45 protein-coding genes (2 of these 45 running past the window's edge) are annotated in these 57,671 nt (G+C 45.6%); 14 read left to right on the forward strand and 31 right to left on the reverse strand.

Annotated features, from left to right (window positions below):
* A protein-coding gene (locus ST37_RS10665) for a TRAP transporter permease (RefSeq protein WP_084886085.1) crosses the window boundary here: on the reverse strand, window positions 1-1,573 show its 5' portion. It extends 542 nt beyond the left edge of the window; the window shows 1,573 of its 2,115 coding nt (coding positions 1-1,573); its start codon is at window positions 1,571-1,573; its stop codon lies beyond the left edge, outside the window.
* Window positions 1,574-1,697: 124 nt separating this feature from the next.
* Entirely contained in the window at window positions 1,698-2,702 is a 1,005-nt protein-coding gene (locus ST37_RS10670; RefSeq protein WP_084886086.1) for a TAXI family TRAP transporter solute-binding subunit, read from the reverse strand.
* A 162-nt stretch (window positions 2,703-2,864) separates the two neighbouring features.
* Between ST37_RS10670 and cobO the strand changes: the two genes are divergently transcribed.
* A complete protein-coding gene (gene cobO, locus ST37_RS10675; protein ID WP_084886088.1) occupies window positions 2,865-3,488 on the forward strand; it encodes a cob(I)yrinic acid a,c-diamide adenosyltransferase in 624 nt (207 codons plus the stop codon).
* 324 nt (window positions 3,489-3,812) lie between these two features.
* Here the strand turns inward: cobO and ST37_RS10680 are convergent, their stop codons facing one another.
* Both ST37_RS10680 and udk read right to left on the reverse strand, forming a co-directional pair.
* Complete coding sequence (locus ST37_RS10680; protein ID WP_084886090.1) at window positions 3,813-6,158, reverse strand: AsmA family protein; 2,346 nt, start codon at window positions 6,156-6,158, stop codon at window positions 3,813-3,815.
* Between the two features lie 262 nt (window positions 6,159-6,420).
* The gene (gene udk, locus ST37_RS10685; RefSeq protein WP_084886092.1) at window positions 6,421-7,062 is read right to left on the reverse strand and encodes a uridine kinase; all 642 of its coding nucleotides are present in this window, start codon (window positions 7,060-7,062) and stop codon (window positions 6,421-6,423) included.
* Window positions 7,063-7,345: 283 nt separating this feature from the next.
* Here udk and metG point away from each other — a divergent pair, with 283 nt between their 5' ends.
* Entirely contained in the window at window positions 7,346-9,397 is a 2,052-nt protein-coding gene (gene metG, locus ST37_RS10690; protein ID WP_084886094.1) for a methionine--tRNA ligase, read from the forward strand.
* An 82-nt stretch (window positions 9,398-9,479) separates the two neighbouring features.
* On the opposite strand, the gene ST37_RS10695 is transcribed toward metG, so the two are convergent.
* From ST37_RS10695 to ST37_RS10705, 3 genes are all read right to left on the reverse strand, one after another.
* Entirely contained in the window at window positions 9,480-10,424 is a 945-nt protein-coding gene (locus ST37_RS10695; protein ID WP_084886096.1) for a chemotaxis protein CheV, read from the reverse strand.
* Window positions 10,425-10,524: 100 nt separating this feature from the next.
* Window positions 10,525-11,739: an ROK family protein gene (locus ST37_RS10700; protein WP_084886097.1), complete on the reverse strand. Its 1,215-nt coding sequence runs from the start codon at window positions 11,737-11,739 to the stop codon at window positions 10,525-10,527.
* Between the two features lie 153 nt (window positions 11,740-11,892).
* Window positions 11,893-13,107 (reverse strand): patatin-like phospholipase family protein, encoded by a 1,215-nt coding sequence (locus ST37_RS10705; protein ID WP_084886099.1) that lies wholly within the window; start codon window positions 13,105-13,107, stop codon window positions 11,893-11,895.
* 309 nt (window positions 13,108-13,416) lie between these two features.
* Between ST37_RS10705 and ST37_RS10715 the strand changes: the two genes are divergently transcribed.
* A complete protein-coding gene (locus ST37_RS10715) occupies window positions 13,417-14,007 on the forward strand; it encodes an outer membrane beta-barrel protein (RefSeq protein ID WP_084886103.1) in 591 nt (196 codons plus the stop codon).
* Window positions 14,008-14,163: 156 nt separating this feature from the next.
* Here ST37_RS10715 and ST37_RS10720 read toward each other — a convergent pair whose 3' ends face one another.
* The 15 genes from ST37_RS10720 to yceD form a co-directional block, all read right to left on the reverse strand.
* A complete protein-coding gene (locus ST37_RS10720; RefSeq protein ID WP_084886105.1) occupies window positions 14,164-14,583 on the reverse strand; it encodes a hypothetical protein in 420 nt (139 codons plus the stop codon).
* 196 nt (window positions 14,584-14,779) lie between these two features.
* Complete coding sequence (ptsG, locus tag ST37_RS10725) at window positions 14,780-16,213, reverse strand: PTS glucose transporter subunit IIBC (protein WP_084886107.1); 1,434 nt, start codon at window positions 16,211-16,213, stop codon at window positions 14,780-14,782.
* Window positions 16,214-16,652: 439 nt separating this feature from the next.
* Window positions 16,653-17,423 (reverse strand): YchF/TatD family DNA exonuclease, encoded by a 771-nt coding sequence (locus ST37_RS10730; protein ID WP_084886109.1) that lies wholly within the window; start codon window positions 17,421-17,423, stop codon window positions 16,653-16,655.
* Between the two features lie 2 nt (window positions 17,424-17,425).
* Window positions 17,426-18,364 carry a DNA polymerase III subunit delta' gene (gene holB, locus ST37_RS10735; protein ID WP_084886111.1) on the reverse strand — a complete coding sequence of 313 codons (939 nt, stop codon included), beginning with the start codon at window positions 18,362-18,364 and terminating at the stop codon, window positions 17,426-17,428.
* Window positions 18,357-18,998, reverse strand: coding sequence for a dTMP kinase (gene tmk / locus ST37_RS10740; protein WP_084886113.1), 642 nt, complete (start codon window positions 18,996-18,998; stop codon window positions 18,357-18,359). The genes holB and tmk overlap by 8 nt, the downstream gene beginning before the upstream one ends.
* Complete coding sequence (mltG, locus tag ST37_RS10745) at window positions 18,995-20,011, reverse strand: endolytic transglycosylase MltG (RefSeq protein ID WP_084886115.1); 1,017 nt, start codon at window positions 20,009-20,011, stop codon at window positions 18,995-18,997. The genes tmk and mltG overlap by 4 nt, the downstream gene beginning before the upstream one ends.
* A 1-nt stretch (window position 20,012) precedes the next feature.
* A complete protein-coding gene (pabC, locus tag ST37_RS10750) occupies window positions 20,013-20,807 on the reverse strand; it encodes an aminodeoxychorismate lyase (RefSeq protein ID WP_084886117.1) in 795 nt (264 codons plus the stop codon).
* A 191-nt stretch (window positions 20,808-20,998) separates the two neighbouring features.
* A complete protein-coding gene (gene fabF / locus ST37_RS10755) occupies window positions 20,999-22,249 on the reverse strand; it encodes a beta-ketoacyl-ACP synthase II (RefSeq protein WP_084886119.1) in 1,251 nt (416 codons plus the stop codon).
* A gap of 97 nt (window positions 22,250-22,346) precedes the next feature.
* Entirely contained in the window at window positions 22,347-22,580 is a 234-nt protein-coding gene (gene acpP, locus ST37_RS10760; protein ID WP_084886122.1) for an acyl carrier protein, read from the reverse strand.
* Between the two features lie 224 nt (window positions 22,581-22,804).
* Entirely contained in the window at window positions 22,805-23,539 is a 735-nt protein-coding gene (gene fabG, locus ST37_RS10765) for a 3-oxoacyl-ACP reductase FabG (RefSeq protein WP_084886124.1), read from the reverse strand.
* 11 nt (window positions 23,540-23,550) lie between these two features.
* Window positions 23,551-24,474 (reverse strand): ACP S-malonyltransferase, encoded by a 924-nt coding sequence (gene fabD / locus ST37_RS10770; RefSeq protein ID WP_084886125.1) that lies wholly within the window; start codon window positions 24,472-24,474, stop codon window positions 23,551-23,553.
* A 31-nt stretch (window positions 24,475-24,505) separates the two neighbouring features.
* A complete protein-coding gene (locus tag ST37_RS10775) occupies window positions 24,506-25,456 on the reverse strand; it encodes a beta-ketoacyl-ACP synthase III (protein ID WP_084886126.1) in 951 nt (316 codons plus the stop codon).
* A 6-nt stretch (window positions 25,457-25,462) separates the two neighbouring features.
* Window positions 25,463-26,506: a phosphate acyltransferase PlsX gene (plsX, locus tag ST37_RS10780; RefSeq protein WP_277922143.1), complete on the reverse strand. Its 1,044-nt coding sequence runs from the start codon at window positions 26,504-26,506 to the stop codon at window positions 25,463-25,465.
* 14 nt (window positions 26,507-26,520) lie between these two features.
* Complete coding sequence (gene rpmF / locus ST37_RS10785; protein ID WP_017027730.1) at window positions 26,521-26,691, reverse strand: 50S ribosomal protein L32; 171 nt, start codon at window positions 26,689-26,691, stop codon at window positions 26,521-26,523.
* A 5-nt stretch (window positions 26,692-26,696) separates the two neighbouring features.
* Window positions 26,697-27,236, reverse strand: coding sequence for a 23S rRNA accumulation protein YceD (gene yceD / locus ST37_RS10790; protein WP_084886128.1), 540 nt, complete (start codon window positions 27,234-27,236; stop codon window positions 26,697-26,699).
* Between the two features lie 106 nt (window positions 27,237-27,342).
* Between yceD and ST37_RS10795 the strand changes: the two genes are divergently transcribed.
* On the forward strand, window positions 27,343-27,939 hold the full coding sequence (locus ST37_RS10795; RefSeq protein WP_084886129.1) for a nucleoside triphosphate pyrophosphatase: 597 nt from the start codon (window positions 27,343-27,345) through the stop codon (window positions 27,937-27,939).
* 81 nt (window positions 27,940-28,020) lie between these two features.
* On the opposite strand, the gene rluC is transcribed toward ST37_RS10795, so the two are convergent.
* Window positions 28,021-28,968, reverse strand: a complete 948-nt coding sequence (gene rluC, locus ST37_RS10800) for a 23S rRNA pseudouridine(955/2504/2580) synthase RluC (RefSeq protein ID WP_084886663.1) — start codon at window positions 28,966-28,968, stop codon at window positions 28,021-28,023.
* A gap of 620 nt (window positions 28,969-29,588) precedes the next feature.
* On the opposite strand from rluC, the gene rne reads away from it, so the two are divergent.
* The 3 genes from rne to ST37_RS10815 all read left to right on the forward strand — a co-directional run bounded on the left by rne (window position 29,589) and on the right by ST37_RS10815 (window position 34,741).
* On the forward strand, window positions 29,589-32,621 hold the full coding sequence (gene rne, locus ST37_RS10805; protein WP_084886131.1) for a ribonuclease E: 3,033 nt from the start codon (window positions 29,589-29,591) through the stop codon (window positions 32,619-32,621).
* Between the two features lie 159 nt (window positions 32,622-32,780).
* Complete coding sequence (locus tag ST37_RS10810; protein WP_084886133.1) at window positions 32,781-34,340, forward strand: SulP family inorganic anion transporter; 1,560 nt, start codon at window positions 32,781-32,783, stop codon at window positions 34,338-34,340.
* 212 nt (window positions 34,341-34,552) lie between these two features.
* Window positions 34,553-34,741, forward strand: coding sequence for a hypothetical protein (locus ST37_RS10815; RefSeq protein ID WP_084886135.1), 189 nt, complete (start codon window positions 34,553-34,555; stop codon window positions 34,739-34,741).
* Window positions 34,742-34,789: 48 nt separating this feature from the next.
* Here the strand turns inward: ST37_RS10815 and ST37_RS10820 are convergent, their stop codons facing one another.
* Window positions 34,790-35,236, reverse strand: a complete 447-nt coding sequence (locus ST37_RS10820) for an isoprenylcysteine carboxylmethyltransferase family protein (RefSeq protein WP_084886137.1) — start codon at window positions 35,234-35,236, stop codon at window positions 34,790-34,792.
* A 210-nt stretch (window positions 35,237-35,446) separates the two neighbouring features.
* Here ST37_RS10820 and ST37_RS10825 point away from each other — a divergent pair, with 210 nt between their 5' ends.
* The gene (locus ST37_RS10825) at window positions 35,447-36,499 is read left to right on the forward strand and encodes an ion channel (RefSeq protein WP_084886138.1); all 1,053 of its coding nucleotides are present in this window, start codon (window positions 35,447-35,449) and stop codon (window positions 36,497-36,499) included.
* 163 nt (window positions 36,500-36,662) lie between these two features.
* Here ST37_RS10825 and ST37_RS10830 read toward each other — a convergent pair whose 3' ends face one another.
* Together ST37_RS10830 and ST37_RS10835 are read right to left on the reverse strand one after the other, a co-directional pair.
* Complete coding sequence (locus ST37_RS10830; protein ID WP_242426279.1) at window positions 36,663-38,033, reverse strand: MATE family efflux transporter; 1,371 nt, start codon at window positions 38,031-38,033, stop codon at window positions 36,663-36,665.
* Window position 38,034: 1 nt separating this feature from the next.
* Window positions 38,035-39,120: a phosphotransferase gene (locus ST37_RS10835; protein WP_084886140.1), complete on the reverse strand. Its 1,086-nt coding sequence runs from the start codon at window positions 39,118-39,120 to the stop codon at window positions 38,035-38,037.
* A 279-nt stretch (window positions 39,121-39,399) separates the two neighbouring features.
* Between ST37_RS10835 and ST37_RS10840 the strand changes: the two genes are divergently transcribed.
* A complete protein-coding gene (locus ST37_RS10840) occupies window positions 39,400-40,440 on the forward strand; it encodes an OmpA family protein (RefSeq protein ID WP_172400985.1) in 1,041 nt (346 codons plus the stop codon).
* Window positions 40,441-40,473: 33 nt separating this feature from the next.
* On the opposite strand, the gene ST37_RS10845 is transcribed toward ST37_RS10840, so the two are convergent.
* On the reverse strand, window positions 40,474-40,725 hold the full coding sequence (locus ST37_RS10845) for a hypothetical protein (protein WP_084886144.1): 252 nt from the start codon (window positions 40,723-40,725) through the stop codon (window positions 40,474-40,476).
* A 216-nt stretch (window positions 40,726-40,941) separates the two neighbouring features.
* On the opposite strand from ST37_RS10845, the gene ST37_RS10850 reads away from it, so the two are divergent.
* Window positions 40,942-42,528 (forward strand): bifunctional diguanylate cyclase/phosphodiesterase, encoded by a 1,587-nt coding sequence (locus ST37_RS10850; RefSeq protein WP_084886146.1) that lies wholly within the window; start codon window positions 40,942-40,944, stop codon window positions 42,526-42,528.
* 119 nt (window positions 42,529-42,647) lie between these two features.
* Entirely contained in the window at window positions 42,648-43,988 is a 1,341-nt protein-coding gene (locus ST37_RS10855) for a pentapeptide repeat-containing protein (RefSeq protein WP_084886148.1), read from the forward strand.
* A gap of 116 nt (window positions 43,989-44,104) precedes the next feature.
* Here ST37_RS10855 and ST37_RS10860 read toward each other — a convergent pair whose 3' ends face one another.
* The gene (locus tag ST37_RS10860; RefSeq protein ID WP_084886150.1) at window positions 44,105-44,992 is read right to left on the reverse strand and encodes a LysR family transcriptional regulator; all 888 of its coding nucleotides are present in this window, start codon (window positions 44,990-44,992) and stop codon (window positions 44,105-44,107) included.
* A gap of 113 nt (window positions 44,993-45,105) precedes the next feature.
* Between ST37_RS10860 and ST37_RS10865 the strand changes: the two genes are divergently transcribed.
* From ST37_RS10865 to ST37_RS10875, 3 genes are all read left to right on the forward strand, one after another.
* Window positions 45,106-45,972, forward strand: coding sequence for an MBL fold metallo-hydrolase (locus ST37_RS10865; protein WP_084886152.1), 867 nt, complete (start codon window positions 45,106-45,108; stop codon window positions 45,970-45,972).
* Window positions 45,966-46,601 (forward strand): DsbA family protein, encoded by a 636-nt coding sequence (locus ST37_RS10870; protein ID WP_084886154.1) that lies wholly within the window; start codon window positions 45,966-45,968, stop codon window positions 46,599-46,601. The genes ST37_RS10865 and ST37_RS10870 overlap by 7 nt, the downstream gene beginning before the upstream one ends.
* A gap of 392 nt (window positions 46,602-46,993) precedes the next feature.
* Window positions 46,994-47,983: a calcium/sodium antiporter gene (locus ST37_RS10875; RefSeq protein WP_084886668.1), complete on the forward strand. Its 990-nt coding sequence runs from the start codon at window positions 46,994-46,996 to the stop codon at window positions 47,981-47,983.
* A gap of 1,050 nt (window positions 47,984-49,033) precedes the next feature.
* Here ST37_RS10875 and ST37_RS10880 read toward each other — a convergent pair.
* The 3 genes from ST37_RS10880 to ST37_RS10895 form a co-directional block, all read right to left on the reverse strand.
* Complete coding sequence (locus tag ST37_RS10880; RefSeq protein WP_172400987.1) at window positions 49,034-49,615, reverse strand: hypothetical protein; 582 nt, start codon at window positions 49,613-49,615, stop codon at window positions 49,034-49,036.
* Window positions 49,616-50,351: 736 nt separating this feature from the next.
* A complete protein-coding gene (locus ST37_RS10890; protein ID WP_143698187.1) occupies window positions 50,352-56,723 on the reverse strand; it encodes an RHS repeat-associated core domain-containing protein in 6,372 nt (2,123 codons plus the stop codon).
* 667 nt (window positions 56,724-57,390) lie between these two features.
* Window positions 57,391-57,671, reverse strand: the end of a protein-coding gene (locus tag ST37_RS10895; protein WP_172400988.1) for a tyrosine-type recombinase/integrase. The gene runs 1,024 nt beyond the window's last position; the window shows 281 of its 1,305 coding nt (coding positions 1,025-1,305); its start codon lies off the right edge, out of view — the gene reads right to left on this strand; it ends in the stop codon at window positions 57,391-57,393.

A 57,671-nucleotide genomic window follows, 5' to 3' on the forward strand; every position in this document is an offset into this window, starting at 1 on the left:
TCGGGCTTGCCAGTAACGCGAGTTTATCGGGTGCAACCAACATAAAAATGGCTTTTGCGTCTTCAGGTAACGTGCCACTGACCAGCAGCTCTATCAGTTGATGTTCTGCAATCAACTTGTACAGCGCAGGGGCCGACAGCGTGCCTAAGACAATGTAGGCAGCCGTAACCGGCAGCCCCATACCCAAAATGAGTGATGCAGCGGCAATTAAAAGCAGCATGAGTAGCAGCTCACCTTGCGCCCACCCTTCAATCATCAATGAAAAGGTATTGCCAATACCAGTGGTACTGATGACATTCACCACCAACCCAATTCCGACTAACAATATCGCCGTGGTGGCCATATTCTTAGAGCCTTGTGCCATTGCTTCGACCACTTCTTTGAGGCCCATTTTGTAATCTTTAGAAAACCATGAAGCGACCACGACCGATATGATGGACAAACCGGCGGCATAAGTTGGAGTAAAGCCTTGGATCAACAGTGTCACGAGCACTACCAGCGGAATTAGGTTATGCCACCCTGAAATCAACACCTTACTGAGAGACTGCTCCGATACATCAATTTTTTGTACGCCACTGCGCTTGGCCTCGATGCGCACAAAGAACGCAACCGACAAGAAGTAAATCAGCGCCGGCATAAACGACACCGCAATGATATCGACATACGGAATTTGCGTATAGGAGGCCATAATAAAGGCTCCTGCCCCCATCACGGGTGGCATTAACTGCCCACCGGTTGAAGCGGCAGCTTCCACGCCGGCTGCAAATCGCGAAGGAAATCCTGCTTTTTGCATTAACGGAATGCTAATAACCCCCGTGGAAACGGTATTTGCCACACTAGAACCTGACACTGACCCCATTAATCCTGAGCCGATCACCGCGATAAATCCGGGGCCACCGATGATCTTCCCAGCAGCGGCGCGCGACACTTTAATGATGTAGTCACCCACGCCCGATTTCACCAAAAATGCACCAAACAGTATGAACATGAATACAAAGCTCCAACTGATCCGCGCAATTGGGCCAAACATCCCTTCTGATGAATAAAAACTGCGGTAAAGTAAAGTTTCAAGACTCAAACCAGGGAAATGAAATATGCCTGTCGCCCATTTCCCCCAAAGCACCACATAGCTCAAACAGATAACGATCAGCACTGGAATAAACCAGCCCATTGTTCGACGAATTAATTCAATCACTATGGCAATGGCCAGTACTGCAAACACCCAATCGCTGGTAACAAAAGAAACGCCCCGCGCATACAAAGCGTCTTCCGCTAGGGGGACATAAATCATGCAGGCGATGGCTGCTAGGGCAATAGCACAATCCAGTATTAGCGCTTTTCGACTGTTTTTTAACGAAGGATGAGCGGGATACCAAAGCGCGCACATCACTGCAAAACCGGCAAAATGCACCACCGAAATGTACAGCTCATTAAGCGTCGAGAAAGTATTAAACCAAATATGGGTGACGGCTAAAAGCACACCAAGTAGAGCAATAGCACGGTTAATCCATGGAAAGTCGGTACGGGTTGGTAGCTCAAACTGCTGCAGTTTTTCATTAATGGATTCACTCATTCCTTTGCCTTGACGTTGGTTATTTTGGGATTGGGACTTTTTTCGTTGTTGGCGCTCTGTTTACGCTCTTAGCCCAAATGAAAAGGGTCTGCTATTCCTTGCAGACCCATTCTCCGGATTGGTATTACTTACCTTTTAGTTCAGTAGGAACCGAAATCCCCACTTCTTCGTAATAGCGCACAGCCCCAGGGTGCAGAGGCAATGGCAAACCTGCGATGGCTTTTTCTAGCGCCATAGCTTTGGTTGCTTTATGAATACCTTGTAAGAAAGCTAGGTTTTCATAAACCGCTTTGGTGAGCTGATAAACGTCTTCTTCGGTTACGTCGTGACGCACGGCAAGAAAGTTAGGCTGAGCAATAGTGGTGATTGGCTCAGACACGTTAGGATAGGTATTAGCCGGAATTTCGTATTTGGTCCATAGATTGTAGTTACCGTTAGCTTGTTTAATTTGCTCATCGGTAAACGACAGGATCGTAATCTCGTCGCCCATCGCAGCAAACGCTTGAGTCACCGCACCCACTGGCACACCCGCTGGTGTATTCATTCCGTCGATGGTGCCGTTTTGCATGGCACTGGCACTGCCGCCGTACCCCATATGCGCTAAATTGAACCCTTCAGGATCCACGCCAAGTCCTTTCATAATCTGGCGGCCAGAATTTTCTGTACCTGAGTTCTTCTTACCAATAGAGAATTTTTTACCTTCTAAGGCAGCCAAGTCACTCACGGTACCGGTAGTGACATAATCGCTTTTTACAATCAGGTGCTCAACGTTTTGCCACAACATCGATACCGAGCGAAGATCAGTTTGAGGCTCGGAATATGGGCCCTCACCGTTAGCCGCCCATGCACCATAAAGCCCTTGTAAGATCGCAAATTGAGCCTGATTTTCATTCAGTAGCTTTACGTTCTCACCCGAGCCAGCAGAGCTAATGGCTGACAAAGAGAACTTGTACTGCGGGGTCAGTTTCACTTTACTTAGGGTTGCCAACGCCACACCAACGGGATAGTAAGTTCCCCCTGTTGAAGCGGTAGCCAATATGTAACTGCGATCTTCTGCATGTGCCAATTGCGCGGTACTCATACACGCCAGTGCAACTGCCAATCCTTTTGCAAGGGATTTGATGGTCATGATCTTCTCCATGTCACTAAAAGTTAATTAATTGTAAAAATTATTAATAATTATTCGTATTAGCCTTTGGTCTATGCTTTTGCTCATTCTCATAAAAAATACACTCGCCACTGTACCTTTTGATGGATATGATGACGTTTTCGGGTCAAATCAGAGGACGTTATGGTCGATAAGGACATTCACCAAGACGGCGACGCTAGTCAGTCGCGTCATAAACAGCGCCAACAAAAGCTTAAGCAACACGTCGACGAGAAAATCGATGCCGCCCAGCAAGAAAAGGGGCTGTTATTGGTGATCACCGGCAACGGCAAAGGTAAAACTACGGCAGGGTTTGGCACCGTAGCACGTGCGGTAGGACACGGACAGCAATGTGGTGTGGCCCAGTTTATTAAAGGCACTTGGGATAATGGTGAGAAGAATCTACTTGAACAACTCGGAGTAGAGTTTCATGTGATGGCCACTGGGTTTACCTGGGAAACACAAGATAAAGAAGCAGATACTCGCGCCGCATTAGAAGTGTGGGAGCAGTGTGAAGCGATGTTGTCTAATCCAAGTCTGGATGTGGTGCTGCTTGACGAGTTGACCTATATGGTTGCCTATGGCTATGTCGAACTCGACCGAGTGACTCGAGCGCTATCGCAAAGACCTGCTGAACAAAGCGTTATTATTACTGGACGTGCTGCTCACCGCACGCTTATAGAAATGGCCGATACGGTGTCTGAAGTAAAAAACGTGAAGCATGCGTTTGAATCTGGGATTAAAGCCCGTAAAGGCGTTGATTGGTAAGGCACCAGTACAATATCGAATTGGCTGTGTATCTAGCCAATTCTATTTTTGGGTTGGGCTAATCATTACGTACAAAAACAGAATGGTGCACACCCCAAATATGACAAGTGATGTATCAATGATTGGACCAAACATCTCACGCTCCTTCTATGTCGTAGATTAATAGCAATTATTGCCTTTAAATCTTAGCCCATCGCAGCCTAAAGCCAAACGTTTACCCTCTGTGAGGGTAACAACAGCAGAGTTAATTGCCCTTTAATGGCAGGTTAACTCTACTGCATGCGTCACTGGATACGCAAGATTTACGTTTTTCAATGCAAAATGCTAATTGAATAGCCCTTTTAACAACTTATCTGATAACTTTTTCACTTCGTCATCTTCCGCTTTATCACCCAGCAGTTTTTTCAGTCCGCGCTCAGCTTCTTTTTTGGCTTTCTCTTCCAGTTTAGCTTTATTGCGTTCAAGCTCTTGAGCTTGCAGCGCCGCAAAATCCAAACCAAATTTAGGATCGGACCATGGACCACGAATCGACAGTGGGATAGTGAGGTCTTTAAGATCGTTAATATCGTCACCCCCTTGCCCTTCTAACGTGCCCACAATCGAGACTTTGGTCAGTGCGTCAATGTTTTGCTGTAAGTAATTCGCTTGACCTTGCGCCGTCACACGAAGCAATGGAGACTGCATGGCGAAGTCATCGGTAGTGACATTGCCTTTATCAAACTTAAACTCGCCGCTAAGTGCACTGAAGTCGGTTTTTTTCACTTCTGATTGATGCGCGGAAGACTGACCTTTAATTTTGGCGTAATTATCACGAATAATCTGCGCCAGATTGATGCCGTTAATCGCACCATCGGTAAAGCTTACGTTTGCCACACCGATTAGGTTTTTCATTAGGTTATCGGGTATTAAACTCGAACCACTGAACGTCGTGGTCGTGGTTGCAAGCCCTTCTATTAAGTCGGTGTCCGCGACAGCCACGAGCAGAGGCTTAGCCTGTACTTTGGTTAACGCAACATCGCCCTTATAAGTTGGCGTGGCCTGCTGAGCATTAAGTGTCGCATTTAGCTTTAATGACCCCTCGTACAACGACGCTGTAATGGCCTTCACTTTTGCCACACCATCGGTAACGGCAATATCGGTGTTTAGATTGGTCATCACTATATTTGATGCTTTAAATCGACCAAACTCTGTGCGCCCGGCAACATTGACCTGACTCAATGCCGAAAGGTCGGGCTCTTGAGCGGCAACCTCTGTGGCGTCTTGCTCCTCATTTGAAGAGTTTTGCGCGGTGTCTTGAGTTGCCGCTGTTTCCCCTTTTGCCATAAGCGCATCGACGTCGACATTATCCGATGTTAGCAAGTAGGTGATGTTAGGTACCGCTTGACTGATGTCGGCGGCAACATGACCGTTGAACACCATCTCATCGATAGATAATGGTGCAAACGTAACGGTAGATTGACTGCCGTCCACATCGTAATCGATGCCACCTTGCCAACTCATGTTCATTGGAGAATAAGGTAAGGTGTCGCCTTGTAGAGTTGAAGTCAGCGACAGCGTATCAAGCTTAATGGCCGAAATCGCTTCATCAATCCACAACTGCATCGACAATTGATTGTCGAACGACACACCGCTGGCACTGCCTTTTAATGAGATTGATACAGGGTTGGCAACGTCATAGCCAAAAGTCGGTATCGACATATCAAAGCTTGATATTGAGACACCTTCTCCATTCACATTGGAGGCCATTGTAATATTGCGCAGTTGATATTGACTCAAATCGTCCTCGAGCAATAGTTCAAGACCCAACTCAACCTTAACGGTATTGCCACCGCTGATTAGCGTGCTCTCAAGTGCCACGGGTGCCCATTGGTTGAGTTCGAATTGATCGAGGGTAAGTATCAATGGACTCACTTCAACACTCGGATCGCGGTAGGTTGACGTAAGTGAAAACCCCTTCAATTGAGGAGACGCCAAATCTGCATCTAACCACAGTCCAGTGTCTAAACTAGCTGAAAATTGCTGATTGTTATGTGTACCTTCGACAGACAGCGCCAGTTGACTCCACTTATCAAAACCAAACTCGGTGAGTGTAAGGTTGAAGTTCTCCAATAACAGGTTGGTGCCCGCTTGGGCGTCGGTGACTTGCAACTGACTGTCGGTAATACTGACGCCCGCAACCTCGATCGTCCAAGGCGTATCGGAGCTTAGAGGTTCGCTAGGGGCTGGCGACTCCACTGACTCTTCGCTGTCAGTAGCTTCGCTTGCTGATTCATCATTGGTTGCAGTGAACGCGTCCAGATTGGTGCGCCCATCGTTAAGGGTTTCTAAAGAAAAAGACGCATTGGCGAGCTCCACTTGCTCAACAAATAGCTGTTTATCAAGCAATGGCAACACCTGAACACCCACACCGACTTTATCTACACTCAGCAGTTTTCTATCACTAAAATCCGCGGGGTTATCGATGTACATCTTATCAATGGAAAGACCGAGGCTCGGAAAGAATCGCCAATTAATATCGCCTTCAAGGGTGATCGTCATACCGGTGTTCGATTCAAATTGATCGGCAATCAAAGGCTTAAACTGGTTAGGGTTGACTAAAGTGATCAATGCAACAATGGCCACTACCACTACAATAACCAAGCCACCAACAATATAGAGCAGTTTTTTCATTATTTCTCTTCCATGAATCCAGACAGGCAGTTATACCAATCGAAGTAATTAACTGGTCAGAAAATTGCGCCGGAAAAATCGCTAAGAGCAAGGCAAAGATTGCCGTAGATAGTCGTTCTACCTACAAAATCTTTAACACCGCTATTAGCGATTTTAACAAGCAAGAATGACCAGTTAATTGCTTTGGTTGGTATTGCATACTAGAACATACCAATAAAAAACTGGGAGCGCGATGGCTCCCAGTGGTTTTGTTGTTTGACTCTTAAGAGCGCAACAGTTTTGCAATGTGTGCTTTTAACACATCGATGGCAATTCGGTTTTTGCCCCCTCTTGGTACGATGATGTCAGCGTACTGCTTTGAAGGTTCGATAAATTGCATAAACATTGGACGTACGGTTTCTTGATACTGTTGCAGCACCGACTCCATTGTCCGTCCGCGATCTTCCACATCTCGCTTAATACGACGCAATAAACAGATGTCTAATGGCGTATCCATAAAGACTGTTGCGTGCATAATATTGCGCAGGCGAGGTTCGGTCAGCAATAAAATGCCTTCCAGAATAATCACCTTTTTAGGAGTCATAGTCGTGGTGTTTTCGGTACGGGTGTGTTCAGAGTAGCTGTACTCTGGCACCTCAGCTGCTTCGCCGGCCACTAGCGCTTCCAAATGCTCACATAATAGATCATGGTCCAGTGCACTTGGGTGGTCATAGTTTGTCTGCACACGCTCTTCCATGCTGAGATGGCTTTGATCTTTGTAGTACCGGTCCTCGGTGATCACTCCAATTTGTTGGTCGCCCACTTTTGCGCGTAACTCGTTGTAGATGGTGCTCGCAATCAAGCTCTTACCTGATGCTGAAGCACCTGCGATACCCACAATAATACAGTGATTATTTTCAGACATTTTAGGACACCTAACCTATAAAAAATTGAGCTTGCGACCAAAACTGGTCTGGAACAAGCATAAACCCTCTAATTATAGGGAGAGAACTTCCGAGATACCAGTGATCGGATCATGGCTGCTAATTATTTATACAATTTTTCTGTAATCATTCCATCGCTGCGCTAAGTCAACGGAAATAGCAACGAAATGTCTGCCATTTTCGCAACGATTGTTGGAGTCAAATACCCTTTAAGGTACTATTATCGGCTCATTCCAATTATTTACCGAAAAGCGAATTTAGAGTATGGCAAACGATCCAAGAAAACTTCTGGTCACATGTGCGCTTCCTTACGCTAACGGCTCAATTCACCTTGGTCATATGCTTGAGCATATCCAGGCTGATATTTGGGTTCGTTACCAAAGACTGCGTGGCAATGTTGTAAACTTCATCTGTGCAGACGATGCCCACGGCACGCCTATCATGTTAAAAGCACAACAGATGGGGATCACGCCGGAAGAGATGATCGCAGCGGTAAGTGAAGAGCACCAAAAAGACTTTGCTGGCTTTGATATCAGTTTCGACAATTATCACAGCACCCACTCAGAAGAAAACCGCGAGTTGGCGTCTCACATCTATTTGCAACTAAAGCAAAATGGCTTTATTTCAAGTCGCACTATCTCGCAACTGTTCGACCCTGAAAAAGAGATGTTCTTACCGGATCGTTTTGTTAAAGGCACTTGCCCAAAATGTAAATCGGAAGACCAATACGGCGACAACTGTGATAACTGTGGTGAAACCTACAGCCCAACTGAACTGATCAATCCTAAATCAGCGGTATCGGGCGCAACGCCAATCATGAAAGATTCTGAGCACTTCTTCTTTGACTTGCCACAGTTTGAAAGCATGCTTAAAGAGTGGACTCGCTCTGGCTCGCTGCAAACAGAAACCGCAAACAAGATGCAAGAGTGGTTCGAATCTGGACTTCAGCAGTGGGACATTTCACGTGATGCACCTTACTTTGGTTTTGAAATCCCTGGCGAGAAAGATAAGTTCTTCTACGTCTGGCTAGACGCACCGATTGGCTACATGGGCTCGTTTAAAAACCTGTGTGACAAACGTGACGATCTAGACTTCGACGAATACTGGAAACAAGATTCAAGCACCGAGCTTTATCACTTTATTGGTAAAGACATCGTCTATTTCCACAGCCTATTCTGGCCTGCCATGCTTGACGGTGCAGGTTACCGTAAACCAAATAATGTCTTTGTTCACGGTTACGTTACCGTTAATGGTGCAAAAATGTCTAAATCAAAAGGGACATTTGTCAAAGCAAGCACTTACTTAAACCACCTAGACCCAGAATGTCTACGTTACTACTACGCGGCAAAACTTAACAACCGTATTGATGACCTAGACCTTAATCTTGACGACTTTACACAGCGTGTAAACGCCGATGTGGTTAACAAGATCGTCAACCTTGCTTCTCGTAACGCAGGCTTTATCAGCAAGCGCTTTGAAGGCAAATTGTCAGCAACCTTTACTCAGCCTGAGCTTTACGCAGAATTCGCAGCGGCCGCTGAGCGCATTGCTGAGATGTATGAGTCTCGTGAGTTTAGCCGCGCGATTCGTGAAATCACTGCCTTGGCAGATAAAGCGAATCAGTACGTCGACGAAATGGCACCTTGGGTTGTTGCCAAGCAAGAAGGTCAAGACCAACTGCTGCAAGAAATTTGCTCGGTGGGCATTAACCTATTCCGTGTATTGATGACTTACCTTAAGCCGGTAATGCCTGAGCTTGCGTCTCGCACTGAAGCGTTCTTAAACCAAGAGCTCACTTGGGATGCGATTGGTGAACCACTTGTGGATCATGAAATCACCAAGTTTAAAGCGCTGTTTAATCGCATCGACCCGAAAAAAGTCGAAGCCATGATCGAAGCGTCAAAAGAGGATGCTGCGGTTGAGAAAGCGGCCGCCGAAAAAGCGGTGCAAGCTGAAACCGAAACAGAACTGAGCAAAGACCCAATTGCCGACGAAATTGAGTTTGATGATTTCGCTAAAGTGGATCTGCGCATTGCCAAAATAGTCGAGTGCGAAGAAGTGCCAAAAGCCAACAAGCTTTTGAAGCTTGTACTGGACATCGGTGGCGAGACACGCCAAGTGTTTGCTGGGATTAAGTCGGCGTACAAGCCAGAAGATTTAATCGGTAAACATACTGTTATGGTCGCCAACCTTAAACCTCGTAAAATGAAGTTTGGCATGTCAGAAGGTATGGTACTTGCCGCAGGCCCTGGTGGTAAAGATTTGTGGATCCTTGAGCCGCACGAAGGAGCTCAACCTGGAATGCGCGTAATGTAAGTCGCAATCTAACTAAAAAGGCCATGCATACAAATACATGGCCTTTTTTGTGCCTAGTCACCAACAGACTCAATTTTGGATGTTAGGCTTTTAGAATATGTCTCAATCTATCTTGAGCAATTTCAACCAATAAATCGGGTTGGAATTTAGAGATAAACTTATCACAACCCACCTTCTCCGACATCGCATCGTTAAAACTGCCACTAAGCGAGGTGTTCAAAGTGATGTACAGGTCTTTCAGCGCGGGATCGTTGCGCACTTCGTGAGTCAGTTTGTATCCGTCCATTTCAGGCATTTCGGCGTCGGTGATCATCATTAGTAGATCCTCAGCAACATTGCGTCCTTCGTCGCGCCAATGCTGAAGCAAGGTTAGCGCTTCAAGACCATCGCTACACTCGATAATGTTAAGCCCTAACTGAGACAGCGTGCCTTTAACTTGATTACGCGCGGTTGAGGAATCATCCACGACTAGAATTGAACGGCCCGCAAGTTTGGGTGCGACCTCTTGGTCCAACACATCGTCACTGATGCGCGTGTCATAGTCGACGATTTCTGCCAATACTTTTTCGACATCAATAATCTCAACGATTTTATTGACACCGTCATCTTCAATTTGAGTAATTGCAGTTAAATAGTTGGCGCGACCTGCAGTTTTTGGTGGCGGTTGAATCTCCGTCCATGCCGTGTTAACAATGTTACGGACTTGGCCAACCAAAAAGCCCTGAACAGAACGGTTGTATTCGGTCACGATAAGATTTTGCTCTTCTTCCGCTTGCATAGATCGAAAGCCAATGGCAGAACGTAAATCAATCACCGGAACTGATTCGCCACGCAAAGTCGCTACACCAGAGATTTTATGGTGCGAGCCTGGAAGTTTGGTCAAAGGGGGAAGCTTGAGTACTTCTTGTACTTTAAATACGTTAATTGCGTACAACTGACGGCCATTTAAACTAAACAGCAGTAATTCAAGGCGGTTTTCGCCTACAAGTTTTGTCCGTTGGTCGACGGTGCTTAAAACGCCACTCATTGATCGTCCCTTTGTTGAGTCTAGTAACCGCGTAAGAGTACTACAAAGTGCAACACTTTACAGTATAATATACTTAAAAATTGGGTGCTGACTCAATCTGCTAGCCTTCAAGTACCTTTATCAACAGATCGCCATCGTAGAGCGCCTGTTTCACGAGAGCCGCACCGGGCATCGTCGCTTGTTTATAAAACCGGCTCTCCACCAGCTCTAAGTCCTGATGATAAATAGGGAGACACTGCTCACGAATGCATTTGAGAATTTGCGGGTAAAGGACGTCTTTAGCCTGATTAATCACCCCGCCAATGAGCACTTTTTCGGGATTAAAGAGGTTAACGATGATTGAAATACCGTTACCCAAGTAACGCCCTAGCTCTTCAATCACCTCTACCGCGAGAGGGTCGCCCGCCGTCGCCGCATCACATATTGACTCTATCGAAATATCATCGCCGGCAAGAATGCTCGGTGAGCCGGTAGCAATCTTAGCCACCACTTTTGCACGAATAGCAGCCGAACTAGCCACCGTTTCTAAACAGCCGTAGTTGCCACAGTAACACTTCTCTCCATTTGGGACGACCTGCACGTGTCCCAACTCGCCAATGTTGCCGTGGCGACCTTGTAGAACCCTTCCTTCGAGGATTATGCCTGCTCCTACGCCATGATGGATAGAAATCAGTGCGGAGTTTTCATTTTGCTGCGAGTTGCCAAATAGTTTTTCTGATAGCGCCCACGCACGCGTATCGTTGGCCACGAATACGGGTAGCCCTGTGGCTTCGTAAATGGCAGGACCCAATGCCATTTTAGTGACTTTGTAATGTGGCATTTGTAGCACTGTACCGGTATCGGACAAGACCAATCCAGGGAGGGTAAGTGCTATTGCGGTGACACGTTCTAATTGCGTTGAATTGGTTTGGAAAAAGTCGTCTATTTCTTTGAGTATGCGTTCAAAGAGCGGTTGCTGCTCTTTCTCGACGATATCGATTTTGGTATCAACCAGAATGTTTCCACCAAGATCGTGAAGCGCCATCGTTAAATAACCACGACCTAGACGCATCGACAAGAACTGCCAACCATCATTGTTAGTTTGCAGTCCGACAGCAGGACGGCCTCGGCTGGTCGCTTCTTGAACAACCGTTTCATGGACTAAATGTGCTGCGATGAGTTCACGAGTGATTTTGGTGATACTCGCTGGTGCCAGTTCACTCAACTTACTCAGATCAATGCGCGATATAGGGCCAAATTGGTCAATGAGTTTATAGACTCGGCCAGCGTTGATCTGTTTGATATGATCAATGTGACCGGGTTGGGCCATATACATAGGGATGTCCAGATAGAAGTATTCGCTCTATTTTTTTACTTTACGAACTAAATGTGAAGCGAATAGAAGCCTGCTCGTGATTCACTTCACGAAGTTAATGCTCAATACAAAATAAGGGTCAAAGTTTGTATAGGGTCGTAGCTCAATAATATCTTAGTGAACATCCCATTGCGGATGTGTCTTTGGCACAACGGGCGGCGGATTGAGAGTGATTCGCTTCTCATGTGCAAGGTAAAACTGCTCGATAAAGTGATATCCTGCAGCAAGCCCTGTCTCATAATCCTGCTCAATGTCGTCAAGGTCGCTTAATAGTGGTCTCGATTTCAATGGTTGTTGCGGCGCTATCTGAACAATAAATGTATCTTGGGGCGGACACTGTAAAAACTGCTGAGTCAATTGGTACGTCTGATAGTGAACCATAAGTTGATCGAGCATTTGCGGCGAAAAGTCTCCTCCTAGCAGCTGACCTAAACGGTAAATATCATCAGCACCAAACAACCACCGCCCACCATTTAACAGATTGGTTTTAGATAAGCGTTTTTGCTTCTGAACAGAAGTCGCTCTATCAGCTAAAAAGCTACGCCAATCATGTTGCCACTGACTTTTTTGCTCGTTCCAGTAACCCTGCAGTTTTTTAAGTGACTCTTCGTACCACGCAGTATCGTTTTTCGGCGAGTTTGCTATTAACTCTTGCGGTACTTCAATGTCATTATCGATTGGTTCTGTGCGTATGACGACGATACAACGCGCACCTTGTCGCCAGGCTTCTTGCACCGGAACAGACGCTGATACACCACCATCGACGTAATTGCGCCCATTAAGGTTGACTTCACCGTCGTATAGATGAGGAATAGCGCAGGTGGCTTCCATTACTTTGGCCCAATCATCGCTAAACATTGGAAGGTACTCGTCTTGCAACGTATCGACATTTGTCACGCACGCGTGGGCTTTTCGATTGCCGAGAACTTGCTTGCCAAGGTTAAAGTCCAGTTTATACGGAAAGTGGTTTAACTGCTCTATCGCCCAACCAATGTCCATTTTTTTCTGATGGCGAAAGTAACCATACAGGCTAAAAAACTGGCTGTCCGTGGTCAGCTCGGTAATAAACTTATGCCCCAACTTGGGTTGGCGGCACAAAAAACTAAGGATGTTCATGGCCCCAGCTGACGTGCCGTAGAAATGACTAAAGGGATCAAAATTGGACAACAAAAAAGCGTCGAGTACACCAGCGGTGTACGCGCCCTTTTGACCTCCCCCCTGAACAACCAGCGCAATATCACCATTTAGGTATTTGGCAAATTGGTCACTATTGAGTTCATACGCAGACGAGGTAACAAAGCCTGAATTACAGGAATTAGAGCCGTTCATAAATGCGCTTAGGCAAGAATCGCGATAAACGAAAATGCGTATATTATGGCGAATATGATTGCAGTGAGCACAAGTGAAGCTTTCAATTCATTGGTCATAGCGGTTCCTCCTACTCAAACTATAGTTCATCTTAACGGCAATTTTGTTTCATTCCTGCAACCGCGAAACCAGATTGGAATCTACGTCACTGCCCTTAGAGACTTTCTGCGAGCTTCACTAGATAAATCCGTTTTTAGTACTTATATTCAAGTGGTTACTTTTTAGTTTTGCTCACATTTTTTCTCTCCACATAGGAATAAGGACGTTGCTATGCGATTTCGCATCTTTTCTTCCGCGTTGTTGTCTGCGCTCAGTGCAACGGCTGTGGCTAATTCCGTGTATATCACACCAATGATTGGTCTGAGCAACGGAGTAAAATTTGAGTCTGACGAAGGAGAGACTTACACCACTAAGTCGGATCTCAATTATAATTTGGCAGTGGATGTTCCTTTCCAACAAGGTCGAATTGGTTTCGTTTACAGTGAAAACAAGTCCGAACTCGACTCACCGCAACTCGATAACACCATACGCTACCTGCACTTTCAAAGCGCCCTTTACTACCCTGTAGCCGAAAAGGTATCCACCTATGTCGGTTTAGGACTCGGGGCGACGCAATTAAGCGCCAGTTGGTATGAGGCTGACTATCTATTTTCTGCCAGTGCGTTTGGTGGTGTGGAATATAATGTCAGTAAAAATATCGCTTTGCAGGCTCAAGTCCGCTGGTTTGGCTCACTGCTGAGTAAGGATACTGCTTCTGTGTGTAACTATCCAAACGAGGAAGGTGGCGGGTGTAAGCTCTATTTTAATGGTGACTGGTTGAGCCAGGTGCAAGGTAATCTAGGGGTAACCTTTAGTTTCTAACCCACTCTGCCACGCCGATTAACACCAAACGAAGTCGTTATACCATTAATCGAAGTCATTAACGGGTCAGAGCATTGCTTTGGTTGGTTTAAAACCGCTATAAAGTAAAAAAGCCCGCCTTAATGGCGAGCTTTCTATAAAACTGAGTTGATGGAACTAGAAGCGATAGGTTAAACCTATGGCGCCACCAATTTGTAGTTTACTTTTATCCTGAATTTGCCACTCTGGAGAGACTTGAGCGTACGCATGCCACTCGTGAGCGAAGTTCCAGTTAAGACCAAGCGGCGCACGAATGCCCCAGTCATTGTCCCACTCGTACCATGCTCCGCCACCTACGTACCAAGTAAAGGGTACATCGGCATCGAAACTACCGTCTAAGAACAAGTAGTCGAAAGCCATTCCATCATTACCGGCTGAAAATTGGAATTGGTCGTCGTAACGAACAACGGCACTTAATCCTTTATCGAAAGCCATACCTACATTATATGTTGCAGAATGGGCTTGTGGCGCAGCGCCTACATAAACCGCCAGTCCTCCAAGGACCACTGTCAGTAATGTGAGTTTACCGAGTTTCACAGATACACTCCCGTTGTTTTATCTGCACAATACACTAATGGGCGTCAATTGTACGGTTTCTGGAATACTATTAATGTCACTTCTCTGTCAATTGTCGATATGAATATAAACGGATGTTTAAATTTGTGACACTACTCTACAAATACAACAAAGCCCATCTTAAAGATGGGCTTTGAGAGACTGAGTTCAGACTGGATTAACCGTTGTTACGGATCCACTCGTCCATGTCAGTTTTCAGGTTGTCTGATTTAGTACCGAAGATAGCTTGAACGCCACCAGATACAACCACAACACCTGCAGCGCCTAGCGCTTTAAGTTTGTCTTGGTCCACATTGTCTGTGTCAGCTACTGCTACACGTAGACGTGTGATACATGCGTCAAGACCAGTGATGTTTGCTTTACCACCGAATGCTGCTACAAGTTCACCAGCCATTTCTGAACCAGTTACTGTTGCTTTAGCTTCGTCTTCTTCATCTTCACGGCCAGGAGTCTTAAGGTCCATAGCTTTGATTACAGCGCGGAATACTACGTAGTAGATTGCCGCGTAAACAAGACCTGTAACGAACATGATTGCGATCTTCTGAGAGTTACCAGAAAGAACGATGAAGTCGATAAGACCGTGAGAGAAAGAGGTACCGTGTACGAAGCCAATAGTGTTAGCAACGAAGTAAGCAGAACCAGCTAGTAGAGCGTGAATTCCGTACAGTACTGGAGCAACGAATAGGAAAGAGAATTCGATTGGTTCAGTAATACCTGTTAGGAATGACGTCAATGCTGCAGATGCCATGATACCCATTACTTTCGCACGGTTTTCAGGCTTAGCAGAGTGAGCAATTGCGATTGCTGCTGCTGGAAGACCAAACATCTTAAACATGTAACCGCCAGCAAGTTGACCGAAGCCATTGCCCGCTGCACGTGATGCATCGTCCGCGACAAGGTAACAAGTAAGTACGCCGTTCGCTTGCTCACCCGCAGCGTTCAAACAAGAACCTGCTTCGAAGAAGAATGGTACGTTCCAAACGTGGTGCAAGCCAAATGGGATAAGAGAACGCTCAACAACACCGTAGATTGCAAATGCAAGCTGTGGGTTTTGCTCTGCAGCCCAATGAGAGAATGAACCGATAGCCGCGCCGATTGGAGGCCAAACGATAGACAGTACAAGACCAAGACCAATGGCAGCAAAGCCAGTGATGATTGGCACAGCACGCTTACCAGCGAAGAAGCCTAGGTACTCAGGAAGCTGAATACGGAAGAACTTATTGAACGCCCAAGCTGCAACACCACCGACTAGGATACCACCTAGTACGCCAGTATCGATACCGTCGACGCCAAACACTTCAGCCATTACCGCAAGTGTTGCTGTCATGATGCCGTAGCCTACGATAGCTGCAAGTGCTGCAACACCGTCGTTGTTAGTGAAGCCTAGTGCAACACCAACGGCAAATAGCAATGCCATTTGGCCAAATACAGAACCACCAGCTTGCTCCATAAGGTTTGAAACAACGTCAGGGATGAAGGCCAAATCAGCCGCACCAACACCCAACAAGATACCCGCTACAGGAAGTACTGATACTGGTAGCATCAGAGACTTACCCACTTTTTGCAGGTTCGCAAAAAGGTTTTTAAACATAGTTATGCTCCTAATTATTTTTAGTAGTTTTGGGTACTAACGACAACCCCCCGCTGCCATAAAGGTTAGCACCCAATGAAAATGTAACCACGTGCCGTAGTATATTTTTCGGCTCTAAATATATCTTGATACAGGACAAACTTGCTATCCAGTAACGAAATTAAATTTCAAAAGCCTACCTTAGATCACAATAGAATTATTATAGCCCACGAAGGAAGAATGAGGTAAATCATTACAAAACAACAACTTACCATAAAATATCACATCTAAAGCCAGTTTATAAAAATGCCTAAAAACATATTTTTCGTAGAAAAATTACATTTTACTCGAAGGGGGTCAAAGTAGACACATAAGACGTAACATTCAACATAATAAGTTATAGTGTAGGGCAATTACAAAAAATGGGATCCCAAGATCCCATTTATAATTAGGGGGTTATTTATCTACGCAAAAAAAGAGTGTGAAAGTTTTGTGATGTTTGAGTTGCAACTTGTTGTAACGAAACACCTTTAAGCTGAGCGATGTAGCTTGCAACCTCAACCACATAGGCTGGTTGGTTCTCTTTTCCTCTGTGAGGAACGGGCGCTAAGTAAGGTGAATCGGTTTCTATCAACAAGCGTTCAAGAGGCAATGCTTTCACCACTTCTTTGAGCTCTGTTGCCGCTCGGAAGGTCACAATACCACTAATTGAAATGTAAAAGCCTAGTGCCATTGCTTGTTTCGCAAACTCCAAGTCTTCGGTAAAACAGTGAATAACACCACCACACGATTTGGCATCGCCGCTTTTCAACAGCTCTAAAGTCTCTTTGCGTGCATTGCGGGTATGAATGATCAGCGGTTTGTTCACTTCATTAGCAACGTCAATTTGAGTTGCAAATCGCTCGAGTTGCAGGGCTTTGGTTTCAGGTTTGTAATGAAAATCTAACCCTGTTTCACCTATGGCTACCACGCGTTTATGCTGAGCGTACTTACGTAAAGTCTCTACGTCAAAAGGGCTTTCCACATCCAACGGGTGCACCCCGCAAGAAGCAAGCACTTGCTCGTGCTTTTCAATCAAATCCATCATCGCAGGAAAGCTCTCTAGCGTGACGCCCACACTAAGCATTTTTTCTACATTTACGGCTTTCGCATTAGCCAGCACCTGCTCAACATTCTGGTGAAGGTTCTGGTAATCCAATTTATCTAGATGACAATGTGAGTCTATAAACATGTTTATTCGTGCCAATAAGTGAGCCACTCAATCAATAGCAGCTCAGTGTTTAATCCAGGGTGCGCACGCAGTTCTGCGCGCATGATGTCTAGTCTTTCGACCATGCGTGACAGTGTACCAAAATCCCACCGGGTGCAAACCGGTGTCAATATAGCTTCTAATCCCACATAAGGCTGGGCAAAATGCCTCAATGCCATATGCAACACAATCGACAGTTGCTCTAGACTACGCTGAGGTTCACTGGTCAGGATCGCGACAATCTTTGACGGTTCTGCTAATAAATTGTCTTTTGTTAGTAGCGTTATTAATGACGTCAATTCGTCACTTTGAGTTGCAGTAAACTCGTTTAATTTCAACGGTGCTTGCCCATACAACGTCAGCGCCAAATCAGAGACTGACAACGACTGCTGAGCAATCCAATGTTGCGTTTGTTCAATACTCGGTGGTGAAACATGCCATTGCTGACATCGGCTCACGACAGTAGGCAATAGTTGCGACTTTGCATGGGTTAAGACGATAAACACGCATTGACTTGGCGGCTCTTCAAGGGTTTTAAGTAGCGCATTCGACGCAGAGCTGTTCATCTGCTCAGCCAACGTGACAACCAGCACTCGCTTACCCGATAACTGCGACGATTCAGCGGCAAAGCGATTCAGCTCTCTTACTTGATCCACCGAAATCTGTTTTTTGGTTTCCAGGGGAGTCAATCGGTGGTAATCGGGGTGAGTACCCGCAGCAAATAACTGACAACTATGGCAAAAGCCACATCCCTCGTCACTGGAGTTTGAACACAGTAAAGCTTTAGCAAGCGCGTCGATAAGTTGCTGCTCACCTAAGCCTTCTGTGGACTCAATCATTATACTATTTGGCAGTCGGTCTTGAGTAAGCGCTTTTTGTAGCTGAGTCCAAAGCGGCTGTAGCCACGGGTAAAGGCTATCCATGTTTCACATCGTCGGTTAACCATTGATTAATGGCTGCCTTAATATCATTGGTGACAGCCTCAATAGATTGAGATGCGTCGATGACCACTATGGTGTCATCTTGGCTGGCCAACTCTAAATATTTTTCTCGACTGCGCTGGAAAAAGCTAAGATCCATTTTCTCTATCCTGTCGAGTTCTCCGCGACCTCGAGCGCGCTCTAATCCTAATTGCGGGTCGATATCGAGGTATAAGGTAAAGTCAGGCTTAAATCCATCCAGCGCAATCTCTTTTAGACTGCTCATCACGTGAGGATCGATTTGACGCCCGCCTCCTTGGTAGGCCTGAGAAGATAAATCGTGACGATCACCAACGACCCATGTACCGGCATTCAACGCCGGTTTAATGACCGTTTCGACCAGTTGAATCCGCGCAGCATACATCAACAGTAGCTCAGTGCGATCTTGAAGCGCCTCTTCACACTCTTGTTTGACCAGTGCACGCATCTTTTCGGCTAATGGTGTGCCACCGGGTTCACGAGTTTGGGTAACTTGCGCAATCCCATGTTGCTCTAATGATGCTAATACCTGGCTAATCGCAGTACTTTTTCCTGCGCCCTCTAAGCCTTCAATAACAATAAACTTTCCAAGACTCATCGGTTTGCCCTTAGTTGTTTTAAGTAATCACGCACTGCAGCGTTGTGATCTTTAAGGTTGGTACTAAACTTGTGTCCACCTTTGCCGGTTGCGACAAAATATAAATAGTTGCTTGTCTCTGGATTCAGCGATGCTGCTATAGAAGCCTCACCCACCATTGCGATTGGTGTTGGAGGTAATCCATTGATTGTGTATGTGTTGTACGGCGTTGGAGTCTGCAAATCTTTCTTGCGGATATTGCCAGTGTACTTGTCACCCATGCCGTAGATGACCGTTGGGTCGGTCTGAAGGCGCATTCTTCGATTGAGGCGATTAATGAATACTGACGAGACCAAACCACGCTCTTTATCAATGGCGGTTTCTTTTTCAATAATTGACGCAAGGATCAGTGCTTCATAGTCCGTTTTGAGTGGAAGCTTTTCGTCACGCTCTTGCCAATGCTTTTCTAACGCACGATTGAGATCGCGATGAGCTCGTTTGTAAATATCGAGATCGCTCATTCCCGCGGTGTAGTAAAAGGTTTCTGCCAAAAACAGACCCTCTAACTTTGGGTTTTCAATACCCAAAGCGTCGGCGAGTTCGGCTTCTGTTAGATCTGTCGTTTCCTGAATCAACGTGTCCGTTTGGGCAAGCTGCTCTCGCCACTGATTAAAGGTTGAGCCTTCAATAAACGTTATACTGTACTGATGCTCTTTTCCTTCGACCAATGTGTTTAAGACTTGTGTGAGAGTTTGCCCTTGTTCGACAAAAAACGTGCCCGCTTTAATGTTTAATAGCTCAGGGTGCAGCCTTCTCACTAGACGAGACGTCGGATTCGCCTCAATCCAACCTTGTGACTCGAAACGACGCAGCAACGCCGTTCCACTGGTTCCACTGTGAATGGTGATAAGCTCGCCCTGCTCCATTTGCACCGGTTGATTTAGGTACGTCTTAAGCTCTTGTGTGGCATACCAATAGACGGCCAGCGCCGCAACTCCGGCAACGATCAATAGACCCAACAGTTTTTTAAGCAATTTATACTCTCTTTTGTAATTTTAACGTGAGCTCGCCAATGGGATAACGTCGCTCACCCACCTGAACCACAGGCGCAACACCTAGCAAGGCGTTACTCACAAAGACTTCATCAGCATCGTGCAAATCGACGAGATCAAAGCGTCCTAACAGCGCTTTAAATCCAAGTGGTTCAGCATCTTGAATAATCAAACGACGAATGATACCTGCTACACCTGCTTTGTCCAGTATGGGGGTATAAAGGGTGCTCCCCTTGCGCCAAAAAATATTCGCACTACTGGTTTCTACAATATGCTCGTTGATATCCAATACCACACCATCGTCGACCTGTTGTGCATCGAGATCATTTTTGACTAGCACCTGCTCTAAGCGGTTATTGTGTTTATGACCGGCAAGTAATGGGTTGTGTCCAAGTTTTATGCGACTGATACCAAGTTTAATCCCGTCGGTCTGCCACTGCGGGTAATGTTGTGGGTAGGCAAAGTGATTGCTCATTATGAGAGAGTGCGCGTTATGTGGACTTGCGTACCCTCTTCCGCCGCTGCCACGGCTGATCAAAAGTTTTACCCCCGCAATAGGGTCGTCTAGGGCGATATCCATCAGCTGGTGCTTTATATCGCGCCACGGGGGTGTAGCTATCCCTAGGGTATTAAGACACGCTTGCATACGTTCAACATGCAGTTCCCAATGACGAAGTTCTCCGAATTGAGTTTGAATCGTGGTGAAACAGCCATCGCCATATTGAAACGAACGATCAAGAGCGGGTACGTGCTCTTGCTTTACACCATTAATCCACATGTTGACGTTCCTGCTGGTATCGATTTTCCTTTGCACAAAGATAATGTATCCACCGAAAAAAAGGTAGTGAGTAATCCATTTTCTCAACTTTTGATCGGTGTTTCTTTTGCCCCGTAGTCTCTAAAAATCGCACCCCATAAAAAAGCCCAGATTGACGATACCAATCTGGGCTTCTTTACATTCTACAGGTGTTAGATCTTTTTGAAGACCAACGAGCCGTTCGTTCCGCCAAAGCCAAACGAGTTACACAGTGCGTATTCCATTTGAACGTCACGCGCTGTGTTAGGAACTAAGTCGATGCCAAGTTCAACGGCACCTTCATCCATATTGTCCAAGTTGATCGTCGGTGGCACTTTTTGGTCCACTAATGACATCACAGTCACAATCGCTTCTGCAGAACCTGCCGCACCAAGTAGGTGACCGGTCATCGATTTGGTCGATGACACCAATACTTGTTTAGCGCCTTCTTCACCAAGAGCACGTTTCACGCCCTTTAGCTCAGCAATATCACCTGCTGGTGTAGAAGTACCGTGAGCATTGATGTAGCCCACTTGTGTGCCGTCGATACCTGCGTCACGTAGTGCCGCTTCCATCGCCAATGCACCACCAGAGCCGTCTTCACTAGGTGAGGTCATGTGATAAGCATCACCTGACATGCCAAAACCAACGACCTCAGCGTAAATATTCGCACCGCGCGCTTTAGCGTGCTCGTACTCTTCCAGTACCATCATGCCTGCGCCATCACCCAATACAAAGCCATCGCGGTCTTTGTCCCATGGGCGAGAAGCTTGTTGCGGTGAGTCATTGCGCGTTGAGAGTGCCTTAGCAGCGCCGAAGCCTGCCATACCTAAAGGTGTTGAGGCTTTTTCTGAACCGCCAGCGACCATAGCTTCTGCATCACCATAGGCGATCATGCGTGCTGCGTGACCAATATTGTGCAAACCGGTAGTACAAGCGGTAGATATCGCGATATTAGGGCCACGTAGACCACGCATGATGGACAAGTTGCCCGCAACCATGTTAACGATGGTAGAGGGAACAAAGAATGGACTCACTTTACGCGGACCTTTTTCGATCAGCGCGTGATGCCCTTTTTCAATAAGTTCAAGTCCACCGATACCCGATCCAATAGCCACACCTACACGTGCTGCATTTTGTTCAGTGATTTCTAACCCTGAATCATTTAACGCTTGGATACCTGCTGCAACACCATACTGAATGAAAAGATCCATTTTACGGGCATCTTTTTTAGACATGTATTCAGTACAGTCAAAATCTTTTACAAGGCCAGCGAAACGAGTGCTGAAATTTTCGGTATCAAAGTGCTCGATATTGACGATACCACTTTGGCCAGCTAGCAGGGCATTCCATGATGATTCAACAGTGTTGCCGACCGGTGACAACATACCCATGCCAGTGACAACGACGCGACGTTTGGACACGATATTACTCTCCGGAAAAATGTTAAGGAAGGTGTTAAGAAGATGAGGTAGAGAAAATTCAGGCGGTCTAATAGACCGCCTGAATTGAGGAGAATTCTTACTGAGCGCTGGTTACGTAATCGATAGCAGCTTGAACAGTAGTGATTTTCTCAGCTTCTTCGTCAGGAATCTCTGTGTCGAATTCCTCTTCTAGAGCCATAACTAGCTCAACTGTGTCTAGTGAATCCGCACCTAGGTCATCAACGAAAGATGCTTCGTTTTTAACTTCAGACTCGTCAACACCAAGCTGTTCTACGATGATTTTTTTTACACGTTCTTCAAGATTGCTCATTTTACTTTTTCCTATAAAGAATTCGCTCTAATGCGATGTCTGCGTAGTTTATTAAAACTAACGAAAGTTGCAAGGCTAGCCTTGCTGGTCAAACCACAATTTAAGTCGATTTCACCGAATTTTCATACATTTTTTGACTAAAATCATGCGCGATTGCACAAATATCACTCATAAAAACTTACTAAGATTGAACTGATCGGCTGGTTTTTAACCAGCCAACTTCGTTAAACCATGTACATTCCGCCGTTAACGTGCAGCGTTTCACCCGTAATATAAGCCGCTTCTGGGGAGGCTAAAAACGCCACAGCCGCTGCAATTTCTTTTGGATCACCCAAACGACCAGCTGGTACATTAGACAATGTTGCAGCGCGCTGCTCATCATTTAGTGCTTTAGTCATGTCGGTTTCGATAAACCCAGGTGCAACAGTATTGATAGTAACACCACGTGAAGCAACTTCACGAGCCATTGATTTAGTAAAACCAATCACACCCGCTTTAGCCGCTGCATAGTTAGTTTGTCCTGCATTGCCCATTGTGCCCACAACGGAGCCAACGTTAACAATACGGCCACACTTTTTCTTCATCATGCCACGCAGTACCGCTTTTGACAGACGGAAAATAGACGTTAGGTTTGTGTCCATGATGTCTGTCCACTCATCGTCTTTCATACGCATAAGTAGGTTGTCACGCGTGATACCAGCGTTATTCACCAAGATATCAATAGCACCAAACTCTTCGTTAATGCCTTTAAGAACAGTTTCGATTGAAGCAACATCAGTCACGTTGAGCGCAAAGCCTTTGCCATTTTCGCCCAAGTACTCACTGATTGCAGCAGCACCATTTTCACTGGTTGCAGTACCAATGACGGTGGCACCTTTTGCCACTAGTGCTTCTGCAATGGCACGGCCAATACCACGGCTTGCGCCTGTGACTAAGGCAATTTTCCCTTCTAAACTCATTATTTTACTTCCTACTTAGCTGCATCAAGAGATGCTGAGTCGTTGACCGCCGCAGCAGTCAATGCTTTAACAATTCGCTTAGTCAAACCAGTAAGTACTTTACCTGGCCCTAACTCTAGCAGTTTTTCGACACCTTGCTCGTGCATTTTGGTGACGCCCTCAGTCCAACGAACTGGGCTATACAATTGACGAACTAGCGCCGACTTGATTTTCGCTGGATCAGTTTCAACAGCTACATCAACGTTGTTAATTACGTCCAACTGAGGTGCGTTAAATTCGATCGCTTCCAGTGCAACAGCCAGCTTATCCGCAGCAGGCTTCATTAATGCACAATGAGAAGGTACAGAGACGGGTAATGGTAGCGCGCGTTTTGCACCCGCTTCTTTACACAGTGCTCCGGCACGTTCTACTGCCGCTTTATTGCCAGCGATAACCACTTGACCTGGAGAGTTGTAATTAACCGGAGAAACGACTTCGCCTTGCGCCGCGTCCTCACAGGCTTTAGCAATAGATTCGTCGTCTAAACCAATGATCGCGTACATTGCGCCAACACCAGCAGGTACCGCTTCTTGCATTAGCTGTCCACGTAACTCAACCAGTTTGATTGCTTGTTTAAAGTCAATCACACCCGCGCATACAAGCGCAGAGTATTCGCCCAAGCTGTGTCCCGCGATGACCGCTGGAGTCGCTAGACCTTGTTCTTGCCATACACGCCAAATGGCGACCGATGACGCCAATAAAGCTGGTTGAGTACGATGCGTTTCGTTGAGATCTTCTGCAGGGCCATCTTGAACTAATGCCCACAGGTCATACCCTAGTACTTCTGATGCTTCAGCAAACGTTTGTTTAACAACGTCAAACTGTTCACCTAGTTCTGCCAACATGCCCACGGTCTGTGAACCTTGACCCGGAAAAACAATCGCAAAATTGCTCATTACCCGTTCCTTTTCTTATATTTTTAAAATTCTAAAACTTAACCAGAGCTGAGCCCCAGGTGAATCCACCACCAAAGGCTTCGAGCAACAGTGTTTGGCCACGTTGTATACGCCCATCACGAACCGCTTCATCTAAAGCTGTTGGGACTGTTGCCGCTGAAGTATTGCCATGCTTATCAAGCGTGATCACAACTTGATCCAGTGGCATTGCCAATTTTTTTGCTGTGGCGGTAATAATGCGTAAATTTGCTTGGTGAGGCACTAGCCAATCTAAATCGCTTTTTTCCATGTTATTGGCTTTTAGCGTATCGTTGACCAAGCGCGACAATTGCGTCACTGCGACTTTAAATACTTCGTTGCCTGTCATGTGTAGCCAAGTATCAAACTCACCACCACGAACTGGCATTTCTAAACTGAGAAGATCACCAAATTTGCCATCCGCACCTAAATGGGTCGACAAAATGCCTGGTTCTTCGCTCGCGCCAACAATCACGGCGCCTGCACCATCACCAAACAAAATCACAGTAGAGCGATCAAGTTGGTCACAGGTTTTTGATAAGGTATCTGCACCGATCACCAGGACGTTTTTGCACTGCCCACTTTTAATGTGCTGGTCGGCGACGGAAAGTGCGTAGACAAATCCCGTACACGCGGCAGCCATATCGAAGGCACCACATCCCGAAATTTCAAGCTTGGCTTGTACCTGACAAGCCGACGATGGAAATGCGTGGGTACTACTGGTGGTCGCAACGATGATCAGATCAATCTCATCTTTAGAGATGCCTGCCATGTCAATTGCGTTTTTTGCCGCAATGTATCCCATATCGGCAACAGACTCATCTTCTGCCGCTATACGCCTCTCTTTGATACCTGTTCGTGCAACGATCCACTCGTCGCTAGTATCAACCATCTTTTCCAAATCTGCATTTGTACGCACTGTTGATGGCAGGTAACTGCCAGTGCCTAATATTTTGCTATACATGAAGAGTTAGTGCCTCTCGAGTAAAACGGTTTCCAAACCGTCAGAAATACGCTGCGGTATCTGACGTTTGACTTCGTGGACTGCTTCGCCTATCGCGTTGATAATAGCAGTTTTATCGGCGCTTCCATGACTTTTAATCACAATGCTGCGCAATCCTAACAAACTTGCGCCATTGTACTGGTCGGGGTTCAGTGCTTTTAGCTCTTTTAATGCAGAAGCAAACAGTATTCTCGCCAACCATTTTTTAACCGGGTGTCCAAAAAACTGTAGTTTAAGCTTATTCAGAATCAGGTTTGCGATGCCTTCAGAAGTTTTAAGACAAATATTGCCTGCAAAACCATCGCACACAATAACGTCCGCTTTATCCAGCAATATTTCATGCCCTTCTATAAAGCCAATGTAGTTAATTGAGGGGGTCTGTTCTAAACGCATTGCGCAAGATTTTATGGTGTCATTCCCTTTACTTGCTTCTGCGCCAATGTTGAGCAGCGCCACTTTTGGCACTTTGGCTAGGTGTTGCTCTGCCAATGCCGATCCCATGATCGCGAACTGGTACAGAGTGTCTGAATCAACATCGATATTTGCGCCAAGGTCTAAAAGCCATACAGGCTGACCACTTTGCGTTGGCAGTGCTGACACTAACGCCGGGCGTTCAATCCCCGGAAGCATTTTAATACCATGTTTGGACAACGCCATCAGTGCACCAGTGTTGCCGCCGCTGACAGCCGCATCGGCTTCACCGCGTGCAACTAGGTCAATGGTTTCTCGCATCGAACTGCCACGGCTATTTCGTAGTGCTGCAGAGGGTTTGGCGTCATTGGCAATGACATGATCACAATGGTGGATTGTTAGGCGTGACAATAACGCGTCTCTATCAATAGAGCGCGGAAGGATGCTAGTTTGGGCGTCGAGTTCAGCGTTGATGGCGCTTTCGCGACCGACAAGCTGAATATTTAGCTCTGGGAAATGCAACAATGCCTGCACGACGGCAGGCACTGTATAGCTAGGACCGTAGTCCCCGCCCATTGCATCGAGTGCAACGGTAATCACTTGTAAAGGTAACCTTACTTGTTGACTACCTTTTTGCCACGGTAGTAACCTTCAGCAGTTACGTTGTGACGTAGGTGAGTTTCACCTGAAGTTGCGTCTACAGATAGTGCTGCTGTAGTTAGCGCATCGTGTGAACGACGCATGCCACGCATAGAACGTGACTTCTTGCTCTTTTGTACGGCCATTGACCCTACTCCTTTGTCTGTGCTTTTAAGCTTTTCAAAACTTCGAACGGGTTTGGTTTTTCTTCCTTAAGAACTTCTTCAGGAATTTCACCAAAAACCAAGTTACTTGAATCTACGCTACAGTCAGAATCATCATGCATTGCCACTTGAGGTAATCCAAGAATGAACTCGTCTTCAACTAGTTGTATGAGATCGCATTCGCCGTATTCGTTCAGATCTACCAAATCGTACTCTTCCGGCGCTTCCTCTTCACTTTTCTCTCCTTTATTAGGAGTGTAAGTGAACTGGACTTCACACAGATGTGTGAAAACCTCATTACAGCGTTGACACTCTAAATCGACTTCGACGTTAGCTTTACCAGAGATAACGACCAGTCGTTGTTCATCCAAATCAAAGGACAATGAGACATCTGCTTCGCGTTTTACGCTTTCGACGGACTCGGCCAAACGCTTCAAGAGACTGGCTTGTATGATACCATCATAATCCAATCGCTTTTGAGCTGATTTACCTGGGTCAACCGTTCGCGGTATTTTTACCTTTTGCATAGGGCGCGAATATTAGCTTTCAATGACTCAATAGTCAAAGGAAAAGGTGAAATAATTAATGAATTTTTCACCACCTTAATGACCGAATTAATATAGGAATTACACCATGCCATCTCAACCCGCAGCTTTGCCTATTGTCTTAGCCTCAACCTCGGAATTTAGACAATCGCTTATGCGCAAGCTGGACCTCGCATTTACGACCGATTCGCCAGACTGCGACGAAACCCCAATGCACGGTGAGTCCCCACAAGCCTTGGTAGAACGTTTAGCCATAGGCAAAGCGAAATCACTGGCGATACCGTATCCAAACCACCTTATTATAGGCTCTGATCAAGTATGCGTTATCGACGATGAAATCATCGGCAAGCCACTGACCAGACAAAAAGCCATTGAACAACTCTCAAAGCAAAGTGGACAACGCATCACCTTTTATACCGGCTTAGCACTGCATAATAGTCAAACTGATCTGACCCAAGTTGTTGTAGAACCTTTTATTGTCCATTTTCGCTCATTGACCACAGCGCAAATTGAACGCTACGTTGATATAGAAAACCCTCTTTATTGCGCGGGCAGTTTTAAAAGTGAAGGTCTGGGTATCGCTTTGTTTGAAAAGCTTGAAGGTGATGACCCAAACTCGTTAATAGGATTACCACTGATAAAACTGGTGGAGCTACTGAAAAACGAAGGGGTCGACGTGATTTAGCATTAAGCACAATTAAAAAGCCCATTAGATAGAAATCAGCGATCGCGTCATTACTGTCTAATGGGCCAATATATAGGAGAGTTAAAGCTGTCGTAACTTCGCTAAGCTTTTTTCAAGCCTTGCTTCTATAGGGGCACTGATTTCCATCCACTCATCATTAGAAGGATGGCGAAACTTAATGTTTGCGGCATGCAAAAACAGCCTGTCGATGCCAACTGTTTTTGTAAAGGCATCAAATCGAGGGTCGCCATAACGGTCATCCCAAGCAATGGGATGACCTTTATATTGACAATGCACACGGATTTGGTGAGTACGCCCAGTAACTGGGCTGGCTTGGACCAATGTTGCCTTATCGAAGTTTTCGAGCACTTTAAAACGAGTATCCGACGGCTTTCCTTTTGGATTTACCCTCACAATACTGTTTACTTCATTTTTGAGCAATGGCGCCGTGACTTGCTTATCACTGCGTTTCCATGTGCCCATGACCAATGCAAAATAGTACTTCTGCACGGTTTTCTCACGAAACTGGGCTTGCAAGTGGCGTAGCGCCGAGCGTTTTTTTGCCACCAGCAAAATACCCGACGTATCTCGGTCAATACGGTGTACAAGCTCTAAGAAACGCGCTTGAGGTCGTAGTGCTCGTAATGCTTCAATTGCACCAAACTTTAATCCACTGCCCCCATGCACTGCGAGACCGGACGGCTTATTTAGGATCAGCATGTGGTCATCTTCGTGGATGATCTGGCTTTCTAGGTTGGCGACCGCATTGAGTTTGGTACTGATCACCGGTTGCTGATCGGTTTTTTCGGTAATGGTGACTGGAGGAATACGAACCACATCGCCAGGTTGCAGTTTGTATTCCACTTTTATACGCTTTTTATTCACTCGAACTTCGCCTTTGCGCACAATGCGGTACACCACACTCTTGGGCACAGACTTTAGATGGTTACGTAAAAAGTTGTCGATTCGTTGGCCAGCCATGTCATCATCGATGTCGATTAGCTGCACTTTTGTTCTAATTTCATTCATGAGCATAGTGTAACACCCCGAGAGTGAAGAAATCTCTACTTTTGTAAACCGAACACGGCATTTACTTCATCCACAAAATGACTGAACAAAATGTGTATAACTGGTGCGAAAGCTGACTATAACCTTAGAAGTCGATTTTTCTTACATCACCAACATTGAGCTAAACCCTTGCTTTAACTAGGCTAAGCCTAGCCATCACACCAATAAGTTAACAATAATCTGTGATGGCGATTGCTGTGAATGAACAGCCTTGCTATAGTTCACCACTTAAAGTTGAGCATTGATGAATAATCACTCTTTTTGACTCACTTTTTGCCATAAAATTGAAATTTAGAGTAGCGGTTTTATTGCTTCATGCAGCAAATGGCGTAAGACATCAAGAATAAAACCATCGCCGCAACTACTCCTTGCACCCGATGTGACGTTTACCGAGAGATCGGGTCACGTTTTACATGCAACATTGTTAGTACCCACATTGAGTACATAAACAGCTTTGCACAAAACGTGACCAACTTCGTGTCCAAGAGCATCCCTTCCAGCCGTGAGGCTGCATTGTTAACCGTGGGATCGACACCATCAGAGCAAGACTGTGCGGCGCTTAAAAACGAGATAATTACAAAATGAAAAGAATGCTAATAAACGCAACTCAAAAAGAAGAGTTGCGTGTTGCCCTAGTAGATGGGCAAAAGCTTTTTGATCTGGATATTGAAAGCCCAGGTCATGAATCTAAAAAAGCCAACATCTATAAAGGACGCATCACCCGAATTGAACCAAGTCTAGAAGCCGCATTCGTTGATTACGGTGCTGAAAGACACGGTTTCCTTCCTCTAAAAGAAATTGCAAAAGATTACTTCCCACAAGGATATACCTACCAAGGCCGACCAAGTATCAAAGAGGTACTTAAAGAAGGCCAAGAGGTTATTGTTCAAGTTGAGAAAGAAGAACGTGGTAATAAAGGCGCAGCCCTAACGACCTTCATCTCTCTTGCGGGTAGTTACCTAGTTCTAATGCCTAATAACCCTCGTGCTGGCGGTATTTCTCGCCGTATCGAAGGTGACGAAAGAACCCAACTTAAAGCGGCTTTAAGTACTCTTGAGCTTCCTCAAGGAATGGGTCTTATTGTTCGTACAGCAGGTGTTGGTAAAAGTGCAGAAGAGCTTGAGTGGGATTTGAACGTTCTGCTTAACCACTGGAACGCAATCAAAGACGCTTCAGACGCGAACCAAGCACCGTTTTTGATCCACCAAGAAAGCAACGTTATTGTTCGCGCCATTCGTGACTATTTACGTCGTGATATTGGTGAAATTCTTATCGACAGCAACACCATTTTTGAACGTGCACAAGCGCACATTCAATTGGTGCGCCCTGACTTTATGAATCGCGTCAAAAAATACGACGGTGAAGTGCCACTGTTTAGCCACTATCAAATTGAAAGCCAAATTGACTCTGCGTTCCAACGCGAAGTTCGTTTGCCATCTGGTGGTTCAATTGTTATTGACCCAACAGAAGCGTTAACCTCTATCGATATTAACTCCGCTCGCGCAACCAAAGGCGGCGATATTGAAGAGACTGCACTCAATACTAACTTAGAAGCCGCTGACGAAATTGCGCGTCAATTGCGCCTTCGTGATCTAGGTGGTCTGGTTGTTATCGACTTTATCGATATGACGCCAGTACGTCACCAGCGTGAAGTAGAAAATCGCCTACGTGATGCAGTTCGTGTTGACCGCGCACGTGTTCAAATTGGTCGAATTTCACGTTTTGGTCTGTTAGAGATGTCTCGTCAGCGTCTAAGCCCTTCTTTGGCTGAAGCGAGCCACCATATCTGTCCTCGTTGTTCAGGTACCGGTGTCGTGCGTGACAATGAGTCACTGGCACTGTCTGTTCTTCGCTTAATTGAAGAAGAAGCTCTAAAAGACAACACCACTCAAGTAATGGCTGTCGTACCAGTACCTATTGCTTCTTATCTACTCAATGAGAAACGCCGCAGCGTCAATCACATTGAACGTGCGCAAGAAGTGAAGATTACTATCGTACCAAATTCAGATATGGAAACGCCTCATTTCGAAGTGATCCGTATCCGTGACGGTGAAGAGCAAAATATCCTTTCTTACCTTGTGCCGAAAAAACTGGAAGCACTAAAAGAAGCAGAAGCTCGTGAAGCAGGTGAACTCGATCTAGCTCCTAAGAAAATTGAAGAGCCAGCGCTTAAAGGGTTTGCAGCCCCGGCACAGAACGCGCCGACACCAGCACCTAAGCCAGCAGCTCCATTGGCGAAAGCCGAAGAGCCTAAAGCCGCGACTCCGGGACTATTTGCCAAACTAGCCAGCGCAGTATCGTCTTTCTTTGCATCAGCAGAACCTAAAGTTGAAGAGAAGAAAGAAGAAAAAGAAGAGGCAAAACCACGCTCAAACAATCGTCCACGTCGCGATAACGACAGACGTCGTGGTCAACGTGACAACCGTCGCAATAAGCCACGCAACAACCGCAAAGATCGTGATGAGAGTCAACGCGATAATGCGCAACGTGATGATAAACGCGACGATAAAGCTAAACAACCTCGTCAAGAGAAAGGTCAAAAACCTCGCCAAGAGAAAGGCCAAGATCAGCGCCAAGATAAGAGAAAGCCGCGTAAAGAACGTGACAACAAACCGAACACTAAAGTTGCTGAGCAAGGCACTCAAATTGCCGAAGAAGCACAGCAAACTACAGCAACGGATGCACGTACTTCACAAGTTAAACAGCGTCGTCAAAAACGTCAGCTTAAAAAACGTGTACGTGTTAAAGATCAGCAAGCTAATGCCGACACCCAAAAGCTAGATGCGCAGAACGCTGCCGTCGAAGCGGAAGTGAAAGCAAATGTTGAAGCGCCAGAAGTTGCTGCAGAAAACGCAACGGAAGAGAAGCCTCAACAACGTCGTAACCGTCGTACTCCGCGTCACCTACGTGCAAGCGGACAGCGTCGTCGTCGTGGCCGTGATCGTCGTCCTAATCCGTACCGTTTGCGTAAAGGTGGTGTAATGTCACCAGAAATGGCAATGGGTAAAGTATGGCCGAAATACGACCTACGTCCTCGTCGTAAGCCGCGCAACGATAAGCAGAAAAATCAGTCGACTCAAATCTTAGGTGGCTTTGCTACTCCAGAAATGAGTATGGGCAAAGTGATTATCCTTTCGAAAACAATCGCTAAGGTAGAAGCTCCCGTAATTGAAACTCCTGTAGTAGCGCCGGTTGTCGACACTGTTACCGCGCCAGTAGCCGAAGCACCAGTAGTAGACACACCCGTTGTTGAAGCTCCGGTTGTTGAAGTCGCCGAGGTTGAAGCTCCAGCCGTAGAAACGCCAGTAGTGGAAGAAGCTCCTGTAGTTGAGGCTGTTGTAGAAACACAACCAGAGCCGGTTGTTGAAGCTAGCGTTGAACCAACGTCTCCTGTTGAGCAAGCGCCACAAGTGGCAGTTGCACCAGCGCAATCTGGTGTTAAAGCCAAAGGTCATGCAAGTTCTAGCATGACTAAAGCGGCTGGACCATCAGAGTTGAAAACCATTACGGTCAAAGCAGCTGAGTTCAGACAAGAGCGATATCAAGCCAAAGGTGCTGGAGCTATGGCAGCCACCAGTCAATCTACGGCAAACATGGCGAAAACCGCTGAATAATCGCAAAAGTGATTAACATTAAAGGCACTCAGATGAGTGCCTTTTTTTTGTCACATGGTTTAGTTACCCTCAATATGCGATTGATTCTTGAACTTAGTCACTAAACTGGGTACGATTCGCCCTCATTTTGACCCCAATTTTTGGTAACAACAGATTACAATGTTTGAATTTCCTCAGATTTCGTCTCATTCTGCCAAGAATGACATCTTATCGGGCCTTACCGTCGCTTTAGCACTTGTGCCTGAAGCGGTCGCCTTTGCCTTTGTTGCAGGCGTCGATCCTATGATTGGCCTTTACGCTGCGTTTATTGTTGGTCTTGTTACTTCGATCTTCGGTGGTCGCCCTGGCATGATTTCTGGTGCAACTGGTGCAATGGCCGTTGTCATGGTGTCTCTTGTTGCTGACCACGGCGTGCAATACCTATTCGCCGCAATTATGTTGGCGGGTGCGATTCAAATATCCGCAGGCTTGCTCAAGCTGGGTAAGTTTATCCGTATTGTTCCACACCCAGTCATGATCGGCTTTGTTAACGGATTGGCAATCGTGATTTTCCTAGCCCAACTCGGTCAATTTAAAGCACCTGATATAAATGGTGTGCTTACGTGGCTGCCGACACCAGAGCTTATGCTGATGTTGGGTCTAGTTGCAGTTACTATGGGTATCATTCACTTTTTGCCTAAGATTACTACTGCGGTACCGTCGTCACTTGTGGCGATTGTGTTCGTTACCTTGGTGGTGCAAATTCTTGGCCTAGAAACTCAAACCGTCGTCGACTTCTTAAGAGCGATGTCTGGTGACGCTTCAGCCACGTTGGCGGGTACCTTGCCAAGCTTCTCAGTCCCAGCAGTACCGTTTGACCTAGAAACGCTACAAATCATCTTGCCTTACGCAATCATCCTAGCTGCAATTGGCTTAATTGAATCGCTACTGACACTGACCGTATTGGACGAAATGACCAATACTCGCGGTCAAAGCAACCGTGAATGTGTTGGCCAAGGTATGGCAAATATGACCTGTTCCGTATTCGGTGCCATGGGTGGCTGTGCCATGATTGGTCAATCAATGATCAACGTCAATTCTGGCGGTCGCGGTCGTTTGTCTGGGATTGTTGCTGCGTTGGCGCTTCTGTTCTTCATCTTGTTCGCCTCTAGTCTAATCGAAATGATCCCACTAGCGGCGCTCATCGGTGTGATGTTTATGGTGGTGATTGGTACCTTTGAGTGGGCAACCTTCAAACTTGCTCGTCGCGTACCTAAGAAAGACTTCTTTGTGATTGTGCTCGTTACCGTGGTGACTGTACTGACGGACCTCGCCATTGCGGTTCTTGTTGGTGTTATTGTGTCGGCCCTTATGTTCGCATGGGACCATGCAAAACACATTTACACCAGCAGTAGCATCAATGAAGAAGGGTCAAAAGTGTACCGAATTCACGGTCCAATTTTCTTTGGTTCTGCAGCCAACTTCTTAGAGCTGTTCGATGCAGAAAATGACCCCGTTGATGTGATTGTTGATTTCGCCGAATCGCGTGTTACCGATCACTCGGCCATTGAAGCTATCGAGACCATTGCAGAACGTTACTCAAGCAAAGGTAAAACGCTTCATCTTCGCCACCTAAGTCCAGATTGCCGTGCTTTACTTCACAAAGCGGGTAGCTTAGTTGAGATCAACGTAAAAGAAGATCCAAGCTACAAAGTGGCCACTGATGTGTTAGCAGGTTAATACGCTCGGCCATAATGTTATAAAAGCCCACGATTTCGTGGGCTTTTTTCATTCCTTTAGCCTAAGACCAAAGTCTACCTTGACACGACTTATTAACGATCTTTTTACACAAACAACATATAATTGATCCAGATCAACATTAGCCATACTAAATTTAAGGTAATTTGTTGGTGTTAATAAGACGTAACGTAAAGGTTACCAAGGAGGAGAGTATGGAACTAAAACAGGACCCACGTTGTTATACAGACGTCTGTGTCGATGGCCTTTGGTATCATTATGATCACTGCGGAACTCGCGCCTATGTACTAAGAGGCGGTTCATCACCCGAGATTAACTTTTCTAGCGAGCCTAAGACCGAACAAGAGCTCATCGACCTCATAAAGTCTATTCCAATAAAATGACTAAACTGCCCGGTATTTACCGGGCATTTTGTTGACTGTTATAATCGTCTATACCCACCGCCTTACGCTTAAACAGTATGACTCATAACGTTGACCAAACTTCCTTTTAAGTACTTGCTCTTCTGGCATGATTTGGAATCTCGTGATGTAAGCAATATATAGCCCAACCGAGAACCACCCCCACGCACTAACAAAGACTAGGCACCAAGCAATCAACACAAACATCATCGACAAATACATTGGGTTTCGAGTAAAGGCGTACACTCCATCTACAATCAGTGTAACGGTATGTTCTGCCTTATTGGGATGGATAGTCGTGTTTGCTCGTTTGAACGCCATAACGGCCGCTGATGCGATATACACACCTATAATTACCATTAAACAAGCCACCAACAAGTTGCTGTACTGCAATTGATACTTAAAATCTGCCATCCAAGCGGCCAGTAGGCCACATAACCCCATTACGACAGGCGGTGGAATAAAAACATTTCGCATCGAGTACTCCCTCACAAAGTTCGAACCTATGCTAACACTTTGATAAATTAATCAAACAGTCGATTGTTACCATTTTATAACAATCATCTAATGGCTATACTAGGGTCTGGCATTGGTTGAGTTCTACAAGCAGCGGATACCTCACAATAAGGAATAGCACCCACTTTAGAACATGGAGCCCTAAATGATTGATAAACGTTTGGACAATAGATGAAACAACACAACACCTTTACTCAGCGGCTATTTTGGTGGTGGGATACATACCTTTCTCAATACGCTCTCGCCATGGCGAACGCTAATGCCTTCCTGCTAGTGTTGATATACTCAATCGTCGTATACATCGGTTACCACCTCACAGGTGAGCATGCTTTAACCGAAGAGTTTATTGATTTTATCTATTTTCTTGCGGTCACAGGCTCAACAGTTGGCTATGGTGATATGTCACCCCAAACCAATGCTGGGCAGCTTTTTACCGCGTTTTTTGTGATCCCACTGTCTTTGGCACTGTTTGGTCTAATCATTGGTAAAGTCCTAAGTGCACTGTCTGCACTGTGGTACCGTCAATTTAAAGGAAAACACCACGTGAATCTGTCTAATCATATTGTCGTCATTGGCTACAATCGCGAACGCACTCCCCATCTGGTTCAGATGCTAAAACGAGAAGAAAAGCAGCGCCAAATAGTATTGATAAGCGTTGAACAGCAGCAAAATCCACTGCCAGAGCAGGTCGAATTTATCAATGTTCACGGCTTTACCGATGTCGATGACTTAAAGCGGGCAAACATTGAACAAGCCTCCTGTTTGGTCGTAGACACTGACACGGACGAAATGACGTTAACTATTGCGCTATTTGTCGCGCAGATGAACCCCAACGCTCACTTGGTCGCGCACTTTATCGATGATGTAAAATGCCAAATTTTGAGCGCACACTGCCCTAACTCAGAGTGTATTTCTAACTTATCGACGGAACTGTTAGCCAAATCTGTGATGGATTTTGGTAGCAGCTTAGTGCATTCGGAGCTGGTGTCTGCGCATAAAGGACAAACCCAATACAGCATTCAAGTGCCAAAAGAGTGCTCTACCTTCCCACTCAACGCACTGTTTTTAACCTTTAAGCAAGATTTTGAGGCGACCATTATCGGGGTGCGAGACGCACAAGGCGAAGTCCATATCAATCAAAAACTCGACCAACCGATATGCGGTGGCGATACATTGTTCTATATTGCCGACGAGCGGATAGAGTTTAAGCAGTGGCCTGAATAAGGCCACTGCCTCCATCATTGCAATGAGTCTAATCTACCCATTATTTTGGTTCTTGCATGTGCGCGCCTTTTCTTCGCTTGGTAAAAGCTCCGCAGTTCGATTAGTTATAAAGCTGAAACACTATCGAAAATAGCTCAATAGCATCCAAACTCATGTCCATTGACTACACCAATGTGTGAATCCAAGCGTTTTGCTTCATCCTTCGGACAAACAAATACGACTTAAACACTTCCTCTAAAGAGATCCCAATAAAAGCCCCTATCAAGCCATAATCGAGCACAATCCCTAACAAAAATGATACCGGTGCACCGACGACTGCAAAGCTAATCAGCGTTATGTTCATCACAGCTTTTGCATCACCGCCTGCCCTCAATAACCCAGGGATCACTGAGTTTACCGCAGTAAAAAACAGTGACACGGCCAATATCCAAATACAGATCCGCGCCAATCTATGTGATTCTTGTTGGATGTTATATAGGCTAAGCAAAGAATCGGACAACGCAATTAATAACACCACAGGTATCAGCATCACCACGACACCCGTAGCAATCGCACTCACGGCACTGGCTTTCGCTAAACGGTACTTTCCAGCCCCTAACAATTGACCAATACGTATAGCCGTTGCTTGACCAATTCCTCCCACCGGCAGTAAAAACAAGCTTTTAAAGGTTCGTACAATGGTGTACCCAGTAAACGCAATCGCACCAATGGCGTTCATCAAAACGGTATAGAAAACCCGTGCCCCTTGCCAATAAAACCCATCAACTGTGGATGGGTAACCCAGTGTTATCACTTTTTTAAGTTCAGCTGTGTTAGGCGTAAATATCGCCTTCAAACCGAAACGTTTTGCCAATAGGTACAGCAATACCCCGCACTGGCCTGCGCTCGCGAATAATGTCGCAATGGCCGCTCCGCGCAGTCCCATTGGTGGAAATAACGGCTCAGTTATCCCTGGTATTGCGAGACCAAAGATAAACACGTAGTTCCCGACAAAGTTAACGACATTAAACGTCACTGCGACTTTAACTGGTGTTCGGGTGTCACCGGTTGCATTAAACGTTGCCGCCACCATTTGAGACACCAACATCAACGGGATCGCAAGAGCCACAACAGAAAGATACAATGACGCGGTAGAAGGCACATCACTCCATTGGTCACTGGGTTTTAGAAAATCAGTGGTGAGTAATGCCACCAGCTCTGCAGAATAAAAATAAACGATGGCACCTAACGCGACACCACACAGTGCGGCAGACACAATAATGCTTCCTGCCACTTGTATCGCCTTAGCTGACTGATGAGCTCCGCTGTATTGCGATATGAGAATGCTTCCGCCTGTCGACAGGGCAGCAAACAGCAAAAAACTAAAGGTCAACAACTGCTGAGAATTACCCAAACCAGAGATCGCAACTTCGCCTAACTGACCAATCATAAGCGCGTCGACAAACCCCATTAAGGTAAATAGAAACCCTTGGATCATGATTGGTAAGGCTAAACTTACAATCGGCTTGGACAAACGGTAATACGTTGATATCACCTTATTCCCCTAGCTCTTGCAGCACAGTGTCGATAGCATTCGATACGAGTAGCGTTTGTTTCTCAACCAGATCAAGCTCGCGAGTAAACCATTCAACATGCCCTTTGCATTCCTCTTCGCTATTGTCTAACGAGAAAAATCGCGAAATGTACATTGGCACTGCCTGCACAAATAGCCCTATAAGACGCAGTTCATCCGCTGGAAAGGGTAAGGTTTTTCTGTAGTGCTTTATAATGACTCGCCAATTATCCTGCAAAATGTCCAATGCTAGATCTTCGCTCTCATCGAAATCCCCCGCATCCAGCTGCTGAGTCGAAAATCGATGGCGTAACTGTTGGTAATAGAAAATCTGGCTGGTCCAATAGACGTCACCTAAGCGATAGTCGAGACGAGAAAAGTCGAAATCTATAAGCTGCGTGTAGTGCTCATTCGCATCGTAAAACAGATTAAAGCAGTGCATATCTCCATGGATATAACACCGCTTCAATGGCGTAAGATCTGCGGCATCCATCTGTTGTTGTAGCGCAAGCGCGCTCGTTCTTAACTTGGGAACCAGTGCTAACATCGCTGCCGATTTCTCGTCGCCGGAGCTTCGCAATTGAGCCTCAAGATTGGTCAGCCAGATCATATACGCATCCACATCAAGCGTCTGCATCTGTAAATTAGGATGCGGTTCATTAAAGTTTTGCATCGCCTTATGAAACGTTGCTAATGCGCCAACAGTCTGCGGTCTAAAACGAAGTTTATTAGGCTCAGACCATGTGATAGTGCGATCAGGGATGTATTCTGTCATCACGTATATATGCCCGCTGAACTCGACATATTGACGGCCATCTTTCGTCGGGATCACTTTAGGCGTTGGGCATAGATGTGCATTTAGGTGCTCGATTAACGCTATTTCGTTTTCGACAAGCTGAGCAGTATTGCGCTTAAAACAGTTTTTAAGCACAACTTTCCCGTGCTCTGTAGTGATCACAAAAACTTCATTTGCCATTCCGAAGAAGCTGAGAGACACTTCTTGTACTGGTGGAATATCATATTGCCACAACACAAATTGCAGTCGACGTTGGACGGGCTCCGATCCCATGAGCTTCTCTTTTGGCTATTTTAAATACTTAATACTACCAATCCCTTCTCTATACATACTGTGAATCGCCTCTCATCCACTTGCAACATGCTCATTTACGTAAGAAATTCTTAAACCGTCATACAGCCTGTAATCTTGTCTCAAGCCCAAGACTCAACATCATTGTCATAAAATTGTAGTAAACAGTATCGCGCAATTTATTTACAATCTTCTTACAAAGAACGCCGACCGATGTCCAATTTGGCGAGATATCAGCCACACTATGAAAAGGAAATCTCTATGAATAAATCCACGATCGCAGTAGTAACCCTTGCGCTAAGCCAAGGTTTATTGATCCAAGTAGCTCAAGCTGACGAGCCAGGTTACCTAGGCGCACGTCTGGGTTACTCAGAATTAAGCAGTAATGCTTGTTCTTTGGATACGCCTTGTGATGATGGCAGTTTGGGTGGTGGCATTTACGGTGGATATAATTTCAACCAATACTTTGCGCTAGAAGCTGGGCTTGATCTGCTTGGCGACTTTGAGACAAACCTAGGGGCAGACGTCACAGGTGACGCATTGATGAAAGCCATCACTCTTGCGCCAAAATTTACTTACCCAATCAGTCAAGAGTTTGATATTTTTGCCAAAATTGGTGGTGCATACATGAACTACGATGGCGATAGCGATGTGGTACCGACTGGCTCTTTGGGTTTAGAGTACCAATTAACTAAAGGCTTAAATGCTCGCCTAGAGTATCAACGTTATCAAGACTTTACCGACACTATCGTCAAAGGTCTCGACGTGAACTTCTTTGGCCTCGGACTCTCCTACTTATTTGGTGCACCAGAGCCAGACACCACGAGCGAGTCTGAAGCTCGTCCTGTTGCAGAAGCACCTGCAGCACAACCAGCAGACGATGAGCCTGTGGTGGCCACCGTAGCAGCAACTGCGGCGGCCGCGACAGAGATTGGTAAGAAACAACAAAACCAACTGTTTGACCAAGGCACCTTCGAAAGTGGAAGCGCTAAACTGTCGGATCAAGGTATGGAAAGCCTCATGCCACTGCGTGAGCTGCTAGCCGCGCATCCAATGGCCAGAGCTGAAATTGTTGGTCATACAGATTCAGGTGGTTCAGAAGAATTTAACCAAGCTTTGTCTGAAGCACGTGCTCAAGCCGTGGCTGACTTCTTGGTAGAAGGTGGAGTGAGTCGTGAACAACTCATTGTTGAAGGCGACGGTGAGCTATTCCCTATCGCAACCAACGAAACCGAAGAAGGTCGAGCTCAAAACCGACGTGTTGAAGTGACTATTCCTAGCTTTGAATACGACGAAATCTAAACCAGCCTCTATAGCTCACGAATACTACACCAGCTACTTAACTCTAAGTAGCTGGTGTTTTTGATTACCCAATTGCCAAACCAATACGCCAGAACGCGGCATCATTTGTACCTGCTGCAACATTGACGATGAGTACCCTTTATTGACCATCCATTGAAGCGGCTCTCTAAATTGGTCTTCATCAATAATAAAGGTATCGCTTGTACCAACCTCTGGCTTGATGGTAACCACCCATAATCTCGATTGGTGTTCAGACAGGTCGCTCATGCCTTGCTTTACTTTCATTATTAGTGGCCGTAGCTGTGTGTTAAGTTGCCTAAATAGTGACATTCTTGATCCCATTTCTATATCTATGCACGGACAAACTGCTGTTGATAGTAGTGCGGGTGACGATCTTGATCAATCTTTTGATGGTTAACCATTAAAGCAATCACCGTATGAATTGTTTGAACATAAATCATACGATAAAATAGCGTATGTCATACTGATAACCTAAACACCATGAAAGTCCTTTCAATCGGTCTAATCTGCGTTGGTTTCATGCTTCTTGCCAAAAGCGTGCACCCTCTTGCTCGCCTAAGTAATAATGACCGTAGCAGTCACTGGAAATATTTACGTACCTTAAACATCGTGTTTATGTTTGGCTACTTAATGCTTATTTTAGTCACTTGGATGAATGATGTCGCCGATCATGTCAATCTGACCATTGCTATTATTGTGTCAAGTGGGGGAGTGTTTGTCTTTTTAGTGACAAAACTGTCTCATGCAACCATACAAACTATTGCTCAATCGTCTAAACGCTCCGAATACGCAGCCAATCACGACTTTCTGACCAATTTACCTAATCGACTCTGCTTTCTTCGAACGCTGGAATCGCGGGTAATCCAGCATTCCCCATTTTACCTAATGTGCTTTGACCTCAACAAGTTTAAACAGGTGAACGACGGACTCGGACATCACCAAGGCGATCAACTCTTAACCTTGCTAGCAAAGCGTTTGCAAATGAACTTTTCGGCTCAAGCTACGTTATTTCGAATTGGCGGTGATGAGTTTACAGTCATTATTGAAGGGGGCGAAATTTTGGATTTAGAGGCGACACTAGCGTGCACCCAATCGTCATTGTCCGTACCTTTTACACTAGATGGCCAGCAAATCAACATTGGATGCAGCATTGGAATAAGCCGCTACCCCGATGACGGCTTGTCTCCGGGTGAGTTGCTTAAGCATGCGGATCTAGCTATGTATGAGTCGAAACGCACCAATACCGCAGCGACTTTTTACCGAACTGAACTTGCCTCCGACGCAGCGGCAAAACTGGCATTGACACACAGGCTGCACATTGCCATTGAGCAGCAACATTTTGCAATACATTATCAGCCCATTGTCAACAAAGACCATTACTCGTTGTACGGGGTAGAAGCATTGATCAGATGGCAAGATACCGATGGTCAGTATATTTCACCAGACGTATTCATTGGTATTGCAGAGCAATCTAACTTAATGAAAGACATCACTCAATGGGTTCTTAACCAAGTAGTATCCGATATCCCACAGATGAAAAAGCATGGATTTATTGGCGCTGTGCACGTCAACCTATCAGCCAATGATTTTCGAGATGACCTGTTAGTCGATTTACTCGATCAATGGGTTTCACAAGGCCGAGTCTCACCAGATTGCCTTGTGTTCGAAGTGACGGAAAGCGCTATGTTAGTCGATATTGAAAACGTCAAAAGAGTCATGCTTGCGTTGGGAAAAATAGGGTTTAAGTTCAGTATTGATGACTTTGGCACCGGATTTTCTTCGCTAAGCCTACTGCGAGAGCTGCCTGTGCATCAAATAAAAATCGATCGTAGTTTTGTTGACAGCATGGATACATTGCCCGCCAATTATACCATTGTGGAATCGGCCATATTTCTAAGTAAGGGACTTCATTGCTCGGTGGTAGCGGAAGGTGTTGAAACCCAGTCGATCAATGATAAGTTAGTGGAGATGGATTGCGACCATTTGCAAGGTTACCTACATGGGCGACCACAACCGTTGACCGAACACATTCGCTCATCTATCGAACGAGGATTGATGTCCGCTTAACACTCAACTATAGCGTTTACTTTATCGTGTAAACACACACGGCTCATACCGCGCCAACTTGCCAGTTGTTTCACTTCAGGTCTATGCTCTAATTATCATGGATGATATAGACAACTCTCGTGTCGCCAGATAGACCGACGCAGCACGATGCGAGACAGCGCCCCGGTCGTACGAGCCGACAACTCTTACAACGAGCAACGAGCTTGGTTGCGCTGCTGAGCGCATTTTACTTTTTTGACTATGCATTGTTTGACGTCAGTGAATGGCGATTGCAACACAGCGATTACGTCACAGAGCTGCTGAAGAAATGGCAAGATCTAGTCAATCATCCCAATAAACTGGTGCAACTGGCCTTATGCCTGATGCTTTTTGTTATTGGGGTTAAAGGGTTCATTCTACCAACGATAAAAAGCCTTGTTCAAAATACACCTGGTGTGATTGGCCATTTTTCCACTACTTACAACTCGCAAATCCAAAAGATTCAGTCCTGGTTTTCAACGGGTGCCGACGTTATCGAAAAGGGCTCGATGTGGTTATTGCTGGTCTCACTGATTTTTTATCTGTTCAATGATAGAGAGTCGAGCGCCATCACGACCGCTTGGGAAACGATCGACCGCGCGCAAGGGAAATGGGGAGATCTAGGAAGACGAGAAGCACTTAGTACTCTCATAGACTACGATGTTAGCCTTATTGGGATTGACCTAAGCTATGCCTCACTTAGTGGGCTCACTTTTGATGACGAGCACGACAATTACGATGTTGACCCTGATCGTCCTTTTTTAGATTTAGTTAGCCTCAGTCATTCAGATATTAGTTTTTCGTCATTTCCTTGCGTGTTTATGCGCCAAGCAGATCTACAACATGCTGTGCTAAGCGGTACCCGCTTTACTGGTGCCGATCTTAGAGACACCCTTTTTAGAGGCAGTAACTTTGGTGGCAGCCCAATAAAGGCGCGCCATTATGTGATCACAGATTTCAGTTTTGCTGACTTACGAGGTGCCAACCTGAGTGATCTCCCCGTCACAGCAACGCACCCACCTTCACCGTACATCAAATACTTATCCAATATTCAGCCACAAGGTGCCTGGTTACTCGGTGCGGACTTACGCGGTGCGGTCGTCGGCAAGAAAGTCCTCGGGTTATCGGATCCTGCCACGCCAACGCAGCTCAATTTTGCATTAGAAAATCTAAAAACCTTTGCGCTTTGGGATCAACACACCGTTTTTCCAACCATCATTCGTAATCAACTTAACTATTGGCAGTCGCAAGAAGAAACCCTCGAAGCAAAAAAGCGCCGTTGGCAACACTTGGTCGCCCTCTATCAAGCCAGCTTTGGGGAAGAGCGAGCTAAAAGACTATTAAGCTATGTTGAATTGAGCAGCAATAACTCGCAGCAACTCAATCACCAATTTGACAGCATCAGCGACTTCGCTTGCCGACGGCTCGACGATGATTTTTGATGTTTTTTTGCCGCGAACCATAACAGCAAAGTCGAATTCTTACCTATTAAAGCCGCTTATAAGCATGTTTTTAAAGACAGCAGTCTTTTATTCTCCCATTTGCTAAATCCCATAGACTACCAAGGATTACCCTTGAAATATTCTTGCAAATAATCAATGAGTACTCTTACCGTCGGAGATTGGTGTTTTCTGGAAGAGTAAAGCGCATATATCGTTAGGTCAGCGGGCTTCCATTCTGATAGCACTGGCTGCAATGTACCGCTTTCGATGTATTTATTCGCTAAGTAGGTTGGCTGAATGGCGAGACCTCCACCAAGAAGTGCCGCATGGAGTAATGCAGTGGCCTCGTTAGCAGTAAGTTTACATTCAACATCGATTGATTTTTGTTGGGTACCTTTCGTGAGGTGCCATACGTGTCGTTGAAAGTTTTTATACCCTAGACAATTATGTAAACTCAACTCCTCTGGCTCCATGATATCCTCCCTGCTTGCTAAATAGGCAGGTGACGCAACCAGTACCGATTCGCAAATTGCTATCGGTTTACCAATCAAAGAGGGCTCAGGATTAGAAGCAATTCTAATCGCTAGATCAATTTGCTTTTCTGTCAGATCAGCAACTGAATCCTGAAGATCGATATCGACATTGACTTTGGGATGCATAGCCATGAAATTCAACAGCGCAGGGACAAGTTGCGAAAACCCAAGTGACATACTTGTCGCAACTCGTACCATCCCAGATAGTTCTTCACTATCATCACTTAACGCGACTAACCCGTCCGCTTGCTCAAGCCAAACCTCAACTTCTTTTAAACATCGCTCTCCGATCGTTGTGAGCGTTACCTTTCGGGTTGTTCGGTGTAGCAAACGAGCGTTTAACCACTTCTCCATCGCTTCGATATAACGTGTCACCATGGGACGAGACATCTCAAGTCTGTCTGCCGTAGCGGTAAAACTACCTGATTGAGCAATATCAACAAATACTTTTGCAGCCGTTAATTTATCCATTAATTTGTTCGAATTAAGAAATAATGATGTTTGATTTTGTATGTTTTTTAGAACATGTCAATCCTTTATGATTTCTCTCATCAAAACAAACCATATAACTTACGGAGCGAGTCATGAAAAGAATCACCCTACTAGCCGCATCTATCCTTGTCGCAGGTAACGCCTTTGCCACAGAGCAATCAGCACTTACTTTTGATGTTTATAACGCAGACGAAAACAGCTTCCACGCAAACTCAACGTTGATTATTGGAGAGAGTGAAGTAATGCTGATAGATACTGGCTTTACCAAAGCTGATGCACTGCGAATTGCAGCAAAAATACAGGATACGGGTAAAGACTTAAAAACTATCTTCATTAGCCAGGCCGACCCTGACTTCTATTTTGGCGCTGAAGTATTGCACGTATTATTTCCCGATGCAGACATTGTGACAACGCCTGCGGTAAAAGAAGCCATAGAAAAGAAACTGCCTGCCAAACTCAAGGTATGGAGTCCTAGAATGGGCAGCAATGCTCCTGTTACACCATTTATTCCTAAAGCAATAGAGGCGACAAGTCTTGTTTTGGAGGGACACAAGATTGAGATAAAAGGTACAGATGGCGTTTTACCGCACCGTCCATACTTATGGATTCCTTCAAGTAAAACACTATTGGGTAATGTAGCAATATTTGGAAACTTGCATCTTTGGACGGCAGACACGCTAACCGAGCAGAGTCAAAATGCATGGAGTGAGCAACTCAGAGAGATGCAAGCTTTACAACCAGAAACGGTTATTCCGGGACATATGAAGTCGGGAACTGCGCTAAACGTTGAAACCATTAACTACTCGTTGCAGTACCTTGAGGATTTCAGTGAGTCAAAAAAGAACAGTAACAACAGCGAACAACTCATTGAAAAGATGTCTGAGAAATACAAAGGCTCGAAGTTACCTATCGCTTTAAGCATTGGTGCGAAAGTTCATATGGGAGAGATGACATGGTAACTGTTCACTATTTCTATGACCCTATGTGTGGGTGGTGCTACGGAGCTACGCCATTAATAGAGTCCATTGTAAACAACGGTAGGTATCAACTAGTGCTGCACCCCGGAGGGATGCTTCCAGCAAAATCGATCGCGCCATCATTTCGTCAGCATATTGTAAATAGTGACCAGCGAATTAGTGAACTGACCGGCGCTCAGTTCGGACAGCGCTACATAGAACGTGTAACAAGTAATGAGGAACTTGTTCTGGACTCTTACCTTCCAACTCGGGCAATTCTTGTTGGAGAATCTTTAGGGCTGGCTCCATTTGAAATATTAAAAACAATACAAAAAGCACATTACATTGAAGGGAAGCCCGTTAATACCCTTGCCAGCTTGGAAGCGTTGGCGGTTCAGCTAGGGCTCGACCAACAGTTATGGCGAGAAAAAATGAACACCGGGAAAACGTTAGAAGACGACGCAATCAATACTAGTCATCAAATGATGACCCGATTGAGCGTTCAGGGCTACCCGACACTTATTATTGAAGATAAAGGACAATTTAAAAGGCTACCCCATACAGAATATTATGGCCGTACAGAACAATGGAATACATTATTGGAAAGTCAACCAAACGCACTCTTACGTTAACAAAGAGTGTAGAGAATCCCTTTCGGTTCAGTGTCTATCTTTAAAGTTCGTGACGCAAATGGAATTGCAGAGCGACTTTATTGAAACCAAATGGTTATCCACCTCAATTTTTTGTTGGTTAGCTTGGTGTCTAGCTTTGATAGACGATCATTACTCCTATCGCAACTTGCTTTTTCAGCCCTATATGTTAGATTCAGCGCCAGTTTGAGGGAGTAGCTATTTTGCTTTGCCTATATTGCAAAAGGTTGCATCAACACATTTGACCACACGTCATGGTGTAACCAGTGATACTTTTGTATCTACCCAGCGAGACTCGAGCAGCTTACACACTTTAATGCGAGGGCTAAGTGTGGGGTTGTTCGTGTTTTAAAAGCCCTCCTATCAATCAGGTTATGACCACTTTTTTACTTCCATCTTTAGCATTATCATTCGGCTTCGTTATTCTGTCATTCAGTGCAGATAGGCTCATCTCGGCATCAGCAACCTTTGCAAAACACTGTAATATATCTTTGATTTTTATAGGTATGACTGTTGTTGCTTTTGGCACTTCAGCCCCTGAATTACTGGTGTCTGCAGTTGCGGCTTTTAATAATGCCGGGGAATTGGCCATAGGTAACGGTATTGGTTCAAATATTATTAATGTTGGCCTTGTTCTTTCCGCAGCTGTGTTAATAGCTCCTATCCACGCTCATAAACGCTTTATAAAAAAAGAGTATCCAATACTCGCTGGCTCATTGCTAATCTGCATCGCGCTGATGTCTACAGGTAAGCTAAGTATGTTAGATGGTATTTTATTGGTGATTTTGCTGACCATATACTGCATCTACTTGGCAAATTCTGTAAGGCAAGGCGAGACCTCTCAAGATGAGATAGAGCTTTTACCATTGACTAAAAGACGGGCTGCTTGGGAAAGTTTAGTTATGCTCGCGCTGTTGTTGACCTCATCGCGATTGATGGTATGGGGAGCGGTTCACTTAGCGCAACTTGCGGGTTTAAGCGAACTCACGATTGGATTAACAATCATCGCATTTGGAACAAGCTTACCAGAGTTAGCGGCGGCGATTGCTGGAGCACGCAAAAGAATGTATGACATTGTATTTGCCACTGTAATAGGCTCGAATATTTTCAATTTATTGGGTGTAATCGCTATACCTTCGATAGTCGGCAAAGAATTGGTCATTCCAGAGCAAGTATTTAGCCGAGATATTCCGTATATGGTTACTTTAACAGCCGTGTTAGGTTGCATGTTCGCTGCTCCCTTACTTAAGTCACAATCATCGCATGAGGAGCAAACGGCCTACAGGATTCATCGCCTAGGAGGGGGAGTGCTGTTAATGATATTCATGTCTTACCTAACAAAAATCGCTTATGCGATTATTTAGTTATTAGAAATAAAGTGTATTACCCTTTGATTCGCTATCAATAGCCATTTTTCGCCTCGGCTTAACTGAGCATGTTATCGTTCACAGTGATAGAGGCCGTCAAACCGAACTAAGCCACAAGAAAAAATGCTGCTGGTGGCGCCACCAAAACGACAAAGCCCCGACAACTCATTGAGCTATCGGGGCTTTGTTTAATATGGCACGCCCTGAAGGATTAGTGCCGAGATTTCATTACTTTATATAAACGTTCACCGAAGTTTATTTCGTTATAATAATCAACGACTAACAATCACTTAACCCTTCACGACGATTTCTATGCTTTTCTAAATATATACTGAATTTTCGCTCATTCGCGTCACCTAGGCGTCACCTAGGCGTCACCAAATTACCATTCAAATGGTCTCTAACTGGGCTGGTTCTTGACGACTGTAAACATATTTTATAGAGGTGCGGCCAAGGCTTGTCGCTTGAGCCATGCGGCCAAGCACGTCATAACCTAATTGTTACGTGCTTTGGCTGCCGTGTACAGACAGTAAATGGCCTGATACCCAGTAAATCACTATTTGTCGGTATAGTGAATGATTCTGCTGCAGGCACCACCGTAATCACAACCAAGTAAGTGATGGCCATCAACCCGGTTATCTGGTTGGCGTGGATGCATTAAACGGGCTCTAGTCACGTCGAAAAATGAAACTTCTTAGTTTCATAGAAAAAGGCAAGACCTGATCCCGCACTTCTGTTTTGAGTATTAGCCTTTACGATAAATAATTTATTCCTTAATAAAAAACAATCGTTTAACTACAGTAAAGAGCATCAATAGAAAATATACGCCCACATAATGCATAGGCTTACTAGGTAATAACCCAATAAAAAATGAGAAATACATACAAGCAAAAAAGAAGACTGTCACAATTAAACAATCTTTGATTAGATTAATAATCATTCACATACCCTTGAGTCTAGAAACTTACCTAACTCCTGCTTAGGCAGTATTGGGGAAGCTGAGAAATTACCAAAGTCATCTGTAACCCCTGACTTACCGGTCAACTCCTACATAGCTCCCAAGGTTGCATGCTCTACAATAGAATCTTTAGTAATATCTTTGCCCAATCGCGCATCATTTAAAGTACCAGCTGCACCTCCGATGAATGCACCAGAAATCGAGTTCGCAGCCACATCTGTTACTTTGGCCGCAATATTCGCTTTAGTTGGTGTAGCGAATGCACTCGCTACTTTAGAAGCCAGTTTGGTGATATTTGTTCCTATACCTGCACCTACAGAGCCAGCTACAGCGTTAATTCCAACTTGAACAGTATCAAAACCAGATAATGTTTTTTCGTCTAACAACGCTATTTCTCCAAGTTGTACAATAGTATCCAATCCAGCCCCTGCAACCGCTCCAACTAGATTCACAACAAACAGTCCGTGTGGATCCACAAACCTCATCGGATTCCCACTCACATACCCATAACTCATCTGCTGACTTGGGTCGGATAGCAATTGTGTGGTATTCAACCCAGTAAAACGCATCAGCTCATGATTTATCTCCACCGGCAAATGCGTGTTTCTAAGGTTCCAATAATCCGGCTGCACAAATCGGTGCGTATGCGGATTGTACCAACGTGCGTCCATGTGCACGAATCCTGTGCTGCCATTGTGTACTTGCCCCTTACTTTTAAGGAATAGTTGATACGGTACCAGTTGACCTAACTGATGGTTGGCGTTCACTGTGCTGTTGGCTTTCCAGAACGTTTGGTCGTTGTGTTTTCTAAACACCTCACCAAATGGGCTGTAGTCTAAGCACATGGCTTGGGTGTTACCACTGTCTAGAGCAAGGATAGTGGAGCCTTACCTATCTTGGTACAGATACAGATTACTGATCTCTGCGCCTTTGTCACCACTGGCTTTTAGGATAAAAAGACACACACCAATAATTTGGTGTGTCTCGTTCAATTCTGGCACTACATGATTGAGTATAATGCTCCACCTATATGTGACTAATAGATACTAAGGTTCCCATTGCGTATCTGAACCAATAGCCTTATCGTAACGATATACACTATAAAATCCGATGAAAAGACCAGACAAAATGCCGCATAAGGTTGGTAAGATAAAATAAATTTTAACCGACAAACTACCAAGTATATTTAAAGTCACAAAGTAAAAAAGAAACCTTCGATCAAATTTAAATAAGTACTTAATTTCATCCCTAAAGAAATTGACAGAAAGAAATAGTGCAAATATTACACCAGCATATGCTCTACCCTCCCCTGTAACCAACGAATAAATTGAAAGTACTAGGCAGGGACAAACAAGCATAATCTGAGCATTCAAAGTAACTCTATAATATCTGGGACTTGCAATTTTTTTAGTCATTCCTAGCGGCTTCTCCATATATAAAATTCGACACTTGAGTTGCTGCATCAAACCCAATTTGTACTGGTCTAGGGGCAATAGGGGCTAATTGGTTACCTACATATCTTAAAGATTCCGCACTAATTGAACCAACATTAGCAGCACCATTTGGGTTAGAACTAGCGGTCCAATCAACGGCACTAACGCTTATACCTGTTAAAGACGATATAGCTGCAAGTGCACCCGCAGCCCACCCTGTCGGTGCAACAACTACTGCAACAGTGGCAGCGTATCCAATTCGCTCAGACGAAACTCGCCCAATGTCAATAAATGTGCCTAAAACATTGTCACTAAACTCTTCATCAATTCTTAGCTGCTCTGCGTTAACCCAAGCATTGATATTTTCCTCAAGTACCCGAATGGTTTCTTCCTTACTTACAACACCATCGGTTTCGACTGGCAAACACAATCCCCAAGGATCTACCCACGTCAACGGATTCCCACTCACATACCCATAACTCATCTGCTGACTTGGGTCGGATAGCAACTGAGATGTATTCAACCCAGTAAAACGCATCAACTCATGCTGTATCTCGGCTGGCAAATGCGTGTTTCTAAGGTTCCAATAATCTGGCTGCACAAATCGGTGCGTATGCGGATTGTACCAACGCGCATCCATCTGCACGAGTCCGGTGCTGCCTTCTGTGTACTTGCCCGTATATTGATATGGTACCAGTTGACCTAACTGATGGTTGGCGTTCACTGTGCTGTTGGCTTTCCAGAACGTTTGGTCGTTGTGTTTTCTAAACACCTCGCCAAATGGGCTGTAGCCTAAGCGCATGGCTTGGGTGTTACCACTGTCTAGTGCAAGAATCGTTGAGCCTTGGCGGTCATGATGCATGTATAGGTGGCTAATGTCGGCGCCCTTGGTGCCACTGGCTTTTAGATAGCTCGATTGAGTTCCATACAGCGCTTGATGCAGCACTTGTCCATACCCGTTTTGCTCTGGCAATAAGGTAAGGCTTCTGAACGCTTTGCCTGCTTCAAACTGCGCTTGCTCTTGGCGGCCGTCGTATTGACTGACAAGCGTCTGTGGTGCTTCGAGTCCATCGTCCGTTAGGCGATTACGTTCGGTGGTGATGCGCCGCGAACGGCTGTCGTAGCCGTAATGTACATAGGTGCCATTAGGGTTGCTGATATCTGTCATGCGCCCCAGTGGGTCGTGAGCGTAGTTCTGGGTGCCTTGATGGCTACTGACTTCGGTTAAGTAGCCGTTGTCATCATAGCGGTACTCAAACCACTGGTTGTTGGCATCGTCACTGTCGCTGTCACAAGCACCGTCGTAGTCACACCCAAACCCTGGCAAGCGATGACCATCAAAGCCGGTCAACTGGCTGGCTTGATTGTACTCATAATCGTAACGGTGGCTCTTAGTGCGTTTTTCGACAAGGTTGCCTACGGCATCCCACTGGTAGTCAATGTCGTCATTTTTGGGGTAATTGGCGTGTACCAAACGATTAAGTGCGTCGTATTCAAAGCTTGCCCATTGATCACGAGTCTTAGCGCCATAACGATTTTGGTCGATCAGGTTACCGGCTTCATCATAGCGGTAGTCAAACTGCTCCACCAACTCCCAGTTGCGCCATTTTTTGCCTTTTAACTGCTGCGCTTCAATGGTGATGCTCGAAATGCGACCCAGTGCATCGTAATCTAGGATGCGACGGCTGCGATTGGGATAGATAACCGTTTCAAGTTGTCCATTGTTGTTATAGTCAAGCTCAAAGCTTTCCACCACGGTGTTGTTGCGGATGCGGTGGATAAGCGCAATCTGGCCAGCCTCGTCACGCTGGTACTCCACGCTTTCGTTTTGAGTGATTTGCGACACTGTACGCAGTTTACGCGCGTCATAGTCGTAACTGAACGTTTGACCCAAGGTGGTATTGATGACCGTTTTTAGATTGTCTGCTGCGTCGTATTCATAGTGTTCACTCAATGCCGGATTGGTGATACTGGCCAAACGCCCGGTTTGATCGTAGTCCCATTGATCCACAACCCAATGACCGTCAACTTGGTACTCCACAGAGACAGCGTTGCCACGGCTATCGTAGTCGTAATTTATGTCACTACCACTTTGAGGCTGCCTGATCGTCTTGACTTGCCCCATCTCATTGTAGTCAAAAGACCATTGCTGACTTAATTCGTTAGTGTGGTATTCCAACTGCGCTAATTGATCGTATGCAAACTCTTGGCTATACCCTAACGCGTTGGTCACTTTGGTGACCTTGTCCGCGGCATTCCATTGGTATTGCGTGCGACTGCCCAGAGGGTCGACCACAGACGTAAGGTTGCCAAAACTGTTGTAGTGTCGCTTAGTAGTGTAGTTGCGCTCATCGGTCGAATCGGTTACCTGATCGCGGTAATTATACCCCCAATGGGTCTCTTCACCGAACGCGTCTGTTTGCTTGATGGTTCGCCCTAAAGCATCCACCTCAAACTCGGTAGTAAAACCACGTGCATCTGTGCGCGATAGCGTTTCGCCAAAACCGTTGTAGGCAAAAGACGTCTTACGGTCCAATGGGTCCGTCATACTCTGCACCCGACCCGCTGCATCCAAAACGTAGTCGGTTTGGTGATTTAAAGCATCAATGGTGTGCTCAATGCGCCCTAAACTGTCACGCAATGTCTGAGTGCTGTGACCCAAGCCATTGATTTCTCTTACCACGCGGCCCATCTTGTCGTACACGGTTTCGTCTGGCGAATAAACATACGCTGCTGCATAGGGGTCAAACAAGTGAGTGCGCTGATTGTCGGCGTTGTATTGGTAAGCCCAGACGTACCCCTCTTGGTCGGTATGATCCGTTGGGTTGTCGTTAGCGTCATACTCCCACGACTCGACGGTGCCATCTGGGTAGTTTACGTGCTTTAGACGCCCTGCGATGTCGTAGAGGTAGTCGGCCCTCGTGTAATCTGGCAACATTTTAGAGGTCACTTGACCCAAACCATTGTAGGTGTAGGTGTTGACGGTGCCCAACGGGTAGAACGGCAACTGTTCGGTCAGTACGCGCCCTTCACCGTCATAGGTGTAATAACTGGCACGTACTGCACCCTCGTTGCTGTTGGCAGGATGTACCAGGTTTGCTACCTGCTGGCCCGCTGCATTGTAACGCTGCTCAATGCGGCTGCCATCTGGGTTATAGGTGTCAGATAACAAGCCTTGCGCGTTGTACTCAAAGCGCCATTGCTGGCCAAGAGCATCGACAAATTCGGTCAATCGGCCCATTAGGTCGTACGTTTTAACACTTTCACGGCGAGCACTTCTAGCGCCCATGATTTGGGTGGTATCAAGCGCCACCTTAGTCACAACGAGCTGCGTCGCTTGCTGGTCGTAATCCCACGTAGTTTCCACACCAGCAGTATCGCGATGGAACACTTGGCGACTGAGCGCGTCGTAATCGAAGGTTTCGATGCCCCCTTCTGAATCTTCACGATATATGGGTTGCCCGAATACATTATAGGTGACGCTCCATTCTCCCCCTTCGGCATTCTGTATTGACAGCGCAGCACCTTGCCAATCACGCTCATACGTATAACGTGCCTCTCCATACTGGTTTGGCAGGGATTCACTCAACACATCGCCATCTTGGGTGTAGGTAAAGTGAATTTCATTGCCCTCTCCGTCACGACGAGTTTGAACTTGCCCAAGAGCATTGTAGTCAACATCTAGTCGATTTGCGCCTCGTCCGCTGTCGGTGATACTGATCAGTCGACCAGCATTGTCGTAGTAGTGGCTAAGCGTGTTATTTAGCGGGTCAGTAGTGGTGTCTTTTTGACCATTACCACGCAGTAGGTAACTTGTGATGTTACCGGCGGCGTCAGTTTCCTCCACAAGACGATCGGCTAAATCGTATTCAAACGTCTTCTGAACATTAGTGCCTTCGATGTACGAGCGTTTCAGGCGATTCTTACCGTCGTATTCGTATCTCCATACCACGTTGCCAGGTTGCTCAGCCTTAACTAGGTTGTGCTCTTTATCGTAGTGGTAATTATAGTAATAGCTTTGCACGCCGCTTTCGGTTGGCATGCTAATGGTTTTGTCGTCCACCTTACCCACAGGCGTGTAAGTGTAGACGGTTTCAACACCCGAGAAATCCACCTCTTTGAGCAGGCGCATATTCAGGTCGTATTCGTAAGTCGCTGTGCGCTGTAAAGGGTCGGTGATGGACGTGGGGTTATCGAGGCTTCGGCCATCGAGTGTGGTGTAGGTATAGGTTGTGGTACGCCACTGCGCTCTAGGCAATGCCTCGCTGCCGATGGAGACCGATAATGGCCGGCCTATGGCATCAAAGTCGGTTTCTTGTATGTAAACGTTATCCGTTGCCGTGGCGTTGCCATAGCGAGTTACGCGCTCTGGGTAGCCATTTTCATCGTATTGGTACTCGGTTACCTCGCCATCACTCGTGGTGCGGGACTGGAGCAGTTCATCTTGCCATACTTCGGTAATGGTGCTGCCATCAGGTAATGCTTTATAGTCAAGTTTTCCGCTATGGTCGTAATAGTAGTCGGTGGTTTCACCGTTGCCATTTGTGGTCGACGCCAACCGTCCATCGGCATCGTAGTCCCATGCAGAGTCCACTCCTGCAGCATCGTATTTATTGGTCATTTGACCAACGCCGTTGTATGCGTAGGAGGTCACATCCCCTTCACCATTAGAAATGTATAACAGGTTGCCCATCACATCGTATTCTTTAAGGGTTTCTGAACCATCTACTTCGTGCAACTCTGACACCACACGATTGAACCGATTATAGGTGTAAATGGTTTCTTCTCCATTTCGATGAGTAAGCGTTGTCGTTCTTGCTTCGAAGTCATACTCATATTCAAACGTATTTCCAACTTCATCTTGCTGTTTAACGACCACATCCTTTCCGCCGACTTTGTCATACTCATAGGAGGCAGAGTTTCCTAGACCGTCTGTTTTTTTGGTGATAGCAAGTGGGTTTGCGCTATATTCGTATTGATAATGAGTTTCTCGACCATCAAATTGAGTCACCTTACTAAGCTTGCCTGAAGTGTACTCGTATTGCGTTACACGGCCCGATTCATCGAATACTTTGTCTAGTAAGTCACCTTGGTAAGTAAAGCGAAGCGTGCGGCCTATTTCGTCGCTGAGCAAAGTCACTTTATGATTGCTGTTTCGAGTAAGCGTAACGCTGCGGCCATCCAGCGCAACGACGTTTATCAAGTGGCCGTGGACGTTATACCGGTATACCACCCCAGAAGGATTAGTAACCTCAATTTCTCCGGAATCTAAAAGGCTAAATTGATTCGCTATGCCATCGGTCGCTTCAAACTGCTCGTTTGATTGTAGATACAACTCTCGGCTACCCGTGGTACAAATACGCTTAACATACGCAGAGCCTACCTCATACTCTGCAGGATAAGAGGTATCGACCGTTACCGCATTGAGCGCTTTACGTTTTGTAATGTGGGCTTCATGGTTTTGCACTACCTCTTTTCGTTGTAGTGCGATATCGCGGCTATTTATATAGCCTTCACGACGCTCGGTCAGGATATCTATAGCTCGAGTTATGGCCGCTTGAACATCAGTACTGTATGCCCCATAGCCTGTTGTAGGAATACTACTGTAGTATTCAATGCGTGAATCAACGTCAGCAATCAACTGATTGTACTGCGTAACGACTTGTGCAGCGGTGTTCAACACATGGCCAATCGACGCATCAACACCCCAAATAATACGGCTGTCCACAGAGCTGTGCCACCCCTTGCCCAATGACCATCCAGAGCCTTGAGATAGGCGGTGAGTCCTCGTCAGGTTAAGCAAAGAAAATACTGCATCTGTTGCGGACGTTGATTTTGCACCTGAAGAAATCTCTACTGGGCATCCTGTGGTGTCACCTAGCAGGCCATTGTCACGGTTTTCATCTTGTAAAAGTGTCGCGCTTGCTTGTGCATCGTTCAGTTCATTTTGGGCTGTGCTATCCAGATCTTCTAGGGTGGCTTCTAGATTATTCAGAGCGCTTTCATCACTTGAAAGATCCGCATCGACCTCTGCAATTTTTTCTTCAGAGTTTTCTTTGTCTAAGTCGACACAGGTGCCATTTCTATCGACAGTCCCCGCAGGGCAATCCTTATCATCAGGGTCAGTTGGATCAGACGGGTCTGTTGGATCCGTTGGGTCTGTTGGGCCTGTTGGGTCTGTTGGGCCACACCCCGTACTCTCAGAGCCTGTACCGCACGGCGTAAACCTTGGTGAAATGGTAATACTATCTTGGTTACTAAGATCGGTGACTTCACCATTCGCATACCCAATTCCGGATAGCAATAGGACAACCGATAGAAATAATTTGAAATAATTGCTCGACACACCTAACTCCATGGAATGTTCATTTTCGATGACCCAAATGTGGCCAAATGACTGATTTTGCGAAGAGTGTAGGGAATTTGACGATGTCAATAAAGCGGCACCAATCACACATTAGACATATGCATTCAGTTACATCTATATTGAGTCAAGGTCAATTTCTCTGACCAGCCATGCAAACTAAGGGACTACAGAGAAACTAACCCGTTTATATTAGTGCAATCTAAATTACTACTTTTAAGTTAATTTTCTTAGTATCGAGACTATTTTAAAGTGGGGGTTCACATGAAAGTCGAGTGAAAATGAAGCTTATCGAATATAGGGACTCTAAATAGTTGGAAAAGAGCCAGCTCAGACTCCCCAGGATAGTAGTACCTACTTGTGCTCTGTAACTAAATCAACTAACTAACAAAATCACAGTTAAAGTTGATGACTCGAGGCATTAAAACATACTATGGGGCAACGTCGAGATAGCCTACTGACACGAGTTTAAAAAGCCGGGTCGAAAACCTGCCCGAGCATCATTTCACCTTCGAGTTTTTTTGAATCTGCGTTTCGAGCAAGTCAACCACTATTGAAGTGAGTAATTCTTTCCAACACTTGCCTTATTAGCAATAAAACGGTGCTAATATTTTCTGCCTTCAATTAAAGATTACTTGAGATGCACCTCTTACTTGATAAGTGAAGCTATTAACAACGCCTTTTCTTCTGCACTAAGATTTTGAACAGCTCTTTTAGCAACGTCTAGATTGCTCATCGTTATTGACTTACTACTTTGTGAAGTAATTAAATTAACAGTGCGTTCCAATTCTGACCGCACAGAACTAACATCAACATGCGCGTAGGCTTGCGCTGTAATGGAAAGATTACTATGGCCGAGTAACTTACTTACAACATGCATCGAGCCACCGGTATTAATTTGCAGTGTGGCAATGGTTCGACGCAGATCAT

The sequence above is a fragment of the Vibrio sp. qd031 genome (assembly GCF_002100145.1).
In the GTDB taxonomy this organism is placed as follows: domain Bacteria; phylum Pseudomonadota; class Gammaproteobacteria; order Enterobacterales; family Vibrionaceae; genus Vibrio.

What these genes read in the sequence shown, in the direction of transcription:
- ST37_RS10870 (WP_084886154.1), top strand. Translation starts at nt 45,966, where the DNA reads ATGGTAACTGTTCACTATTTCTATGACCCTATGTGTGGGTGGTGCTAC.
- fabD (WP_084886125.1), bottom strand. Translation starts at nt 24,474, where the DNA reads ATGAGCAATTTTGCGATTGTTTTTCCGGGTCAAGGTTCACAGACCGTG.
- ST37_RS10880 (WP_172400987.1), bottom strand. Translation starts at nt 49,615, where the DNA reads ATGGACGCACGTTGGTACAATCCGCATACGCACCGATTTGTGCAGCCG.
- holB (WP_084886111.1), bottom strand. Translation starts at nt 18,364, where the DNA reads ATGGATAGCCTTTACCCGTGGCTACAGCCGCTTTGGACTCAGCTACAA.
- ST37_RS10715 (WP_084886103.1), top strand. Translation starts at nt 13,417, where the DNA reads ATGCGATTTCGCATCTTTTCTTCCGCGTTGTTGTCTGCGCTCAGTGCA.
- tmk (WP_084886113.1), bottom strand. Translation starts at nt 18,998, where the DNA reads ATGAGTCTTGGAAAGTTTATTGTTATTGAAGGCTTAGAGGGCGCAGGA.
- pabC (WP_084886117.1), bottom strand. Translation starts at nt 20,807, where the DNA reads ATGTGGATTAATGGTGTAAAGCAAGAGCACGTACCCGCTCTTGATCGT.
- udk (WP_084886092.1), bottom strand. Translation starts at nt 7,062, where the DNA reads ATGTCTGAAAATAATCACTGTATTATTGTGGGTATCGCAGGTGCTTCA.
- ST37_RS10840 (WP_172400985.1), top strand. Translation starts at nt 39,400, where the DNA reads ATGAATAAATCCACGATCGCAGTAGTAACCCTTGCGCTAAGCCAAGGT.
- ST37_RS10860 (WP_084886150.1), bottom strand. Translation starts at nt 44,992, where the DNA reads ATGGATAAATTAACGGCTGCAAAAGTATTTGTTGATATTGCTCAATCA.
- ST37_RS10845 (WP_084886144.1), bottom strand. Translation starts at nt 40,725, where the DNA reads ATGAAAGTAAAGCAAGGCATGAGCGACCTGTCTGAACACCAATCGAGA.
- ST37_RS10700 (WP_084886097.1), bottom strand. Translation starts at nt 11,739, where the DNA reads ATGTATATGGCCCAACCCGGTCACATTGATCATATCAAACAGATCAAC.
- ST37_RS10825 (WP_084886138.1), top strand. Translation starts at nt 35,447, where the DNA reads ATGAAACAACACAACACCTTTACTCAGCGGCTATTTTGGTGGTGGGAT.
- rne (WP_084886131.1), top strand. Translation starts at nt 29,589, where the DNA reads ATGAAAAGAATGCTAATAAACGCAACTCAAAAAGAAGAGTTGCGTGTT.
- fabG (WP_084886124.1), bottom strand. Translation starts at nt 23,539, where the DNA reads ATGAGTTTAGAAGGGAAAATTGCCTTAGTCACAGGCGCAAGCCGTGGT.
- ST37_RS10810 (WP_084886133.1), top strand. Translation starts at nt 32,781, where the DNA reads ATGTTTGAATTTCCTCAGATTTCGTCTCATTCTGCCAAGAATGACATC.
- ST37_RS10670 (WP_084886086.1), bottom strand. Translation starts at nt 2,702, where the DNA reads ATGACCATCAAATCCCTTGCAAAAGGATTGGCAGTTGCACTGGCGTGT.
- ST37_RS10875 (WP_084886668.1), top strand. Translation starts at nt 46,994, where the DNA reads ATGACCACTTTTTTACTTCCATCTTTAGCATTATCATTCGGCTTCGTT.
- ptsG (WP_084886107.1), bottom strand. Translation starts at nt 16,213, where the DNA reads ATGTTTAAAAACCTTTTTGCGAACCTGCAAAAAGTGGGTAAGTCTCTG.
- rpmF (WP_017027730.1), bottom strand. Translation starts at nt 26,691, where the DNA reads ATGGCCGTACAAAAGAGCAAGAAGTCACGTTCTATGCGTGGCATGCGT.
- ST37_RS10795 (WP_084886129.1), top strand. Translation starts at nt 27,343, where the DNA reads ATGCCATCTCAACCCGCAGCTTTGCCTATTGTCTTAGCCTCAACCTCG.
- ST37_RS10865 (WP_084886152.1), top strand. Translation starts at nt 45,106, where the DNA reads ATGAAAAGAATCACCCTACTAGCCGCATCTATCCTTGTCGCAGGTAAC.
- ST37_RS10850 (WP_084886146.1), top strand. Translation starts at nt 40,942, where the DNA reads ATGAAAGTCCTTTCAATCGGTCTAATCTGCGTTGGTTTCATGCTTCTT.
- ST37_RS10820 (WP_084886137.1), bottom strand. Translation starts at nt 35,236, where the DNA reads ATGCGAAATGTTTTTATTCCACCGCCTGTCGTAATGGGGTTATGTGGC.
- metG (WP_084886094.1), top strand. Translation starts at nt 7,346, where the DNA reads ATGGCAAACGATCCAAGAAAACTTCTGGTCACATGTGCGCTTCCTTAC.
- rluC (WP_084886663.1), bottom strand. Translation starts at nt 28,968, where the DNA reads ATGAATGAAATTAGAACAAAAGTGCAGCTAATCGACATCGATGATGAC.
- ST37_RS10680 (WP_084886090.1), bottom strand. Translation starts at nt 6,158, where the DNA reads ATGAAAAAACTGCTCTATATTGTTGGTGGCTTGGTTATTGTAGTGGTA.
- ST37_RS10730 (WP_084886109.1), bottom strand. Translation starts at nt 17,423, where the DNA reads ATGTTTATAGACTCACATTGTCATCTAGATAAATTGGATTACCAGAAC.
- ST37_RS10775 (WP_084886126.1), bottom strand. Translation starts at nt 25,456, where the DNA reads ATGTATAGCAAAATATTAGGCACTGGCAGTTACCTGCCATCAACAGTG.
- cobO (WP_084886088.1), top strand. Translation starts at nt 2,865, where the DNA reads ATGGTCGATAAGGACATTCACCAAGACGGCGACGCTAGTCAGTCGCGT.
- yceD (WP_084886128.1), bottom strand. Translation starts at nt 27,236, where the DNA reads ATGCAAAAGGTAAAAATACCGCGAACGGTTGACCCAGGTAAATCAGCT.
- acpP (WP_084886122.1), bottom strand. Translation starts at nt 22,580, where the DNA reads ATGAGCAATCTTGAAGAACGTGTAAAAAAAATCATCGTAGAACAGCTT.
- ST37_RS10815 (WP_084886135.1), top strand. Translation starts at nt 34,553, where the DNA reads ATGGAACTAAAACAGGACCCACGTTGTTATACAGACGTCTGTGTCGAT.
- ST37_RS10695 (WP_084886096.1), bottom strand. Translation starts at nt 10,424, where the DNA reads ATGAGTGGCGTTTTAAGCACCGTCGACCAACGGACAAAACTTGTAGGC.
- ST37_RS10835 (WP_084886140.1), bottom strand. Translation starts at nt 39,120, where the DNA reads ATGGGATCGGAGCCCGTCCAACGTCGACTGCAATTTGTGTTGTGGCAA.
- ST37_RS10705 (WP_084886099.1), bottom strand. Translation starts at nt 13,107, where the DNA reads ATGAACGGCTCTAATTCCTGTAATTCAGGCTTTGTTACCTCGTCTGCG.